The organism is Streptomyces sp. NPDC048338, from assembly GCF_043201055.1.
In the GTDB taxonomy this organism is placed as follows: domain Bacteria; phylum Actinomycetota; class Actinomycetes; order Streptomycetales; family Streptomycetaceae; genus Streptomyces.
Window position 1 is genome coordinate 270,138 of the sequence record NZ_JBICYQ010000012.1, and the last position, 53,454, is coordinate 323,591.

Genomic DNA, 53,454 nt, shown 5'->3' on the forward strand with positions numbered 1-53,454 from the left:
CAGTTGACCTTGATCTCGTTGTAGACGGGCACGCTGAAGGGGTTCAGGGCCACGTTCGAGATCCGCTCCGAGTAGCCGGCGCTGCCGTTCTGGTACCACAGCGGGATGGCGCCCATGTCGTTGCGGAGCACCTCCTCGGCCTGCTGGAAGAGGCCCACGGCCTTCGCGGTGTCCGTCTCGGCGTTGGCCTGGTTGACGAGCTTGTCGAAGTCCGGGTTGGTCCACTTGCCGTCGTTGGACGAGGCGTTGGTGTAGTACACCGGCTGCAGGAAGTTCTGGATGAGCGGGTAGTCCATCTGCCATCCGGCACGGAAGGGGCCGTTCAGCTTCTGCGTGGTGACCTGGTTGCGGTAGTCGGCGAAGGTGCCGATCGGGTTGCCGACACAGGCCCGGTTGTTGCCCAGCGCGTTGTTGATGGAGTTGCAGACGGCGTCCACCCACTCCTTGTGGGAGCCGGTGTCGGCGTTGTACGAGATCTTCATCGTGCCGCCGGGGATGCCGCCGCCCTCGGCGACCAGCTGCTTCGCCTTGGCCGCGTCGTACTTGCAGAAGTCGCCGCAGATGTCCTTGAAGCCGCCGTCCTCGCCGAGGACCGGGGAGGTCCAGTCGACGGCGGGCGTGCGGGTCTTCTGGAAGATGGTGTCGGTGATCTGCTGGCGGTTGATCGCCATCGACAGGCCCTGGCGGAGCTTCTCCTGGCCCGGCTTGTTCCAGGCCGGGTCGTAGAACGGGAAGGCCAGGGTCTGGATGATGCCGGCCGGGGTGTTGATGTAGCGGTCGCCCAGGTCCGCCGACACGTTCTTGAGCTGCGAGGCCGGGACGTCGTCGACGAGGTCGAGGTTCCCGGCGGTCAGGTCGGTGTAGGCGGTGTTGTTGTCGGTGTAGACCTTGAGGGTCACGCCGCCGTTCTGCGCCTTGTCGTCACCCGGGTAGCCGTCCCACTTCTTCAGGGTCATCTGCGAGCCCTTGGTGTACGAGTCGATGGTGTACGGGCCGTTGCCGATCGGCTTGGAGAGCCAGGCGGCGTGGTCGCTGAAGAACACCGAGGGCAGCGGGGCGAACGCGTTGTAGCCGAGGGTCTCGGGCCAGGTCGAGAACTTCTGGTTGAGCTTCACCGTGAAGGTCTGACCGTTCACGATCTTGAGACCGGACATGCTCGTGGCGCTCGGCGTGCCCTGCTCGGGGTGGACCTTGTCGTAGCCCTCGATCTGGCCGAAGAAGAAGGAGTTCTTCTGGTTGTTCCTCAGGAGAGCGCCGTAGTTCCAGGCGTCGACGAAGGACTTGGCGGTGACCGCCTCGCCGTTGGAGAAGGTCCAGCCGCTCTTGACGGTGATGGTGAAGTTCGTCGAGTCGGTGGTCTCGATCTTCTCGGCGAGCATGTTCAGCGCCTCGCCGGTCTTCGGGTCGTACTTCTTGAGTCCCCGGAAGATCATGTCGAGGACCTTGCCGCCCTGGACCTCGTTCGTGTTCGCCGGCTCCAGCGGATTCTGCGGATCGGTCCAGGAGGCGCTCACGACGCCGTCGGCGCCACCGCCTCCGCTGTCGCTCCCGCCTCCGCACGCGGTCGTCGCCAGGGCGACGGCCGCGGCCAGTGCGGTCCACTTGGCGTGCGTGGCTCCGCGCATGATGGTGCCTCCCGAGTGTCCTTGGTCTCCACTGAGAGACCCAATATCACCCGATACCATGCTCCATGCACCTTATTGACACCCATACGGACAAACGCGCCGAGGGCGCCCGAACCGAAACGGTTCGAGCGCCCTCGTCACAGGAGCCGGGAGGATCACACCGCGTGGACGACGTCCTTCTCCTCGGCGAAGTGGCACGCCGACTCGTGCGCGGCCGGGGTGTCCTGGCCGACGAACACCTCGGGGATCGCCAGCAGCGGCTGCTCCGTGGCGCACTTGTCCTGCGCCTTCCAGCACCGGGTGCGGAAGCGGCAGCCCGACGGCGGGTTGGCCGGCGAGGGGACGTCACCGGTGAGGATGATCCGCTCGCGGTTGGCGCGGGCCTCCGGGTCCGGAACCGGGACCGCCGACAGCAGCGCCTGGGTGTAGGGGTGCGTCGGGTGGTCGTAGATCTGCGTGTCGGTACCGATCTCGGCCATCTTGCCGAGGTACATCACGCCGACCCGGTCGGAGATGTGGCGGACGATCGACAGGTCGTGCGCGATGAAGACGTAGGAGAGGTTGAACTCGTCCTGCAGCTTCTCCATCAGGTTGATGACCTGCGCCTGGACGGACACGTCCAGGGCCGAGACCGGCTCGTCGCAGATGATGATCTCCGGGTTGAGCGCGAGGCCGCGGGCGATGCCGATGCGCTGGCGCTGGCCGCCGGAGAACTGGTGCGGGTAGCGGTTGATGTACTCGGGGTTCAGACCGACCACATCGAGCAGCTCCTGCACCTTGCGGCGCCGGTCGCCCTTCGGGGCCACCTCGGGGTGGATGTCGAAGGGCTCGCCGATGATGTCACCCACGGTCATACGCGGGTTCAGCGAGGTGTACGGGTCCTGGAACACCATCTGGATGTTCCGGCGGACGGCCTTCAGCGCGCGACCGGACAGCCGGGTGATGTCCTGGCCCTTGTAGAAGACCTCGCCGGCGGTGGCCCGCTCCAGGTTCATCAGGAGCTTGGCGACCGTGGACTTGCCACAGCCGGACTCGCCGACGATGCCGAGGGTCTCGCCCTGGTAGAGGTCGAAGGAGACCCCGTCCACGGCCTTGACCGCGCCGACCTGCTTCTTGAAGAGGATGCCCTGGGTCAGCGGGAAGTGCTTGACCAGGTTCCGCACCTGCAGGATCGGCTCGCCACGCTGGACGGGGGCCTCGATGGCGGCCACGGCCTCCGCCTCGCTCGCGGCGTCGACCGTGTGCACGTCGGTGACGTTCGGAGTCGCGTCCGCGGCGTCGTCCTTCTTGCTGAGCTCAGCCATGGATCGTCTCCTTCCAGAAGTGGCAGGCGCTGCCGCGGCCCGGCAGCTCGGTGCCGTCCTGCTCGGTGACCGGCGCCAGCGCCGGGATCTCCGTACGGCAGATGTCGTCGGCCTTGGGGCAGCGCGGGTTGAAGGCGCAGCCCGTGGGGACGCGGAGCAGGTTGGGCGGCAGACCCTTGATCGCGTACAGCTCCTGGCCCTTCTGGTCCAGGCGCGGGATCGAGTCGAGCAGACCCCGGGTGTACGGGTGGGCGGGGCGCTTGTACAGCTCGTGGACCGGAGCGGTCTCGACGATGCGGCCCGCGTACATGACCGCGATCTTGTCCGCGACGTCGGCGACGACGCCGAGGTCGTGGGTGATCAGGATCAGGCCCATGTTGTATTCCTGCTGGAGCTCCGCGAGGAGGTCCATGACCTGGGCCTGCACCGTCACGTCGAGCGCCGTGGTGGGCTCGTCCGCGATGATCAGGTCCGGCTCCAGGGCCAGCGCCATGGCGATCATGATGCGCTGGCGCATACCGCCGGAGAACTGGTGGGGGTAGTCGGAGACCCGCGCCTTGGCGGCGGGGATCTTGACCTTGTCCATCAGCTCGACGGCCTTGGCCGTGGCCTCCTTCTTGGAGAGGCCGTGGTGCACGCGGAACATCTCGCCGAGCTGGTAGCCGACGGTGAGGACCGGGTTCAGGGAGGACAGCGCGTCCTGGAAGATCATCGCGATCTTCCGGCCGCGGATCTTCCGGCGCTCCTCGTAGGACATCTTGAGCATGTCCTCGCCGCGGAACAGGATCTCGCCCTGCGGGATCTTGCCGGGCGGCATGTCGAGGATGCCCATGATGGCCTGCGCGGTGACGGACTTGCCGGAGCCGGACTCGCCGAGCACGGCGAGGGTCTCGCCCGCGTTCACCGAGTAGTTGACGCCGTTGACCGCCTTGGCCACACCGTCGCGGGTGTGGAACTCGACGTGCAGGTCACGTACTTCGAGCAGGGGACCCGTGAAGTCGTCGCCGTCGCGCGGCGCGGGGACGGCCGCGGTCTTGCCGGTGTTGTCGATGGTCGTCATTACGCCCTCCTCAGCGCAGCTTGGGGTCGAGGGCGTTGCGGACGGCTTCGCCGAGCATGATGAACGCCAGAACGGTGATGCTCAGCATGATCGACGGGTACAGCAGGATGTGCTGCGACGTACGGATCGACTGAACACCGGCGGAGACGTCGCCACCCCAGGACACGATGCCCGAGGAGAGACCGAGACCCAGGTACGACAGGGTCGCCTCGGCCGAGATGTAGCCACCGAGCGCGATGGTCGCGACGACGATCACCGGGGCCATGGCGTTCGGCAGGATGTGCCGGAACAGGATGCGGGTCGTGCCGGCGCCCAGCGCCTTGGCCGCGTGGACGTAGTCCGCCTGCTTGACCGTGATCACGGCACCGCGCATGACGCGGGTGATCTGCGTCCAGCCGAGGAACGCCAGGGCGAAGACGACGACCCAGATCGTGCGGTCGGTGAAGGACTGCAGGACGACCATCGCGCCGAGCAGGAACGGGATGCCGAAGAAGATGTCGGTGAGCCGCGACAGGATCGCGTCCGTGATGCCGCCGAAGTAGCCGGCGACCATGCCCATGATGCCGCCGACGATCGTGACGATCAGGGTGACGGCGATACCGACGATGACCGAGGCACGGGTGCCGTAGATCAGGCGGGCGTACACGGAGCGGCCCTGGATGTCGTAGCCGAGCCAGCCCTCGGAGCCGATCTTGCTCAGCTCCGGCTTGCCGACGTAGTGGTGCACGAGGTCACCGGCGGTCGGCGAGGCGCTGGTGAACCAGCCCGGGAAGGCGGTGAGGACCAGCAGGAAGAAGATCATCACCGACGAGACGATGAAGTACGGGTTGCGACGCAGGTCGCGCCACGCGTCACCCCAGAGGCTGCGCGCCTTCTCCTGCTTGTCCGCCGGGGCCGGGGCCGTCACCGGGGGGGTGGTGACGGCGTCCACGGCAGCAGCGGTCTCTGCGGTCTTGGTCACGTCAGGCATAACGGATCCTCGGGTCCAGGACCGCGTACAGCAGGTCGATGAGCAGGCTGGTGACGAGGTAGACGAGCACCAGGATGGTGACGAGGCCGACGATCGTGGTGCCCTCGCGGCGCGAGATCGACTCGTAGATGACGCCGCCGATGCCCTTGATGTTGAAGATGCCCTCGGTGACGACCGCGCCGCCCATCAGGGCACCGATGTCGGTGCCGAGGAAGGTGATGACCGGGATCATCGAGTTGCGCATCAGGTGGACACCGATGACGCGGCGCTTCGGCAGACCCTTGGCGATGGCCGTGCGCATGTAGTCGGCGCGCAGGTTCTCCGCCATGGACGTACGGGTGAGCCGGGCGACGTACGCCAGGGAGAGACCGCCGAGCACGATGGCCGGTGCGATCAGCTCGCCCCACTGCGGTTCCACGCCGACGTTCGGCTTGATCCAGTCGAGCTGGAAGGCGAAGACCATCTTGATGAGGAAGCCGAGCACGAACACGGGGATCGAGATGATCAGCAGCGTGAAGATCAGGATCACGTTGTCGGCCAGACGGCCGGCCTTCAGGCCGGCGATGACGCCCAGGCCGATGCCGAAGGTGAGCTCGAAGGCGAAGGCCAGTGCAGCGAGCTGCAGGGTGATGGGGAACGCGTCACCCAGCACTTCGGTGACCGGGCGACCGTTGCGGATCTGGTTGCCGAAGTCGAAGTGCAGGATGATGTTGGTCATGTAGTCCCAGTACTGCTTGAGCAGCGGCTGGTCGAGTCCGAGCTCGTGCTTGATCTTCGCGAGCGTCGCCGGGTCCACGCCCTTGTCGCCGAAGAGACCCGCCACGGGGTCGCCGGGCAGGCTGTAGACCATGAGGAAGATCAGCAGGGTTGTCCCGATGAAGACCGGGATCATCTGGAGCAGTCGTCGTGCGACATAGCGCCCCATCATGCCTCCGTTGAGATGTGACAGCCGCAGCCGGACGGGCCCTCCCTCGGCAACCGCGCCCCAGTGGGTGCGCGAATGTCATGGAAGGGCCCCCCGGCCACTGCGTAAGGCACCGGGCGGGGCTGACGATCCGTCAGCCCCGCGTCGGCGTGCGGACTACGCTTGGGTGGTTACTTCTTGACCTCGACGCCGGTCAGGATCGGGTCGCCGTCCTGGCCGTACTGAACGCCGGAGACCTTCTCCGAGTAGCCCGCGTTGACCTTGTAGTACCAGAGCGGGATGGACGGCATGTAGTTGACCAGGTCCTTCTCGATGACCTGGAACTGCTTGACCGACTCGTCGAGCGTCGGCGCGGAGTCGGCGGCCGCGATCTTCGCGTCCAGCTCCTTGTTGCCGAAGCCACCCTGGTTGCCCGCAGCCGTGGTGCGGAACAGGTCGCTGATGAAGTTGGCGTTGACGGGGTAGTCGAGCACCCAGCCGGACCGGTAGATGGCCTTGACCTGCTTGCTCTTACGAGCGGTCAGGTCGGCCTGGAAGTCCGGCTTGCTGTCGCCGACGCACTTGACGCCGGTCGCCTGCGTGATGCTGTTGCAGACCGCGTCGACCCACTCCTTGTGACCGCCATCCGCGTTGAACTGGATGGAGATCTCGTTGTTCGGGACACCGCCGCCGGCCTGGATGAGCTCCTTGGCCTTCGCGGGGTCGAACTTGGTGACGTCGCCCGCGGCGTTCTCCTGGAAGCCCAGGACGCCCTTGGCGACCCAGCCGGTCGCCGGCTCACGCGTACCCTGCAGCACCGTCTTGGTGATGGTGGCACGGTCGATCGCCATCGACAGACCCTGGATGACCTTCGGGTCGACCTTCTTCGGCTTCGACCACTTGTCGGCGTAGAAGGCGATGGCCAGCGTCTGGATCGCGGAGTACGGCTGGTCCACGGCACGGTCGCCGAGGTCGGCGCGGTAGACCGGGAGGTCCTTCGGGCCGATCTGACGCAGGACGTCGACGTTGCCGGACTTCAGGTCCTCGTACGCGGCCTCGAGGGTGGTGTAGTTCTTGAAGACCACACCGCCGTTCTTCGCCTTGTTCGGGCCCTGGTAGTCGTCGTAACGGACGATCTTGATCTGCTTCTTGTGGTCCCACGACTCGAACTTGTAGGGACCGTTGCCGACCGGCTTCTGACCGGCGCCCTTGGTGTCCTTGTAGAAGGAGTCCGGGAGCGGCGCGAAGACGATGTACGCGAGCTTGTGACCGAAGTACGGGACGACGTTCTTCAGCTCGATGGTGAAGGTGCTGTCGTCGACGATCTTCAGACCCTCGAGCTTGTCGGCGGTGGGCTTGGCGCCCTCCGCCTCCGGGTGCACGGCGTCGAAGCCCTTGATGTCCGCGAACCAGGAAGACAGACCCTGGGCGTTGTTGATGTTGGCGTTCCAGTTCCACGCGTCCACGTAGGACTTCGAGGTCACCGGGGTGCCGTCGTGGAACTTCCAGCCCTTCTTGAGCTTGACGGTCCACGTCTTCGAGTCAGTGGTGGTGACCGACTCGGCGTTGATCATCTCAAGCGAGCCGTCGGCCTTGTAGTCGACCAGGGTCGAGAACAGACCGGCCATGACCGCGGAGCCGTTGGACTCCATCGTGTCACCGGTGTACAGGGGCTTCTCAGGCTCACCGAGCTCGATCGAGAAGATCCCGTTCGGGTCAACAGCGCCCTTGGCGTCGCTGCCGCCGTCGCTCTTACCCCCGCCACAGGCGGTCGCTGCCAGGGCGACGACGATCGCGCCCACTACCCACTTGGCGCTCTTGGCACCGCGCATGGGTTCCTCCTCATGAGTCCACTTGTCACTACAAGAGGGGCACTTCGAGTTCTGCCGACACCCCTGACGGCGTTGGACTCAAGTGCCCCGAGTGTGCTCGTGAGTCGGCACTCCCCACAGTGCGTGACCCATTGACCCGAGCTCAATGGAGCCAACTATTAAGTACGTCCGGGCTGTAAACCACACTTAAGTGGTCTCGTTTTGACAACATCACCAGGGCCCTGAAGACCGAAATCCGGACAAAGCGATCACAGACAGACACCCCCGAAACGGACCGTTAACACACGTTCCGGAGAGCGACGACCGATATCCGGACAGGGTGCCCACCTAATGGAGTTGACGAAAGGCCCGGACCCCCACAGTGTCTGCGGGGGTCCGGGCCTTCTTCTGATGCTGTGTCAGCCGGGCGCGGTGAAGGTCACAGGCCGGCCGGGAAACGGCGTGGCTCAGCCGTTCTTGGCGCGCGAGGCGGTGCGGCCTCGCGCGTTCTGGTCCAGGACGACCTTGCGGATGCGCACGGCCTCCGGGGTGACCTCGACGCACTCGTCGTCGCGGCAGAACTCCAGGGACTGCTCCAGGGAGAGCTTCCGCGGCGGCACGATCGCCTCGAAGGAGTCGGCCGAGGAGGAGCGCATGTTGGTGAGCTTCTTCTCCTTGGTGATGTTCACGTCCATGTCGTCGGAGCGGGAGTTCTCGCCGACGATCATGCCCTCGTACACCTCGGTGCCGGGGTCGGTGAACAGGACGCCGCGCTCCTGGAGGTTGGTCATCGCGAACGCGGTGACCGCGCCGGCGCGGTCGGCGACCAGGGAGCCGTTGTTGCGGGTCTGCAGGGTGCCGAACCAGGGCTCGTGGCCCTCGTGGATCGAGTGGGCGATGCCCGTGCCGCGGGTGTTGGTCAGGAACTCCGTACGGAAGCCGATCAGGCCACGGGACGGAACGACGAACTCCATGCGGACCCAGCCGGAGCCGTGGTTGGACATGTTGTCCATGCGGCCCTTGCGGACACCCATGAGCTGCGTGACCGCGCCCATGTGCTCCTCGGGCACGTCGACCGTGAGGCGCTCGACCGGCTCGTGGACCTTGCCGTCGACCTCCTTGGTGACGACCTGCGGCTTGCCGATGGTCAGCTCGAAGCCCTCGCGGCGCATCTGCTCGACCAGGATGGCGAGCGCGAGCTCACCGCGGCCCTGGACCTCCCAGGCGTCGGGGCGCTCGGTGTCGAGGACGCGGAGCGAGACGTTGCCGATGAGCTCGCGGTCCAGACGGTCCTTGACCTGGCGGGCGGTGACCTTGCGCTGCTTGACCGCGGCCTTGGCGTCCGCGCCCTTGCCCGTGCCACCGCGGCCGACGAGCGGCGAGGTGTTGGTGCCGATGGTCATGGAGATCGCGGGCTGGTCGACCGTGATCAGCGGCAGCGCGATCGGGTTCTCCGGGTCGGCCAGCGTCTCGCCGATCATGATGTCGGGGATACCGGCGACGGCGCAGATGTCACCGGGGCCGGCGACCTCGGCCGGCTTGCGGGTGAGCGCCTCGGTCATCATCAGCTCGGTGATGCGGACGTTGGAGATCGTGCCGTCCCGCTTGATCCACGCGACCGTCTGGCCCTTGCGGAGCTCGCCCTGCTCGACGCGGAGGAGCGCGATACGGCCGAGGAAGTTGTCGGCGTCGAGGTTGGTGACGTGGGCCTGGAGCGGCGCCTCCTCCTCGTACGTCGGGGCCGGGACGTGCTCCAGGATGGTGGAGAAGAACGGCTCCAGGTTCTCGCTGTCGGCCGGGACGGTGCCGTCCTCCGGCTTGGTCAGCGAGGCGATGCCGTCACGGCCGCAGGCGTAGACGATCGGGAACTCGATCTGGTCCTCGTCGGCGTCCAGGTCGAGGAAGAGGTCGTAGGTCTCGTTGACGACCTCGTCGATCCGGGAGTCCGGGCGGTCCGTCTTGTTGATGCAGAGGATGACGGGCATCCGGGCCTGAAGCGCCTTGCGCAGCACGAACCGGGTCTGCGGCAGCGGACCCTCGGAGGCGTCGACCAGCAGGACGACCGCGTCCACCATCGACAGACCGCGCTCGACCTCGCCACCGAAGTCGGCGTGGCCGGGGGTGTCGATGATGTTGATCGTGATCGGGGCCCCGCCGTCCTTGGGGTGGTACTTCACCGCCGTGTTCTTGGCGAGGATCGTGATGCCCTTCTCACGCTCCAGGTCGTTCGAGTCCATCATGCGGTCGTCGAGGTGCTGGTGGGCGGCGAAGGCACCGGCCTGCTTGAGCATGGCGTCGACGATGGTCGTCTTGCCATGGTCGACGTGGGCGACGATGGCGACGTTACGGATGTCGTGGCGCGTGGGCATGGGTGCTTGCGCTTCTCTCGGATCGTGGGATGCGGCGTCAGTTCCTCTTACGCCCGCCGGGCGGACGCGCCACGGCTGTCTCCCATGGTACGGGGCTGCCGCGCAAGGGGCTTCCCCGCCCGGATTCGAGAGGGTTTACTCAGAGGTTTCGGGGTCGCCTCTGCGGGGGTGGCACGGGGTACGCAGGTGGTACGGGTGGTGCGGGATTGCACTGGGGTGCCGAACATGGGCCGGGTCAAGGGGGCCGGACGTGATCCTGCCCGCCGGGATCACCGGCGGGCAAGGAACTTGAGCGTGATCTGAGGTTGTGACCAGCCCTTTCGGGGCTTTCGGTCATTTGCTGGTGTTGCGTTCCGCGCCGTTGGCGGACGCGGGCTTCTTCCAGCCGATGTCCTGGTAGCGCGGGGCCGCGAAGCCCCAGGCGCCGGCGTTCAGGAGCTCGGGCCGGGCGGCGACCAACTGGGGGCGCTGATAGAGGGGAATCGATCCTGCGGCGGCCCAGATCCGGGCGTCGGCCTGGCGGACCAGCTCGCGGGCCTCCTCCTCGTCCAGTGTCGCGACCGCCTGATCGAACAACTGATCGATCCGGTCGGTGCCGACCCGCGCGTAGTTCTGTTCGACCAGCAGGGAGCCGTCCGAGGCGGGCTCGGGCTTGGCGAAGATCGGCCGGGCGTCGGTCGCGGGGAAGGCCGAGGCCGGCCAGGAGTAGAGGGCCAGGTCGTAGTCGCCGGAGGCGACGTGGTCCTTGAAGAAGCTCTCGTCGGCGACCTTGGTGACCGTGGTGCGGATGCCCACCGCGTCGAGCATCCGGACGATCCTGTCGCCGACCGCCCGCAGGGACTCCGAACCCGGACCCGACGGCAGGACGAAGCGGAGGTCGAGCGCCTTGCCGTCCTTGCCGAGCGACTGGGAGGCCGCCGCGGGCACGGCCGGGGCGGCGGTGCCGAGCGGGGCGTAGGCGCCGGCGACCCCGTTGTCCGGGCGGCCCGCGGTCTGGCCCTTGGCCTCCGCGCCGGGGGCCGTGCCCGTGTCGAGGGACTCGGCCTGGCGGAGCACGGCGACGCTCTGGAGCGCCGCGGCGGGCGCCGGGGCGAGGACGCTGGTGCCGTTCTCCGGGCCGCCCACGCCGCGCGCGGACTCGCCGGCCTTGCCGTCCGCGGGCACGGTGGCGGAGCTGCCGGGCTTGTCGTCGCCCACGATGTAGAGGCCCTCGTTCGAGGCCACGTCGGCCTGCCACTGCGAGGACCCGGGCTTCGCGGCCTCGGGCTTCCCCGCGCCGGCCTCGCCGGCCTTCTTCTCGCCGGCCTTCTCCCCGGCGGGCTTCTTCTCGGGGGTCTTCTCCACCGACTCGCTGCCGGCCTTCGTCCCGGCGGGCTTCTTGTTCGCGCCGCCCGGCACCCAGCCGGCGTCCGAGAGCAGCGCCCGGGCCTCCTTGGTGTCCTGGTCGCCGAGCGCGTCACTGCTGTCCGCGTACGCCGCCTGCCCGGCGAGGGCCAGGTGGCTGCCCGGCGGCCTGGCGGGCAGGCCGAGCGGCTTGAGGACGGCCTCGGCCAGCTCCTGCCGGTTCAGGGCGCGGGCCACCGCCCGCCGCACCCGCTCGTCGGCGAGCGGCCCGGACTCGCCGTTCAGCGAGAGCTGGGTGTACGCCGGCTCCAGGGACTTGCGCACCACGAACTTGCCCAGCGCGCTCTGCTCGCTCGCGTACTGCGCGATCGCCTGCTGGTTCTTCTCGCGTGCGGCCCGGACGACCTGCGCCTGCGCCTCGTCGGTGCCGTGGGCCAGCGCCCAGGACCTGAGCGCCGCGGCGGGGGTGGTCCCGGCGCCCGGACCGTGGGTGAGCGCCTGCCCGCCGTTCGCGCCGGAGCGGGCGTCGCGGACCGCCTGGGCGATGCGGTCGGCGGCGGCCCGGTCGATCTCGGCCAGGTCGAGGGTGCCGGCGGACAGGGCCGCCACCCGCTCGGTCCGGGGCACGGCCTTCAGCCGGAGGGTGTCGAGCTTGGCGGGCTGCCCCCACCAGCGGGCGCTGCGGACCAGCGTGACCTCGCCGCTCTTGCGGTCGATCCCCTTGAGTTCGAAGGGCCCCGCGGTCGCCTTCAGCGCGGTGCGCGCCCCGTCGTTGAAGCTGCTCGGGGAGCCCATCACCTCCTTCGGGTACAGCGGGGTGAAGAGGGACTGCCAGTCGGCGTACGGCTTGCCGAAGGTGACCCGCACCTCCAGGTCGTCCTTGCCGCGCTCGATCCGCTCGATCCGCTCGTAGCCGGAGTTGCGGGCCGTCCAGTAGGCGGTGTCCCGGCCGCTCAGGGCGCGCCACTGCGCGACGAAGTCCGGGGCGCCGATCTCGCGCCCGTCGCTCCACACCGCCTGCTGGTTGAGCTTGTAGAGGACGACCTGCTTGGGCTCGGTCTCCACGACCTTCGCGGACTCCAGGTAGTCCGCGTTGCGCTGCGGGCGGCCCCGCGCGTCCAGCGTGTAGAGGGAGGGCAGCACCGCGCCCGCGATCCGGCTGGTGGCGCCGTCGGCGTCGGCCTGGAAGGCGTTGAGCGTCGTCGGCAGCGCGTCGACCGCCCAGCGCATGGTGCCGCCGTCGGCGACCTTGTCGCGGGCGGCGGGAGCGTTGTCCTGCGCGGCGGCCGCGGCCTGCTCGCCCTCGTCGTCGGAGCTGCAGCCGGCCAGGACGGACACGGCGAGCACCGCACTGGTGAGGGTGGCGACGGAGCGGAGCGTGCGGGAGCGGGGGCTCCTGGAGCATGTCCTCCCGCGAGGGGCGGCGACCTGGGACATGACTTGTACCCCTTCGTCCAGTTTTATTCCATTTGGAGATGATCACACCTATGACTCATCCACTGAAAGGGACGGACCGGACGCCCCCGCGCCGACACGGCGGCATGACCGGCAAACCCCACTCGTGCGGCCCAACCGCCCGCCCAGCCGATCCGTGCACACGCCTTCCCAACGCGTGAGGTGACGCGCGACACTCTCAGGCGCGTATGTGCCACCCGCTATCGCGGAAGTGAGGGCCATCCATGTCCCTGCACGACGATCTGGCGGCCGTGAAGCGCTGCCTCGACGACCTGGTCCGCACGGTCGGACAACTGGAACGGCGCATCGACACGGAGCGGGACGGACCCCCCGGAAGCACGGCGGGGCGGCGCGCCGCCGCCCGCCCCGGACGCGCCGAGGAGCTCGTCTCCATCCCCGACACCCCCTACCGCAGCGAGCTGTGGACGGACGTCGACGACGAGGGCCTCGGAGCGCGCGACCGGCACGCACCGTAGAGAGGGGACACCGTGGCCACCGGAACCGAACCGCCCGCTCTGGACGCGGGCCGGCAGCCCGCCACCGGCGTGCACTCCCCCACCCGCGCGGCGGTGGGCGCCCGCCATCTGCGCACGGACCGCTGGTGGCTGGCGCCGGCCGTCACCGCCGCGGGGCTGGTCGCCTTCGTCGTCTACTCGACCTGGCGGGCCTTCGCCGCCGCCGACTACTACGCCGCCCCCTACGTCTCGCCGTTCTACTCGCCCTGTCTGGCGGAGAACTGCGTGCCGATGAAGGGCGGGCCGAACTGGGAGATCCTCGGCAGCTGGTGGACCCTGTCCCCCGCCCTGATCATCCTGGTCTTCCCGCTCGGCTTCCGTCTCACCTGCTACTACTACCGGAAGGCGTACTACCGCAGCTTCTGGGCCTCCCCGCCGGCCTGCGCGGTGGCCGAGCCGCACCGCGCGTACACCGGCGAGACCCGCTTCCCGCTGATCCTGCAGAACGCCCACCGGTACTTCTTCTACGCGGCCCTGCCGGTCGCCGCGATCCTCACGTACGACACGGTGCTGACCTTCCGCGACGCCTCGTACGCCTGGGGCCACGCGGGCCTGGGGACGCTCGTGTTCCTCGCCAACACCGTGCTGATCTGGGCCTACACGCTGTCCTGCCACTCCTGCCGGCACATCGTCGGCGGGCGGCTGCGGCACTTCTCCCGGCACCCGGTGCGCTACCGCCTGTGGACCTGGACGGGACGGCTGAACGCCCGGCACATGCAGCTCGCCTGGGCCTCGCTGATCAGCGTCGCCCTCTGCGACCTCTACGTCTACCTGCTCGCCACCGGCACCTTCGACGACCCGAGGATCTTCTGACATGGCACAGGTCGCACGGCAGGAGTGGGACGTGGTCGTGGTCGGCGCCGGCGGCGCCGGACTGCGCGCCGCGATCGAGGCGCGCGAGCGGGGCGCCCGTACCGCCGTCGTCTGCAAGTCCCTCTTCGGCAAGGCGCACACGGTCATGGCGGAGGGCGGGATCGCCGCCTCCATGGCCAACGCCAACCCCCACGACAACTGGCAGGTCCACTTCCGCGACACCATGCGGGGCGGCAAGTTCCTCAACCAGTGGCGGATGGCCGAGCTCCACGCCCGCGAGGCCCCCGAGCGGGTGTGGGAGCTGGAGACCTGGGGGGCGCTCTTCGACCGCACCCCGGACGGCCGGATCTCCCAGCGCAACTTCGGCGGCCACGAGTACCCCCGGCTCGCCCACGTCGGCGACCGGACGGGGCTGGAGCTGATCCGCACGCTCCAGCAGAAGGTGGTCGCCCTGCAGCAGCGGGACTTCGAGGAGACCGGGGACTACGAGTCCCGGCTGCGGATCCTCCAGGAGTGCACCGTCACCCGGGTCCTCAAGGACGACTCGGGCCGGGTCGCCGGGACCTTCTGCTACGAGCGCGAGACCGGACGCTTCTTCGTCCTGGAGGCGCCGTCGGTGGTCCTGGCCACGGGTGGGATCGGCAAGTCCTTCAAGGTCACCTCGAACTCGTGGGAGTACACCGGCGACGGGCACGCCCTGGCGCTGCTGGCGGGCGCGCCGCTGGTGAACATGGAGTTCGTCCAGTTCCATCCGACCGGGATGGTCTGGCCGCCGTCGGTGAAGGGCATCCTCGTCACCGAGTCGGTGCGCGGCGACGGGGGCGTGCTGCGCAACTCCGAGGGCCGGCGCTTCATGTTCGACTACGTCCCCGACGTCTTCAAGGAGAAGTACGCGCAGTCGGAGGAGGAGGGCGACCGCTGGTACGAGGACCCGGACGGCAACCGGCGCCCGCCGGAACTGCTGCCGCGCGACGAAGTGGCCCGGGCCATCAACTCCGAGGTGAAGGCGGGGCGCGGCTCCCCGCACGGCGGCGTGTACCTCGACGTGTCCACCCGGATGCCGGCGGAGGTGATCAGGCGCCGGCTCCCGTCGATGTACCACCAGTTCAAGGAACTGGCGGACGTGGACATCACCGCGGAGGCGATGGAGGTCGGGCCGACCTGCCACTACGTGATGGGCGGTGTCGCGGTCGACTCCGACTCGGCGGCCGCGGTCGGCGTGCCGGGGCTCTTCGCGGCCGGTGAGGTGGCCGGCGGGATGCACGGCTCCAACCGGCTGGGCGGCAACTCGCTGTCGGACCTGCTGGTCTTCGGCCGGCGGGCGGGGCTGCACGCCGCCGCGCACGCGGCGGAGACCGGACGCGCGGCCGTCTCGGAGGCCGAGGTCGAGGCGGCGGCCGCCGCGGCGCTGGCACCGTTCGGGGCGGCGGCCGACGACGGCGGGCAGGGGCCCGCCGAGAACCCGTACGCCCTCCATCAGGAACTCCAGCAGACGATGAACGACCTGGTCGGCATCATCCGGCGGCAGGGCGAGATGGCCGAGGCCCTGGAACGCATCGCCGCACTGCGGTCCCGGGCCCGGCGGGCCGGGGTCGAGGGGCACCGGCAGTTCAACCCGGGCTGGCACCTGGCCCTGGACCTGCGGAACATGCTGCTGGTCAGCGAGTGCGTGGCCCGGGCGGCGCTGGAGCGCACGGAGAGCCGCGGCGGGCACACCCGGGAGGACTGCCCGTCGATGGAGCGCGAATGGCGCCCGGTGAACCTGCTGTGCCGCGCGGTGGACGACGACGGTTCCGGCGCGGCGGCGGTCGCGCTGGAACGGACCCGCACGGAGCCCGTCCGTCCGGACCTGCTCGCCCTCTTCGAGAAGGAGGAGCTGGTCAAGTACCTCGCCGAGGAGGAGCTCGACGCATGAGCAGTTATGACGCCAGGTTCCGGGTGTGGCGGGGCGACGTCGGCGGCGGGGAGCTGACCGACTACACGGTGGAGGTGAACGAGGGCGAGGTCGTGCTCGACATCATCCACCGGCTGCAGGCCACGCAGGCGCCGGATCTCGCCGTGCGCTGGAACTGCAAGGCGGGCAAGTGCGGTTCGTGCTCGGCCGAGATCAACGGCAGGCCGCGGCTGATGTGCATGACCCGGATGTCCGTCTTCGATCCGTCGGAGACCCTCACCGTGACTCCGCTGCGGGCCTTCCCCGTCGTCCGGGACCTGGTGACGGACGTGTCCTTCAACTACGCGAAGGCGCGGGAGGTCCCGGCCTTCGTCCCGCCCGAGGGCGTGGCGCCGGGCGAGTACCGGATGCAGCAGAGGGACGTGGAACGCTCGCAGGAGTTCCGCAAGTGCATCGAGTGCTTCCTGTGCCAGGACACGTGCCACGTGGTCCGCGATCACGAGGAGAACAAGACGGCGTTCGCCGGCCCCCGCTTCCTGATGCGGGTCGCGGAGCTGGACATGCACCCGCTGGACGCGGCGCGGGAGGCGGGCCTGGACCGCCGGCGGACCGCGCAGGACGAACACGGGCTGGGCTACTGCAACATCACCAAGTGCTGCACGGAGGTGTGCCCGGAGGGCATCAGGATCACCGACAACGCGCTGATCCCCCTGAAGGAGCGGGCCGTGGACCGGAAGTACGACCCGCTGGTGTGGCTGGGGAGCAGGATCGGCCGGCGGAAGACCTGAGGGCTGTCCCGCGGCCGGGACCCGGTGCGGCCCCGGTCCCGGGCGGCTGCGGGGCGCACGGGCCGCCCCGGCGCGGGCGGCGGCGTCAGTGCCAGCCCGCGCGGTAGGCCGCCCAGTCGCCCTCCTCCGCCGCGAAGTCGACGTAGAGCGCCACGCCGAAGCGGGCGCGGTCGGCGTCCGTGCGCCCGAGGCCCAGCCGGGTCCCGCGCACGGCGGCCTCGACCGTCTCCGCGGACTCGTGGTGCCCGAGGTCGTCCTCGTGGAAGAAGGGCAGGCCCATCAGCAGGTCGGTGTCGTCGGGGGTGACCTCCAGGGCCAGGCTGGTCTGCTGGGCGACGTATCCGCCGTACATCCCCTCCAGCGGCATCCAGGTGTCGTACGACATCACGGCGATCTGGTCGACCCGCCGGGCGACCTGCCCGAAGAACTCCTGCGACCACCACTTCTCGCTGCCGCTCAGCGCACCCAGCACGGAGTGCGCGGACGGCAGCGGATCGATCTGGTGCGCGGCCACCGAGAGCTGCGCCCCGCGGGGCCCGGTCAGCGCGCCGAGGTCGTCCAGGAGCGAGAGGTAGTGCGCGTCGTCGGAGTGCAGCGGCTCCAGGTCGAAGTGCACCCCGTCGAAGCCGGCGTCCAGGATCTGCCGGGCGGAGCCCACCACGGCGCGGCGCGAGGCCGCGTCCTCCAGCCGCAGCCCGTCCGGGCCCTCGGTGGCCAGCACGTCGCCGAGCCATGCCTGCACCCGGATGCCGGGCATCGTCCGGTGCACGTTCTCGATCAGCCACTTCGCCCGCGGGTAGCGGTCGGCGGGCAGCGTCCCGTCGTGCTCCAGCGGACCCGCGTGGACGTAGAGGTCCCGTATGCCGGTGCCCTTGATCCGGGCCGCGAAGGCCGCGAGGTCGGCGTCCTTCTTGCGGCCGTCGACCCAGGCGTGTCCCAGCCAGACGGCGTCCTTGCCCCGCGACTGCGTGCCCTCCCGCAGGTCGCCGGTGTAGTTCAGCCGCAGCGCGAGCGCGCCGGTCGCCGGCGGCAGGACCAGCAGGAGGACGAGACCGAGCACGACCCAGCGCCCCCGCCGCCACCATCCGCGCAACCGGTCCCGCGTACTCATCCGTGCCCCCATGTCCGCCCCCGTCCGATGCCGATCACCGCCCTCGGGGCGGCCATCGGGAAGGGACGCCGAACGGGACCGGGCGGTTCCGGTCCGGGTGCGCCACCCGATACCGGGACATAACCTCCCCATGTGACGCGAACAGCCGCCCGAGCCCTCCTCGCGGTGCTGGTGGCGGCGTGGTGGCTGGCCGTACCCGCCGCGCACGGCGCCCGCGCCGACGACCCCGTCGTACTGTCCCGCGACGGGCAGATCACCGACACGGTGGACGCGCTGGGCGACCGGCGCGACGAGGTCGCCCGGGCCCTGGACCGGCTCTACGACAACCGGCGACTCCAGCTCTTCGTCGTCTACGTACGGGACTTCTCCGGACGCTCCCCCCAGGGCTGGTCGGACGCCACCGCCGAGCGCAACGGCCTCGGCACGGACGACGTCCTGCTGGCGGTGGCCACCCATGACCGCCAGTACGGCTACTCCGCCGACCCCGGCTCCCCGGTCACCCAGACCCAGCTCGACGACGTGGCGCGGACCGCGATCGAGCCGGCACTGCGGCAGAACGACTGGGCCGGGGCGGCGATCGGCGCGGCGGACGGCTTCGACGCCGTACTCGGCGGCCGGCCGGTCCCCACACCCGCCGTCACGCCCGGCCCCGCCGACCCGGGCGGCGCGGCGGACGACGGCACCTCGGCGACGGACCTGGTGCTCCCGGTCGTCCTGGTCGGCGGAGCGGGGGCCGTGGCCGCCTACGCCTACCTGCGCCGCCGACGGCGCGCCGCGCCCCCCACGCCTCCGCCGGGCGGGCAGACCTGGGGCCCACCGAAGGAACCGGCGCCGATGGGCCTGCGCGAGCTGGACCGGCTGGCCCGCACGGCACTGGTCGCCACCGACGACGCCGTCCGCACGAGCGACGAGGAACTCGGCTTCGCGACCGCCCAGTTCGGCGAGGAGGCGGTGCGGCCGTTCACCGAGGCCGTGGCCTTCGCCAGGGGCGAGCTGACCGCCTCCTTCCGGCTCCGGCAGCAGCTCGACGACGCCGTCCCGGAGGACGACGCGACCCGCCGCTCCATGCTCGACGAGATCGTCGCGCGCTGCGGACGGGCGAACGCCCGGCTCGACGCGGAGTCGGAGGACTTCGACCGCCTGCGGGCGCTGGAGCGCAACGCCCCCGCGGCCCTCGCCGCGGCCGAGAGCGCGGCCCTCGAACAGACCGGGCGCGTCGACACGGCGCAGGCGGCCCTGGCGGCGATGCGCGAGCGGTACGCCGAGTCGGCGGCCTCCCCGGTCGCGAGCGACGTCGAGCAGGCCCGGGACCGGCTCGTGTTCGCCACGGCCAACCTGGAGCGGGCCCGGCAGGCCGTCGAGGCGGGTGAGAACGGTGTCGCGGCCGTGCACGTCCGCGCCGCCGAGGGCGCCGTCGACCAGGCGGCCCGGCTCACCGAGGCCGTGGACCGGCGGGCGCAGGAGCTCGCCGAGGCCGTGGGCCGGCTGCCGCACGCGCTCGCCGAGACCGAGGCCGACCTCGCCGAGGCCCGCGGCCTGCTGGAGGGCACGGCCGAGGACGTACCGACCGCCGACCTCCAGGGCCGGATCGCCCGGGCGGAGTCCGTCACCGCCGACGTCCGCCGCACCGTGGACGCGGGCCACTACGACCCGCTCGACGCCCTGCGCCGGATCGAGGAGGTCGACACCGCCCTCGACGAGGCGCTGGAGGGGGCGCGCGAAAGCGCCTCGGGCACCCGCCGGGCCCGCGCGCTGCTCGACCAGGCGATGCTGACGGCCCGTTCGGCGATCGGTGCGGCCGGCGACTACGTCGCCACGCACCGCGGCGCGGTCGGCAGCGAGGCCCGGACCCGGCTGGCCGAGGCCCAGCGCCGGCTGGAGAAGGCGCGGCTGCTCGCCGACGAGGACCCGCAGAGCGCGCTGGCCGAGGCGCAGCAGGCGGACGCACTGGCCCGGCGGGCACAGGACCTCGCCGAGCAGGACGTCCGCGGGTACGGGAACCCGGACGGGCTGGGCGGTGTGACGGGTGTGGGCGGCGGCGGGGGCGGTGGGCTCGGCGGCGCGGTGCTCGGCGGCATCATCCTCGGCGGGCTGTTCGGCGGCGGACGGGGAGGCGGCCACGGCGGGGGATTCGGCGGAGGTCTCGGCGGGGGCGGGGGTGGGTTCGGGGGCGGGGGCGGGCCCGGGAGTTTCGGCGGCGGGGGCACCCGCGGCCGGCTGGGCGGCGGGGGCCGCTTCTGAACCCGCCCGGCCGTCCGCGCACACGCCGGCGCGCGTCCGTGGACGCGCCCCGAGGTCCCCGGCGCCCCGACCCGAACTGTCATCCGCGCGTTCAAGGAGAAGGACGATGACCAAGCAGACGATCCTCGGCCGTGTCACCCAGCTCGCCAAGGCCAACATCAACGCCCTGCTGGACCAGGCCGAGGACCCGCAGAAGATGCTGGACCAGCTGATCCGCGACTACACGAACAACATCGCGGAGGCCGAGGACGCGGTGGCGACGACCATCGGCAACCTGCGACTGATGGAGCAGGACCACCGGGAGGACGTGGACGCGGCCCGGGAGTGGGGCGAGAAGGCCCTGGCCGCCAGCAGGAAGGCGGACGGGCTGCGGACGGGCGGGCAGACCGCCGAGGCGGACCGGTTCGACAACCTGGCGAAGGTGGCGCTGGGCCGGCAGCTCCAGTCCGAGAAGGAGGCGAAGACGGCCGAGCCGACGATCGCCGCCCAGACCGAGGTCGTGGACAAGCTGCGCAGCGGCCTCGACCGGATGAAGGTCAAGCTCGGCGAGCTGCGGGCGAAGCGCGACGAGCTGGTCGCCCGGTCGAAGTCCGCCGAGGCGCAGAACCGCATGATGGACGCGGTGAAGAGCATCGACGTGCTCGATCCGACGAGCGAGCTGAGCCGCTTCGAGGACAAGGTGCGGCGCGAGGAGGCGAAGGCGATGGGCAAGCAGGAGCTGGCCGCGTCCTCGCTGGACGCCCAGTTCGAGCAGCTGGACGCGCTCGGCGACAGCGCGGAGATCGAGGCCCGGCTCGCCGCGCTCAAGGGGTAGGCCGTGCCCGGGGTCTCCACGCCCGGGCCGGCCCCGCCGGGCGCGGAGAGCTGCCCGGCGGGACGGCGGCGGTACCGGTGGCCGGCCGGTCAGAACATGCTCAGCAGCTGCTCCACGGTCGGTTCCGCGACGCCCTCGCCGTCCGGCAGCGGCAGTTCGAACCAGACGGTCTTGCCGCGCGGGGTGCGGCGCGACCCCCAGGCCTCGCTGAGCAGGCCCACGAGCTGCAGTCCGCGCCCGCCCTCGTCGGTGTCCCGGGCCCGGCGGCGCCGGGGCTGGACCAGGCCCGCGTCCCAGACCTCGCAGACCAGCGTCCGGTCGCGCAGCAGCCGCAACCGGATCTCGCCCTCGCCGTAGCGCAGGGCGTTGGTGACCAGCTCGCTGACCAGCAGTTCGACGGTGTCCACCAGGGGTTCGAGGTCCCAGGCGGTGAGCTGGGCGCGGGCCAGCTCGCGGGCCCGGCCGACCGAGCGGGGTTCCCTCGGCAGCCGCCAGTCCCCCACCGCCTCGCTCGGCAGGCCCTGGATCCGCGCCATCAGCAGCGCGATGTCGTCCTCGCCGTGCCGGGTGTCGAGGGTGGCCAGGACGTGGTCGCAGACGTCCTCGAGCGAGTGCGCGGACGGCTCGCCGCCGTAGGCGGGCCCCAGCTCGGCGGGGTCGGTGAGGGCGCTGCGGAAGGCGCTCAGGCCCTCGTCGAGCGGATGGTCGCGTGATTCGACGAGCCCGTCGGTGTAGAGCGCGAGGAGCGCACCCTCGGGCAGTTCGACCTCGACCTCCTCGAAGGGTTCGCCGCCGACCCCGAGCGGCATCCCCGGGGGCACGTCGAGCAGCTCGGCCTCCTCGCCGGGGACGACCAGGACCGGCGGCAGGTGGCCGGCGTTGGCGAAGGTGCAGCGCCGGGTGACCGGGTCGTAGACCGCGTAGACGCAGGTGGCGAGGTAGACCTCGGAGAGTTCGGGACCGCGGGCCTTGTGCGCGCGGGCGCTCTGCTGGGCGCCCGCGGGGGCGCCGAGACCGCGGGCGATCTCGTCGAGGTGGGAGAGGACCTCGGCGGGCTCCAGGTCGAGCTGCGCCAGGGTCCGCACCGCGGTGCGGAGTTCGCCCATGGCCACCGCGGCGCGCAGGCCGCGGCCCATGACGTCGCCGATGACGAGGGCGGTGCGGTGGCCGGGGAGCTCGATGACGTCGAACCAGTCGCCGCCGACCTCCGTGGCCGTGGTGCCCGGAAGGTAGCGGCAGGCGATGTCCAGGCCGGCGGCCTCGGGGTCGCCGGGCGGCAGCAGGCTGCGCTGGAGGATGAGGGCGCGCTCGTGCTCCCGCCGGTAGAGGCGGGCGTTGTCGATGCAGACCGCGGCCCGGGCGGCCAGTTCGACGGCGAGGGCCCGGTCCCGCTCCCCGAAGGGCTCGCTGCCCTTGGTGCGGGAGAACTGGACGAGTCCGACGACGACGTCGTGGGCGACCATCGGGACGACGAGGGTGGACTGGACGAGACTGCCGTCGCCGCCCGGCACGGTCCGCACCCTGCCGGTGCGCAGGGCCCCGGCGCAGGGCGAGTTGAAGGGGTAGCGGTGGACGGAACCGACGTCGACGGGGCCGGTGCCGCAACAGCCGCCGTCAGCGTTCCGGTCGGTGCGCAGCGGTGCGTCGGACACCGCGCTGGCGAAGGCGACCCGGCGCAGTTCGGCACTGCCCCCGTAGCCCACGTCGTGGGAGCTGCCCCAGCGGCCGGGCGGGGCCTCGTCACCGGTCAGGAGCCCCTGGTACAGGTCGACGGAGGCGAGGTCGCAGAATCCGGGGACCGCGACGTCGAGGAGCTCGCGGGCGGTGGCCTCCAGGTCGAGGGAGTTGCCGATGCGGGCGCCGGCCTCGTTGAGGAGGGCCAGGTTGCGCCGGGCGCTGGCCGCCTCGCGGGCCGCGTTGTGGCGGCGGGTCACGTCGATGCCGAGCCCGGCGACGCCGATGGGGCGGCCGGAGCCGCTGTGGACGCGGTAGAGGTTGATCGACCAGTGGCGGCGGTCGGTGGAGCCGGGCGCCGCGCCGACGATCTGCAGTTCGGTGACGGACTCGCCGGTCTCCAGGACGCGCCGGAGCGCGTCCGTCATCCGGTCGGCCTCGGGCCGGGAGAGGTAGTCGTGCACGGTACGGCCGCGGTGGTCGTCGGCCGAGCCGCCGAAGACGGTGGCGAAGCGCTGGTTGGCGCGCGTCACCGTGAGGTCGGTACCGAAGAGCAGGAAGCCGAAGGGGGATTGGCCGAAAATCGCCTGCGAGGCGGCCAGGTCGGTCTCGATGTGCCGCAGGGCCCGGACGTCGACCACGATGCACAGCGCGGCCCGCTCCCCGGAGGGCGTCTCGCTCGGCATGACGTACATCTCGGCGATCCCCTGCGGGCGGCTCTGCCCGGGAACACGGAAGGGGACGAGGCCCGTCCACTCCTTGCCGTCGAGGATCTCCGAGACCCGGCGGCGGCCACGCTCGCGCAGGTCGGAGGGCATGAATGCCTCGACGGGATCCTTGCCCATCGCCTCCTCGGCGGGCACGCCGAAGAGGTCGGCCGCCCGTCGGCTCCATTGGTCGACGAGCCCGTCGGGCCCTATCGAGAAGGAGGCGACCCGGATGTAGTCATAGATCGAGCCGGGCGGGCTGCTCTGCCACATGACGCCGCTCGCCGTCTCAGGTATCTCGCTCACGCGACCGTCCCCTCCAGCTCACCACACCGGACCGGCCATGACCGCAGTATTCAGCACTACGGCCCCGGACGGCACGACGTTCACGATCACAGGGTGGTCTCGTTCGTTTTGAGCCGGGTCCCCAATGATCGTCCCTTCCCCTAGTTACTCACCAGGCAAGGCCAGCTCGAACCACACTGTCTTGCCCGTCCTTCCTTTGCGGGTACCCCAGCGGCGCGCAGAACAGGCCACCAGCTGGAGTCCGCGTCCCCCTTCGTCCTCGGGGCCGGCGGGGCGCTCGGTGGGCGGATCCGGAAGAGGATCGGAGACTTCCACCAGGAGACCGGGGCGGCGGGCGGGGTCGTCGCCGTCGGGGTGGAGGCGGACCAGACGGACGCCGATGGGGCCCGAGGCGTGGCGCAGCGAGTTCGTGACCAGCTCGCTCACCAGCAGGACCGTGACGTCACCGACGGCCGTGTCGATCTTCCAGGTCCGCAGGGCGTCCCGAACGGCGTGGCGTGCGGTACGTACGGCATCCGCCTCCGCCGGGAAACTCCATTCGACGCAGTCGCCTTCGGTGTCGATCACACCCGATCACTTCCCCAGCCGTCACCAGAAGGAAGGCCCACGTCCGTTTCGGGGGTCAATCAGGACATACCCGATATTCGGGGCCTGATATCGCGCCCTGTGCGGGAGCGGGTGCACGGTGGCACGAACGGCGTAGGGGCGCCCCGCCGACCGGGCCGGGCACGGCTCAGCCGTGGACGCCGTCCCCGGGGAGGGCGGGCAGCCACCGGGCGGCCTCGGCGACGGCGGGCCGGTCCTGGTCCAGCCAGTCCACGGTGTCCAGCTCGTGGCGGGCCAGCCAGCGCAGCTCGTCGTGGTCCTCCAGCGGGCGCGGCTCGCCGGAGAGCAGCCGGGCGGTCCACACCTGCAGGACGTAGCCGGGCTTCAGCGGCCACTCGCCGGGGATGCGCTCACCCGGCTCCGTCTCGACGCCCAGCTCCTCGCGCAGCTCGCGGACGAGGGCCTCCCGGGCACTCTCGCCCGGCTCCAGCTTGCCGCCGGGCAGCTCCCAGCGGCCCGCCAGGTCGGCGGGGGCGCTGCGGCGCGCGGCCAGCAACCGTCCCCGGTCGTACACGGCTCCCGCGACCACCACCACGTGGCCGGCGCTGCGATCGGTCATGGGCACGAGCTTAGGTCCCGCCCGGACAGGGTCCGGACCCGCCCGGGGCGGCGAGGCTCGGGCCGACGCGTCAGACGGCGGGCTGGCCGATGCGCTCCACCCAGTAGAGCTGCTTGTGCCCGCGGTCGTCGAGGCTGTCGGCGACCTTCTGGGCTTCGTCCCTGGTCGCGTACCGCCCGACGCGATAGCGGTTGCCGTTGTCGTCCTGCCGTATGACCAGCCAGGGAAGGACAGGGCCACTGTCGGTCATCGGGCATCCCCCTCCGCCGGGCAGGCCGTCTCTAACGATCTCCAGGAAACCGCAGTCTGCATATGCCCGACCTTACGCCTGACCTTTACACAGCGGTTACGGGTTTTCACAAAGAGGTACGGATCCGGCCGGGAACCGACGGAGGGAGGCCGAACGTCATGCCCCGGGCGGCGCCTCGGGCACGGTGGGCACCGGCATCAGGACCGGACCGGCCGCCGCGGGGTCCTTGCGGCAGGCGTCGCCGCACTCGGCGTCCAGGAATCAGCGCAGCGACCGTCGTGGCACCGGAGCCGACCGGGTCGCGGGTACGGACGAGGAAGGCAGGAGCCGGGCATGACGGTTCGTCACAGCGGGCGGTCGCCTCGCGGTCACCGCCGCCGGGACCCCGTCGAGTCGGCGGGGTCCCGGCGGCCGTGACCCCGTCGACCCGACGTCACCCGCCCCGGACAGGACCGTGACCCCCAGCGGTCGTCGCGGGCGGGTGGGCGCTCGCGGAGGCCGGGCGGGAGCCGTGCCCCCCGGCATGAGCCGCAACGGCACCCGCGACCGCCGGACCTTCACCGCCACCGGCGGACCGTCGTCGCCCCGCCCGTCACCGCACGGGCAGGTGGTACGCGATCCGGAAGCGGTCGGCCGGGACGACGACGTCGGCGGTCTCCACCGCCCGCCCCGAGGCGTAGTACGTCCGCTCGACCACCATCACCACATGGCCGGGCACCCCGCCCAGCGCCAGGAGCTCCTCCGCCAGCCCCGGGCGCGCGCCGACCTGCTCCGCCACGTTGTCGACGACGACGTCGATCGCGGCCATCCGCTCGACGACCCCGCATCCGCCGAGCGGTCCCTCCTCGGGCAGCATCACGGGCGTCCGGCCGGTGACCGAGAGGGGTTCCCAGGACGTGGAGAGCATCATCGGCTCGCCCCCGTCCCGGTACACGTACCGCGTGCGCATCACCCGCCCCCCGGGCTCGATGCCGAGCCGCTCGGCCACCGCGGCGCTCGCCGGCTCCTGCTCGCTTCGCGACTCCCAGGTGCCACGCGCCCCGTCGAGCGCCTGCTCCTGCCGGAAGGGATTGGCCCCGGACGGCGGCCGGTTCCCGGAGCGGGCGATCCGTCGCGGCACCGGCCGCTCCCGCACGTACGTCCCCGAGCCCGAGCGGCCCTCGACCAGGCCCTCGGCCATCAGCACCTTGCGGGCCTCCAGTGCGACGGTGTCCGAGACCCCGTACTCCTCGCGGATGCGTGCCTGCGAGGGAAGCCGGGTATGCGGTGGGAGCGAGCCGTTGGCGATCTTCTCCCGGAGATCGCTCGCCACCCGCAGATAAGCGGGCTGCTCACCGAACGTCACAGGACACTCCCCTCAGCTTGACGGACAGCTACAGAGTGACAACCCTCGGTGTCCACCCGCAAGCATGGGCCAGAGTTTCACTCGAAGTGATGATTTGCCTTTACGCCTGCGCTTACCGCAGGTATGGCCGCAGAACCCTTGACCCCAATGGTCCAGACCAATACTTTCCTGTGAGCACCGCTCCCTTCCGGCACACGCACAGGAAACGAGCCTCATGCGTCGCAGAACCCTCTCCCGGCTGACGATCGCCGCCGCCTCGCTCGGCCTGCTCGCCGCGCTCTCCCCCGCGGCCGGCGCGAGCGCCCCCGCCCACCACCCCGTACCGGACAAGTCCGGGTACAAGCGGGTCGGCTACTTCACCCAATGGGGCGTCTACGGACGGAACTTCCAGGTCAAGGACCTCGACACCAGCGGTACCGCCGCCAAGCTCAGCCACATCAACTACGCCTTCGGGAACGTGGGTCCGGACGGCAAGTGCTTCACCGGCAACGTGCCCGGCGAGGCCGACGCCTGGGCCGACTACGTCCGCCCGCTGGACGCGGCGGGATCCGTGGACGGTGTGGCCGACACCGCCGACCAGCCGCTGGCCGGCAACTTCAACCAGCTGCGCGAGCTCAAGGCCAAGCACCCCGGCCTCAAGGTCATGATCTCGCTGGGCGGTTGGAGCTGGTCCACCCACTTCTCGGACGCGGCCCGCACCCCGGCCTCCCGCAAGGCGTTCGTCTCCTCCTGCATCGACCTCTACATCAAGGGCGACCTGCCCGTCGACGGCGCCCGCGGCGGCGCCGGGGCCGCGGCCGGACTCTTCGACGGCATCGACATCGACTGGGAGTGGCCCGGCTCGGCCGGCGACGTCGACACGGTCTTCCGCCCCGAGGACAAGCAGAACTTCACCGCGCTGGTACGGGAGTTCCGCACCCAGCTCGACGCCTACGCGAAGACCCGGAAGGGCCAGCGGAAGCACTACGAGCTGTCGGCCTTCGTCCCCACCGCGCCCGCCAAGATCGACGCGGGCTTCGAGGTCCGCAAGATCATGCGCGACTTCGACTTCGTCAACCTCCAGGGCTACGACTTCCACGGCTCCTGGGAGACCACCACCGCCCAGCAGTCCGCGCTGTTCGCGAAGAACGACTTCAGCGTCGACCAGACCGTCGGCGACTGGCTGCGACGCGGCGCGCCGGCCCACAAGCTCGTGGTCGGCATGCCCTTCTACGGGCAGGGCTGGACCGGCGTCACCGGCGGGGGCGACGGCCTCGGACAGCCGGCGACGGGCCCGGCCCCGGGCACCTGGGCGGCCGGCTCCGAGGACTACAAGGCCCTCAAGCAGCTCGCGGACTCCGGCCGGTTCACGGTGCACCGCGACCGGAAGAACGGCCACGCGTGGCTGTTCGACGGCACGACCCTGTGGACGTACGACGACCCGCAGGTGCTGCGCGCCAAGTCGGCGTACGTGCGGGCCAGGGGACTCGGCGGAGCGATGTTCTGGTCGCTGGACGGGGACACCCCGGACGGCGAGCTGATCACCGCGGTCGACCGGGGTCTCGGCCGCCGGTGACGGTCCCGCACTGAGGACACCGTCCCTCCGCGGCGCGACGCTCCCCCGTCGCGCCGCCACGGACCGCGGGCCGGCCCGCCACCGGCGGTGCGGTCCGCGACGGCGGTCGGTCACGGGCCGCCGTACCGGGCCCACCGTCCCGGCCCGCGGACGGCGGGGCCGGGTCTCCCGCGCGGGGACCCGGCCCCGTCCGTACGGACGCCGGCGGCCACCGGCTCAGGCGTTCGCGCCCGCCTCCGGCCCCGTCGTGGCCAGGCCCAGAGCCGCCCGCACACGGGGCTCCGCCTTCCACACGGTCATCTCGTAGGCCGCGTCGTAGTGCTCCCAGAAGACGTCCTCGTCGGCCGCCTTCGCCAGCCTGTCCCAGGTCGCGGCCGCCGCGTCCAGTTCCTTGGTCAGCTCCGCGACGGGGGCCGTCGAGGCACCCGGCCAGGAGTGGCCCTTCAGGCCCCGGCTCGCGGCCTGGAGGGCGCCGCGCACCCGGCCCGCCCACGCCTTGTTGCCGTCGAGGTCCTCGTCGACGTCCTCCTCCGGCTCGCTCTCCAGGGCGTCGCCGATCGCGTTCAGGCTCTTCAGGAGGAGCACCTGGTCGGCGCCGAGCGTGGTCTCGTCCCGGCGCACCGAGCCCTTCATCGGCTTGCCGCCGTCCACGATGAACGAGCAGGTCACCACGCGGTCGCCGGTACGCCAACTCGCCTTGCTCGGGTAGTAGTAGAAGGTCCACACGTCGTCAGGGATCGCCTGGTAGTCCAGGGCGTAGGAGTAGCTGATGTCCTCGCAGCGGTCCTCGGCGATCCCGTCGATCCTCGCCTCGCCCGGCCAGGTGGTGCCGGTGAGCTCGAAGCTGCCGGTGACCTCGCCCTCGTGCTCGCGCGCGCAGTCGACGATCCGGACGTCCGACGTGAGCGCCTCCACCTCGCCGTCGACGTCGTAGCACTGGCCCTTGCGCAGCTCGAAGGCGGACTGGGAGCGGGCGGCCTCGTCCATGCCCTCGCGGAAGCCGTCCCAGGCCTCGCGGAAGCCGCCGCTGACGAGGCCGGAGACGATCAGCAGGCAGCTGACCACGGAGAGGACGATGCCGGTGACGGCGAGGCCCTTGCCGGCCTGGTCCTTCTTCCTGATCTGGGGCAGCGCGACCAGACCGAGGATCAGACCGAGGGGCGGGAGGCAGCACACGATGCCCGCGACGAGCGAGGCGACGGCCGTGCCGTTCGTGGAGCGCGCCGGAGCGCCGTAGGGTCCGGGACCGCCCGGACCCCCGGGTCCGTACGGGCCGAAGGGAGCGTACGGACCGGGGGCGTAGGGGCCGGGGCCGTACGGGCCGGGTGCGGTGTGCGGTGTCCCAGCGCCGGGTGCGGCCCCCATCGGGTTCGACGGCTCCGGGGCAGGCCAGCCCTGCTGGGGCGGCTGGGAATCCTGCGGCGGCTGGGAGGGCTCCACGACGACGGTGCTCCTGTGAGGGCGGGATACGAACAGGCGATCGGGCGCGCATCGTACGCGGTGGGGGCGCGGGGCCGTACGCCGGGGCGGCGCACGACGAAGGGGCGGCCGCCCACCGGCGACCGCCCCTCGATTCGACCGCTACCGGTCAGAACTGCAGACCCCAGGAGTCGATCTTCCCGATGTCGTAGTTCGCGTTGTCGCTGACCCGCAGCTTCCACGTCCCGTTCGCGACCTCCGAGGAGGCGTTCACGGTGTACGTGGTGTTGATGTTGTCGGCGCTGCCGCCGGTGCCGTAGGCCTTCAGCGTGTACACCGTGCCGTCGGGCGCGACCAGCTGGACACGGAGGTCACCGATGTAGGTGTGGACGATGTTCACGGGCACCTGGAGCGCGGCCGGGGCGTTGCCCGCGACGCCGCTCACGGTCACCGGGGAGTCGACGCTCGCGTTGTCGTTGATCGCGTAGTCCGTCGTGTTCTCGAACTTCGGACCGGGCGGCGGGGTGGTGCCGCCACCGCCGACGAAGAGCAGCTTGTTCGGGGAGCCGGTGCCAGGACTGCCGACGACGTTCGGCGTCGCGGCCGTCGTCAGCGCCGTCGAGACCTGGGCCGGGGTCGCCGTCGGGTTGTCGCCGAGGTAGACCGCGGCGGCGCCGGCCACGTGCGGGGTCGCCATCGACGTGCCGGAGATGGTGTTCGTGGCGCTGTCGCTGGAGTTCCAGGACGAGGTGATGGACGAGCCGGGGGCGAAGATGTCCAGCACGCTGCCGTAGTTGGAGAAGCTGGAGCGGGCGTCGGTGCTGGTCGTGGAACCGACCGTGATCGCCTCGGAGACGCGCGCCGGCGAGTAGTTGGAGGCGTTGGAGCTGTCGTTGCCCGCGGCCACCGCGTAGGTGACGCCCGAGGCGATCGAGTTGCGCACGGCCGTGTCGAGGGCCGTGTCGATGCCGCCGCCGAGGCTCATGTTGGCGACGGCCGGCTTCACGGCGTTCCGCGTCACCCAGTCGATGCCGGCGACGACCTGCTCGGTCGTGCCGGAGCCGGAGTTGTCGAGGACCCGGACGCCGACGATCTTGGCCTTCTTGGCGACGCCGTACGAGGAGCCCGCGACCGTGCCGGCGACGTGCGTGCCGTGACCGTGGCCGTCCTGGGCCGTGTTGTCGTTGTCGATCGCGTCGTAGCCGTAGGTGGCCCGCCCGCCGAAGTCGCTGTGGGTGATGCGGACACCGGTGTCGATGATGTACGCCGTCACGCCCTGGCCGGCGCTGTCCGGGTACGTGTAGTTCTGGTTCAGCGGCAGGGCCTTCTGGTCGATCCGGTCCAGGCCCCACGACGGCGGGGAGGGCTGCGTGCCACTGATCCTGAAGACGCGGTTCTGCACGACGGAGGCGACCGCGGGGTCGGCGGCGAGCTTCTTCGCCTGCGCCTCGGAGAGCTCGACGGAGTAGCCGTTGAGGGCCGAGGTGTACGTCTTCCTGATCTTCGCGCCGTACTCGGCCGCGACGGCCCGGCCCTGTGCCGTCCCGGCCCGGGCGGACTCGTCGAGGGTGACGATGTAGCTGCCCGCCACCGTGCCGGGGGCGCCGGCGTTCTGGATCACGCCTTCGGGCGCGGTGGGGGCGGCGACGGCCGGCAGGGCCGAGACGGCGCCGAGGGTCAGGGCCGCGACGGCCATGGCACCGGCGGCGGCGAGTCTGCGCCGCGTATCACGCATCACTGACATGTGAGGGGTCCTCCTCATAGGTGGTGCGTTGCTGTGGGGGTACGGCAGGGACATGTCAAAACTTCAACCGGGGAACACCGCGAGATGCCCCGCCGGCCTCGCACATCCGGCTGCCGAGCGAAAGATTGACGGATCCATAGGAATCTCACAAGGGTTCCGAGCGCCACGAAACGACCGCGCCACACGGCTGTCATGCTGATCGCCATGACGGCCTACGTGTGTCCCCGCTGCCAGGTCCACGCCCCCGCTGACGCTCTCACCTGGTGTTGTCCGAAGTGCCGGGGACCGTGGGACCTGGAATTCAACAGCGCACCCGTGTCACTCAAGTCCCTTACGTCACGCGTGAATTCATTGTGGCGTTACGAGGAGGCGCTGCCCCTGGCGACCGAGATCCCCCACGTGACCCTCGGGGAGGGCCGGACCCCTCTCGTCCCCCTGACCGCGCCGGGCACCGCGGCCCTCGCCTCCGCGGAGACCGCCGCGGGCGCCGACGCCGGCGCCGTGATGGCCAAACTCGACTTCCTCATGCCGACGTTGTCCTTCAAGGACCGCGGCGCGGTGATGCTCGTCGAACTCGCCCGACGCCTCACCCGCGGCGGCGGCGTACGGCGCGTCCTCGCCGACAGCAGCGGCAACGCCGGGACGGCCGTCGCCGCCTACTGCGCGCGCGCCGGTCTCGACTGCGTCGTCTACGTCCCCGACGGCACCTCCCCCAAGAAACTGGAGCAGATCAGGGCCCACGGAGCACGCCTGACGGTCGTCCCCGGCGACCGCGAGGACACCGCCCGCGCGGCGCGCGCGGCGGCCGACGAGCCCGGCACCTTCTACGCCTCGCACGTGTACAACCCGCACTTCCTGCACGGCACGAAGACGTACGTCTACGAACTGTGGGAGGAGCTCGGCGGCCGGCTCCCCGACTCCCTCGTGGTGCCCGTCGGCAACGGCACCCTGCTGCTGGGCGCCGCACTGGCGGTGGCGGAACTCCACCGGCACGGCCTCGTCGACACCCGCCCGGCCCTGGTCGCCGTCCAGGCCGAGGCCGTGTCTCCGCTGGCCACGGCCTTCCACGCGGGCGCGGAGGGACTGTCGTCCCCCGCCGCGCCGCGCCCCACCCTGGCCGAGGGCATCGCCATCCCGAACCCGCCCCGCGCCCAGCAGATCCTGCGGGCGGTGCGCGAGACGGGCGGGACGTTCCTGACCGTGACGGAGGACCAGATCCGCGCCGCCCAGCTGGATCTGGCCCGCCGGGGCCTCTTCGTCGAGTCGACGGGCGTCGCCTGCTGGGCGGCCGTACGCGCCGCGCCCCGGCCGGGCCTGTCCGTCGTCCCCCTGTGCGGCGCGGGCGCCAAGACCGGCCTGGCGGCGGGGGCGGCCGCCCCGTAGCCGGCGCCGCGCGGGCCCGGTCGGTCCCGTGGGTGGCGGCGGGCTCAGTCGGTCCAGTAGGTGTCGTGCGCGAGGAAGAACGCCGCCCGCTCCTCCTCCGGCATCGCCGCGACGGTCGACACCTTCTCGAAGTACTCCTCCCGGGGCGCGCCCGGCGCGAAGAGCAGCAGCATCGAGGCGGGATCGTCGGAGTCGTTACGGAAGGCGTGCAGCCCGCCGGTCGGCACGTAGAGGAAGTCACCCTTCCGCGCGTCCACCCACTGCGCGCCGTCGTAGAGCCGGACCGTCCCGTCGAGGATGAAGAAGCTCTCGGAGATCGTCCTGTGGAAGTGGGTGCTCGGACCGCCGGCCTTGGGCGCCATGTCGACGCGGTACAGCCCGAACTCCCCTTGTGTGGAGGCCGTCGTGGCGAGGTAGTGCGTCTGCGACCCGTTGGCGGAGGTGAGTTCGGCGGGCGCTCCCGCGGGCCGGTACAACGCGCTGACCTCGCCCTTCTCGCCGTGGTACCTGGGATCGGGGTACGACATGGGAACTCCGTTCGCATCCATGGAGCGGGCGGGGGGACACCCCCCGAGAGCGCCAACGCCGACTCTCGCCCCGGGCTTCCCGGTGGGAAGATGGAAGGACGAGCGGGACGCCAACCACCCGGATCCCTACCAGGAGGTGGATCATGGGAGAGGCACGCGCGGTCATGGACCGCCTCACCGAGTCGCTCACCTCGAACCAGGACCTCAAGGTCGTCGCCGACCTCTTCGCCGTCGACGCGGTCGCGATCACGCCGGACGGCGGCGAGCTCCACGGCCGGGAGGAGATCGTCGCGTACTGGCGCACGATGACGGAGTCCGTCCCGGACGCGACGTTCACGCCCTCGGCGTCCTTCGAGTTCGGCGACACGGCCATCGACGAGGGCTTCTACGACGGCCGGAACACGGGCCCGATCCAGCTCCCGACCGGCGAGACGCTCCCGGCCACCGGCAAGGAGCTGCACCTGCGCGGAGTCGACTTCGCCCAGGTCAAGGACGGCCGGATCGTCAGCTACCGGCTCTACTTCGACCAGATGGAGTTCCTGGGGCAGGTGGGGCTGCTGCCGGAGGAACTGGCGTAGGAGCCGTCGACGGCGGGACGCGGGCGGGTACCCGGGGCCGGCGGGACGCGGGCGGGCAAGTGGGGCGCGGGCACGCGGCGCTGGCGTGACGCGCTCGGACCGGAGCGCCTCACCTCGGACCGAAGCGCCTCACCCCTTCGGCTCCGACGTCTCCGGTGCCATCCGCGACACGGCGGACGCGGTACCGGTCACGCCCAGCCGCGCCTGCTCCTCCTCGATGATCCGGCGCGCGATGTCGGCGTCCGAGACGTCGATCGCGTCCGGGGTCGCCTCCGCGACCGCGCTGCGGCGGGCGTACGCGTCGAACAGCCGGTCCTTGTCCTCCAGCATCCGCACCATCCGCTCGTCCACCCCGCCGGTGGCCAGCAGGCGGTGCACCCGGACCGACCGGACCTGCCCCATCCGGTGCGCCCGGGCCACCGCCTGGTGCTCCAGGGTCGGCTTGATCTGGGGTTCGCAGAGGACGACGACCGAAGCGGCCTGCATGTTCAGGCCCACGCCCGCCGCCTGGATCTGCGCGACCAGTACCGCCGGCCCCGTCACCTGCGTGAACTCGTCGACGAGCTGCTGCCGCCGCGCGGGCGGGACGCCTCCGGTGAGCGGCCCGAACACCGGGCCGTCGTCCGCCGAGCCGGTGTCCAGGGCTTCGCGCACCACGCCGAGGACGTCCTTGAAGTGGGAGAAGACCACCGCCTTCTGCCCGTTCTCGCGCGCCTCCCGCACGATCTCCCGCAGCCGGTTCAGCTTGGCCGATCGCGCGGGGCTCGCGTACGCGGCCCTCCGCATGGCCGTGAAGTTGCCGGCGCGCACGGCCTCGCGATAGGCCTCCTCGTCCGAGGCGCTCAGCTCCTCCCACTCCTCGATCCGCTGGAGGCTCGGCAGCTCCGCGAGGACGTCCTCCTGGTTGCGCCGCAGGTACACCGGGGCCACGGCCTTGCGGAAGGCCACCGATCCGGTCATCGCGTCCCGCTCGCCCAGGGAGTCCGCGAGCGCGGGGTCGAGCATCCGCACCAGGTTCCGGAATTCGCCCACCCGGTTCTCCATCGGGGTGCCGGTCATGAAGAGGGTGCGCCCGCAGCGCTCCGTCCACCGGGCGACCGCCTGGGACCGCAGGGTCTTCGGGTTCTTGACGGAGTGCGCCTCGTCGACGACGAGCATCCCGACCTCCCCTCCCCCCGGGGCGGGGAACCCGCGCAGCGCGTCGAACGTGGTGACCGCGACCCCGCCCCGCCCCTTCCAGTCGGCGAACGCGTCATGGCGGTCGGGACCGTGCAGGGGCAGCACCCGCAGGGCGCTGCGGGCCTCGATCTCCCGGGTCCAGTTGACCAGGACGCTCGCCGGGCAGACGACCACGAAGTGACTCTGGCCCTCGGCGGCGAGATGCGTCAGCGCGGCGATCGCCTGGATGGTCTTGCCGAGCCCCATCTCGTCGCCGAGGATCACCTTGCGCTGGGCGAGGGCGAACCGCGCACCGAACGCCTGGTAGCCGCGCAGCGACACGCGCCGGTGGGCGTCGTCCAGGTGCTGGCCCCTGACCCGCTCGGCGACCTCCTCCGGCAGGAAGCCCTCGGCGGCGGCCGAGTCGGGCGCCGTGGCGGAGATCTCGGCCAGCAGGCTGTAGTACTCGGCGGACCGCAGCTCGAAGTCGACCCAGGCCGCGACGTCTCCCGCGGAGCCGCGCAGAAGGTCCACCGAGGCCTGGGCGAGCAGGCCGGGGGTGCCCGCCTGGTCCGCCTCGTCGACGACGGTCCGGAGCTCCCCGACCGCCGCCAGCGCACGGGCCCTGCCGTCCCGGCCGGCCAGCAGCATGCGGACCCGCCCCGCGGCCGGCCCGGCGTCCGACAGCAGCGGACCGAGCCGTGCGGCGAGACCACCGGCGGCGTCGACCGCGCGCCGGGCGTCCGGGCCGGCCTCCACCAGGACGTGCAGGGCGATGACGAGAGCGCTGGTGCGCGGCTCGGGCCGGTCGACGTCGATGTGGACGGCGACGGTCTCGTACGCGGCCTCGGACAGCCGGCGCGCGGCGGCGAGGATCTGGTCGACGGTGCGCAGGCCGACACCGGGGATCTGCCGCAGCCGGTACGGGCCGGCGTCGAGCACCTGGCCGACCGTCCGCAGCCCGCCCTCCTCGACGCTCCCGAGCCGGAGCCGCCCCTCGGTCACGTCCTGGAGCCGGGCGACGGGGATGACGTCGAGCTCTTGCCGCACCATCTCGTCGAGGAGCGGCTTCAGGGCCGTCCGTACCGCCTGGACCGCCCTGCCGTGGTCGTCGACCAGCGCTCGCGCCGCCTCGTCCAGCCGCGCTCCCCTCGCGACCACGTCCCGCTCGCCACGCCCCACGTTCACGCCCCTCGCCGACCCTCCCCGCATCCTCCCACCGCGCCCGCTCCGACCCACGAGAACACCGAATCCGGTTCGGTACGGGCGCCGTCCACCGAACCCCTTCGAACCCGCGGAATCGCTAGGGTCGTTCCATGACCGCACTGCCCGACTGGATGCGCCCGCCGCGCGCGGAGGGCTGGTTCGCGGCGGACCTCGACCGCCTCCCCGAGGCACCCCGCCACACCGAGCTCATCGACGGAGCCCTCGTCTTCATGATGTCCCCCAGCGGTGGTGGCACGGCCACCTCGTCACGATGCTCACCGTCACCCTGATGGAGCAGGCGCCCGCGGACACCAGAGTCGGCCGCGAGATGACCATCAAACTCGATCAGCGCAACCGCCCCGAGCCGGACCTGCTGGTGACGACGGCCGACTTCGACGGCGACCGGACCTGGTTCGCCCCCGAGGACGTGCACCTCGTCATCGAGGTCGCCTCCCCCGAGTCCGCCCACCGGGACCGCACGGTCAAGCTCCGGAAGTACGCCGAGGCCGGCATCCCGCACTACTGGTGCATCGAGGACGAGGACGGCGCGCCCGTCGTCCACGTCTACGAGCTCGACGAACCCACCGGCGCCTACGCGCCCGCCGGCATCTTCCGGGGCACCCTCCAGCGCCCGGTCCCCTTCGAGATCAGCCTGGACCTCGACAAGCTCACACCGCCCCGAAGCGGCTGAGAACCTGTGCCGTCCGGCCGGCCACCGAGGTCTCGTACATCGTGATCAGGTCTCCCGGCGCGAGGTGCCTCCACCGCTCCGGGGTCAGGGGCAGAAGGCGTACCGGAGCGCGATCCCCGGGTGAGAGGGCGCCGGCGAACTCGACCGACATCCGGGCGAAGTCCAGCTCGGGCGCTCCATCGCCGCTCACGGTGCCGATGTCCCACATCGGACAGAGCACCCCGGCCCCGTTCGAGCCCCATCGCGCCGTCCACTCGACGCCCAGCTCCTCCCACTGGTCGTGCGCCGACGCCGTCCAGAAGGGTCACGCACCCACCCCCGTTGTGTACACATGGGACACTCGGTACACTTGAGCGCATGACGCAGCCGCTGCCCATAGAGTCCATCCGCGATGTGCGCGCCCATCTCGCCGAGGTCGTGGAGCGCGCGGACCGCGACGACGTACCCACGGTGATCACACGCCGAGGCAAGGAAGTCGCCGCCGTCGTCTCCATCGAAGTCCTGCGCAAGTACCAGGAGTGGGAAGAGCGCGAAATCAATCGGATCATCGACGAGCGCATGGCCAACCCGGCGCCCGGCATTCCGATCGAGGACATCATGAGGGAGACGCTGGCGCGCGGTGAGTGAGTACCGAACCGTCTTCCGACCCGAGGCACAGGCCGAGCTTCGCAAGACCCCCCGCGACATGGCGCTTCGCATCCTGGCCAGGCTGACCGAGCTGGAAAGCGATCCTCTCGGCTTCAACACCACCGCACTCGTGTCCCAGCCGGACCGCCGCCGACTGCGAGTCGGCGACTACCGCGTCGTCTACACGATCGACAACGGGGAACTGGTGGTCTGGGTCGTTCACGTGGGACACCGATCCACCGTTCACGACACCTGATTGCCTCTGACCGCGCGTCAGAATATCCAGCACCCATCCAGCACGCTGACGACGAAGGGGTCGGACTCGACAGAGCCCGACCCCTTCTGAGTTGCACGTTCGACTCAACACCTCACGCGCAGTATGCGTACGGCTACACGTTGAAGCGGAACGCCTGATGGCCGATCGTGACCTGCGCTGGAGCTCCCCTTGGCGCCCTGACCAGCCATTTCTCCGTTGGCATGCGTTGACCTCCGGCGGCCGCCTACGGGTGTCCTGCGGACTGCCTGCGGACTCACTCGACGGAGTCGAGGTGCCTCCGAAGCTCCGTAGCGATCTCCTCTTCGCCGCCCTCGACCGGCAGGGGCCACGGGTCCTGCTCGCCGTTGGCCATGGCGAGACTGCTCCCGAACCGGACGAGGTTCGGTGCGGGGACGAAGGAGTCACGGAGCCATCGGGCGAAGACGGCGGCTTCACCAGCGGTCACGTCGGTCAGGGTGATGTAGGCATAGTCGAGGTCGGTCATCGCCGCGGTGCCGTCGATCCATACGTCGGGGGCCAGCTCGATCTCGAAATCAAGGACGGTCATGCTATGGATACCGGAAATCCGGTGTTCCACGGTGGGCTCGGGGAAGCCCTGTCTCAGAGCCCGCTCCAGGGACTCAAGGGTGGCATCCCACGCTCCGCCGTCGCCTTGAGGCGGGTAGAAGGCGAAGTTGGTTCGGATGTTCCGTTCAGCAGACACAGTCTTCCTCTGTCTCAGGGCACGTATCGCGTCGAACCGGGCGTGCCCGTCATCGCCATCATGGACTGCCAGTACGCGGCGTTGTCCTTGCCGTTCGTGACGATCTCCAGGCCCTTGATCTCACCGTTCGCGGGGTTCGCCATGGCTTGCTTGTAGCGGACGAGTTCCTTCTCGTCACCCGCGTACATGGCGTCGACGACAGGGTCCCAAGCGATCTTTCCCTTGTCGTTCACCTTGACCGGCTTGGTCAGCGTCTCCTCCACGCGGTCGAGGGAGCGGAAGCTCTTCTTCTTGCAGTCCGGATCCCGAACGTGCTTCGCCTCGACCAGGTGCCCGTCGACCGGCCGGATGCCGTCCACCATCAACCCCCGATTCTTCCCGGCCAGCGGCACTTCCCGCTCGGGATACCCGGCGATACGGAGCTGGTACGCGTTGTCCGGGTCGGTCGGGCCGCCGCCTCCGGCCAGCCCACCGGGCCTGAGGGAGTTCATCCAGGTACGAAACTGCTGTTGCTCCGGGACGGTCAGCAGGCGCGTGGTGCCAGGGACCGGCGGAATCGGATCCGCGAAGGGGATCCCCGGGTCGACGGGATTGACCGCGGGAAGGAGCGTGGGCGCACCCGCGTACGAGGCGAGTCTGATCGGCCCGGGAACGGGCACGCGTATGAGCGGGGGCAGGAAGGGCATCCCCGGGAGTCCGGGGGCCGAGGGGCCCTCCGGGGTCGGCAACGTGACCCGGCCGGACGAAGAGTCGAGCGCGTGCGCCACCTGTCCCAGATCGCGTATCCAGGAGTCACTGAGCACCGCGTCATGCAGGCCGCCGTCGTACCCGTTGGCGCCGAACATCGGCTGGTCCCACGGCATGTCCACCGTGAACGGGTCGTTCTGGTGGTGGCGGATCTTCTCCTTGGCCGCTTCCACGTGCTCGGCGTACCGATCGCATGCCTTGGCGATCTGATTGCAGGCGGCCACGAGGTTGGTCACCAGCGGTTCGTCCTCCTGCGCTTTCGCAGGAGGACATGTCATTCCGACGCAGTACTTGACGTACGTCTGGAAGGACTCGGCCGCCTCGCCGGAGTGCGCCTTGCTCGCGGTCAGGGCATAGGTCTGCGCGTCTTCCAGGAACCGCTGCATGAGCGATCCCGCATGCCGCCAGGACGTGGCGACATCGCGGATCTTCTCGGTCGAGCCCCGGAATCGGTCGCTCCGCCCCGCCGGAGCGTACTTGTCGTACCAGGCGGTTTCGCCGACCACCTCAGGAAGCTCCTGTCCGAGGCCGAGGTAGTTCTCCGTGCAGTCGGCCCCTGGATCGCCCATACCTACGGTGAGGTCGGCCTGTTTCCCCAGGAACGCCGCGACCTGCCGACTCTCCTCGGCCATGAACTCGCGAGCGTTGCGCATCAACCCGCGGCTCGTCTCACCCAGGACGTAGGAGCTGAACCCCAGCTTGTCCAAGGTCGCGGACGCGGCCGACACGTACACCTTGGCAAACGCTCGCCCGGCGTCGTCGTCTCCCGCCATCCCGTGCTGTCGGGCCAGCTCGTGCCCCAGGGCGATGGCCGTGTCCCTGGCCCCGCGCATGGATTCGATCAGGCCCATCGAGCCCCGGATCATCCCCTCCGCGATGAACTTCAGCTCCGGTGCGAGTCCGCTCACTGCCGCCTCCCCGTTGCAGACATGAACGAACACGCTATCCCAGGAGGCCAGTTCGCAGGAGATGGTTATCCGGCTGTCGTTCGATCAGCGCCCCGACCACCATCCTCGGGCCGCGGGCCCGAGTTCTGCGGACCGCCGCGGACAGCAAGACGCCCTGACCCACGTTCTCGCGGGTCAGGGCGCCTCTGCTGGTCCGATCAGACGTTGAAGCAGAATGTCTGCGATCCGATCCCGACCTGCGGCGGAACCGCACACAAAGCCCTGACCAGACATTCCTCCGCTGGCGTGCGTTGGGTGCCGACGGATTTTTCACGAGCGTCCTGCGGACTGTGCGCGAACCGGCCTACGGGGGTCTCGACGGAGTCGAGGTGACTGCGCAGCTCAGCAGCGATGTCTTCGCCGCCGCCCTCGGCCGACAGCGGCCAGGGGCCCTGAAGGAGTCCCGGCACCCCACCCTCGACCTCATCACATGGGAGCACCCGCCGAATCAGCAATCAATACCATAACGACCTAAAATAGCCTAAAAATCAAGCAAGGCATGTCCGGCGGCTTCAAGGTGCCCCCGCGGGCCGCTCGGCTAGCCCAGGAGGCCGTGATGACCGTTTCCCCCGACGCGGCACCGCAGTACACGCAAAAGGACCCCGAGGACGCCCTCAAGCAGCTCGGAAGCTCATGGCACTGGGCACTCGGCATCGCCCTTGCGACACTGATCCCAGGCATCCTGGTGCTCGTATGGCCCGACGAGACGCTGCACATCCTCGCCGTGATCATCGGTCTGCAGCTCCTGGTGGCGGGTGGCTTCCGTTTCGTCGCGGCCTTCTCGCACAGCAGCGACCGGGGCGGCAGCAGACTGGCGGGCGTCCTGATCGCCGTACTGGCGTTCCTGGCGGGCGTCCTGGTGCTGCGTCATCCGATGCAGACCATCGCCGCGCTGTCCCTGATCGTCGGGGTGTTCTGGCTGCTGACCGGAGTGCTCACGGCGTACGTCGCGATCGCCGACCGCGCGCTCGTGCATCGCGGCCTGCTCTTCGGCCTGGGCACCCTCGGCACCGTCGCCGGAATCGTCGTGCTCTCCTTCCCGGTGGACTCTGCGGTCGCCCTGACACGACTGTTGGGACTCTGGCTCGTCCTGCTCGGCGTATTCGAAGTAGTGATGGCCTTCGCGCTGCGCTCCGCCACCCGCCGGGTCACGCCCACGCCTCCAGGGTGAACGCCGGGCGTTGACGGCCCCGCATCCCCGAAGCCACTCTCGTCGATCGCAGCGGACTTGGCCGGCCTTCGAGGTGCTGCCCAAGTACCAGGAGTGGGAAGAGTGCGAGATCAACCGGATCATCGACGAGCGCGACTGTCTCGTCACAGGCAGGCGAACTCGCCTTCGCGGCGCAAGAACTCTTCACGCCTTGCCTGCTCGACAGCGTCCATGACGCGCACCTGGCCGGAGCTCCAGTCCCGCGTCAGCGGCATTTGCCGCAGCCGGCGAAGCGTGCGAACCAGACGCCCAAGAGCACCTCACCTGACGTGGCCATTGCCGTACCGTGAAGCCATGACCGCACTGCCCGACTGGATGCGCCCGCCGCGCGCGGAGGGCTGGTTCGCGGAGGACCTCGACCGCCTCCCCGAGGCACCCCGCCATACCGAGCTGATCGACGGAGCCCTCGTCTTCATGATGTCGCCCCAGCGGGCCTGGCATGGCCGCCTCGTCACCGCCTTGACTACCACCCTCATGGCGCAGGCGCCCCCCGGCTTCGAGGTTGAGCGCGAGATGACGATCCGCCTCGATGCCCGCAACCGCCCCGAGCCAGACCTCTTGCTGACGAACCTGCCCTATGACCCCGACCGCACCTGGTACGCCCCGGAGGACGTGAAGCTCGTCGTAGAGGCGGTGTCACCCGAGTCCGCCCATCGCGATCGCACGGTCAAGCTCCGGAAGTACGCGGAGGCCGGCATCCCGCACTACTGGTGCATCGAGGACGAGGACGGGGCACCCGTCGTCCACGTCTACGAGCTCGACGAACCCACCGGCGCCTACGCGCCCGCCGGGATCTTCCGGGGCACCCTCCAGCGCCCAGTGCCCTTCGAGGTCAGCCTGGACCTCGACAAGCTCACGCCGCCCCGAAACAGCTGAAATGTCAGCACCAAGTCATCACGGGAATGCAGAAGGGGTCGGACTCGCCAGAGTCCGACCCCTTCTGACCTGCACGTTCGACGAAATCATCTAACGTGCAGCAACGAGGTGACTACACGTTGAAGCGGAACTCCACCACGTCGCCGTCCTGCATGACGTACTCCTTGCCCTCCATGCGGGCCTTGCCGGCCGCGCGGGCCTCGGCGACCGAGCCCGTCTCGATCAGGTCGGCGTAGGAGATGACCTCGGCCTTGATGAAGCCCTTCTGGAAGTCGGTGTGGATCACACCGGCCGCCTCGGGAGCCGTCGCGCCCTTCTTGATCGTCCAGGCGCGGGCCTCCTTCGGGCCTGCCGTGAGGTAGGTCTGGAGGCCCAGGGTGTCGAAGCCGACGCGGGCCAGGGTCGCGAGGCCCGGCTCCTCGGCGCCGACGGACTGGAGGAGCTCCATGGCGTCCTCCTCGTCGAGCTCGGCCAGGTCCTGCTCCAGCTTGGCGTTGAGGAAGATCGCCTCGGCCGGGGCGACCAGCGCGCGCTGCTCGTCCTTGAAGGTGTCGTCCGTCAGCTCGTCCTCGTCCACGTTGAAGACGTAGAGGAACGGCTTCGTGGTCAGCAGGTGCAGGTCGTGCAGCAGCTCGGCCTTGTCAGAGCCCTGGAGGATGCCCTGCGAGAAGAGGGTGTCGCCGCGCTCCAGGATCTCCTTCGCCGCCTCGACGGCCGCGACCTTCGGGGCCACGTCCTTCTTGATCCGCGCTTCCTTCGCCAGACGCGGCAGGACCTTCTCGATCGTCTGCAGGTCGGCGAGGATCAGCTCGGTGTTGATCGTCTCGATGTCGTCCTTGGGCGAGACCTTGCCGTCGACGTGCACGACGTTCTCGTCCTTGAACGCACGGATGACCTGGCAGATCGCGTCGGACTCACGGATGTTCGCGAGGAACTTGTTGCCCAGGCCCTCGCCCTCGCTCGCGCCGCGGACGATGCCCGCGATGTCGACGAAGTCGACCGTGGCCGGCAGCTGCCGCTGGGAGGCGAAGACCTCGGCGAGCTTGCCGAGGCGGGGGTCGGGGACACCGACCACGCCGACGTTGGGCTCGATCGTGGCGAACGGGTAGTTGGCCGCCAGCACGTCGTTCTTGGTCAGGGCGTTGAACAGGGTCGACTTGCCGACATTCGGCAGACCGACGATTCCGATCGTGAGCGACACGTTGGCGACTTCCCTAGCGGTGTGGAGGCGGGGTGGGGCGTACGGATGATGGGCCGATCCCCCAGTTTACGGGCGTGCGGAACCGGCCTGCGACGGCGACCTTCGGTCGAACTCGGCGGCAACGTCACCCAAAGGGCGTGTCCCGTGACGGTGACCCGGCCCCTCCCGACCTACGTTGGTGGAGTGGAGCAGCACAGGACAAGTCAGCCGCAAGGCCGCCGACGGCCGCAAACGCCCCTCACGCCGCCGGGCGCGCTCGTCGAGGGTGCCGCCGTCTACCGTGTCGACCCCGGCGCCGCGCAGGGCCCGGGCCGGGTCCGGGTCGAACCGGTGGGGGCGCCGGTGCGCCGGCCCGCACCGCCCGTCGTCGTGGCCCTGAGACGGCTGCCCAACCCCCGGCTGACCGGCCTCGGCGCCGGGCTGTTCGCGTCGGCCGCCATGCTGGTGATCGGCTTCCTCGACTGGCTCCTGTTCGACGGGTCGCCGGTCGTCTTCGGCCTGCTGTTCCTGCCGGTCAGCGCGCTGACCGCGCTGTGGGTCCGCACCGCCGACCTGGTCACGGCCCCGATCAGCGTGCCCATCGCCTTCGCGGTCGGCGTGGTCCCCATCTCCGGGGGATCCGGCGGCATCGGCGGACAGGCCATGGCCCTGGTCACCGCACTCGCGGTGCACGCCGGGTGGCTGTACGGCGGCACCCTCGTCGCCGGACTGATCACCTGCGTCCGGAAGGTACGGGACATGGGCCGCCGGCAGCGGGCCGCCGGGGTCGCACGCGCGAGCGCGCCGGCCGGGGCGAGGCCGAGACTCAGGTCCGGAGCCAAGTCCGGCGCGAAATCCGGACCAAAGCCCGGGGCCAAGTCCGGGGCGGGTGCCGGACCCCGGCGCCCCGCCCCGTAGTCGCAGGCGTACGGGGCCGGCCCGGAGCCCCGCACGCAAGCCGCCCGGGGTCCGGCAGCGCGGCCCTCCGGCGCTCAGCGCTCCGCGGCCGCCATCGCCGCGCCGACGATTCCCGCGTTGTTCTCCAGTTCCGCCGGGACGATCTCCGCCTTGATGTCCTCGAGCAGCGGAAGGAACTTGTCCGCCTTCCGGCTCACGCCGCCGCCGATGATGAACAGCTCCGGCGAGAACAGCATCTCCACGTGGTCGAGGTACTTCTGCAGGCGCTTCGTCGCCCAGTGCTCCCAGCTGAGGTCTTCGTCCTCCTTGGCCTTCGTCGAGGCGCGCTTCTCCGCGTCGTGGCCCTTCAGCTCCAGGTGGCCCAGCTCCGTGTTCGGGACCAGCCGGCCGTCGACGAAGAGCGCCGAGCCGATGCCCGTGCCCAGGGTCAGCAGGATGACGGTGCCCTTGCGGCCCCGGCCCGCGCCGAAGGTCATCTCGGCGACGCCGGCCGCGTCCGCGTCGTTCAGGACGGTCACGGGCAGGCCCCCGAGACGGTCGGAGAGCAGCTTGCCCGCGTCGACGCCCACCCAGGACTTGTCGACGTTGGCGGCCGTGCGGATCGTGGAGCCGGTGACGACGCCGGGGAAGGTCACCCCGACGGGACCCGACCAGCCGAAGTTCGCCACCACCTCCGCGACGCACCCCGCCACGTCGTCGGGTGTGGCGGGGTGCGGGGTCAGTACCTTGTGGCGCGGCTCGGCCAGATCTCCGCGCTCCAGATCCACGGGAGCGCCCTTGATGCCCGAGCCGCCGATGTCCACTCCGAAGACGTTCATGGACCCCACGTTAGGGGCTGACGGCGGGAGTTACCGCCCGACGTCCCACTTGCGGGTGTGCCCCGTTCACGGGCCCGGCGGATCCGGTCGGCCCGCCGCCGGCGGCCCGCGGAACGGCCGGCGGCCGCGGGGTGGTCCGCCGGTACGGGGCCGCTCCCGCCCGGCGGCGCGGGACTACTCCTGGCCGGCGCGGTCCCGCAGGAGCGCCTCGGCCTCGGCCCGCAGGTCCTTGTTGCGGAGCTCCTTGGGCAGCGAGAAGGTCAGCGACTCGTCGGCCGTCTTGACGATCTCCACGTCGGCGTAGCCGCGCTCGGAGAGCCAGGCCAGGACCTCCTCGACGAGGACGTCCGGCACGGAGGCACCCGAGGACAGGCCGATGGTGGAGACGCCCTCCAGCCAGGTCTCGTCGATCTCGCTGGCGAAGTCGACCAGGTACGCGGCCGGCACGCCGGCCTGCTTGGCGACCTCGACCATCCGGATGGAGTTCGAGGAGTTCTTCGAGCCGACGACGATCACCAGGTCCGCCTGGCCGGCGAGCTCCTTGATGGCGGTCTGCCGGTTCTGGGTGGCGTAGCAGATGTCGCTCGACGGCGGGGAGATGAGCTGCGGGAACTTCGCCTGCAGCGCGTCCACCGTCTCCATGGTCTCGTCGACCGAGAGCGTGGTCTGGGAGAGCCAGACGACCTTGGACGGGTCGCGGACCTCGACCTTGGCCACGTCCTCGGGGCCGTCGACGAGCTGGATGTGGTCGGGGGCCTCGCCGGAGGTGCCGATGACCTCCTCGTGGCCCTCGTGGCCGATCAGCAGGATGTCGAAGTCCGCGTCGGCGTACCGGACGGCCTCCTTGTGGACCTTGGTGACCAGCGGGCAGGTGGCGTCGATCGTGGCGAGCCGGCCCTGGCGGGCCTCCTCGTGGACGGTCGGTGCCACGCCGTGCGCGGAGAACATGACGATGTTGCCCGGCGGCACCTCGGTCGCCTGGTCGACGAAGATGGCGCCCTTCCGCTCCAGGGTCTGCACGACGTACTTGTTGTGCACGATCTCGTGGCGGACGTAGATCGGCGACCCGTACTGCTCCAGGGCCTTCTCGACGGCGATCACGGCACGGTCGACGCCCGCGCAGTAACCACGGGGAGCGGCGAGCAGGACACGCTTGGGGCGGTTGGGCGCGGGCGTAGCAGTCATGCGTCCCATCGTAAGGCCGCGCGGAAAGGCGGCCGCATCGTCCGCCCCGTCCCCGGCCGCGTCGCCGCGGCGTGATCGGAACCGTGGCCGAGACTGGGCGCATGGCCGAGGAAGCACAGGTGCCAGCGCACACCGGACTGCGTCGGAATCTCGGGTTCCGCGACCTTGTCGTCTACGGGCTGCTCTTCATCGCGCCCATGGCCCCGGTCGGCGTCTTCGGCACCCTGGACGCGAAGTCGCACGGCGCGGTGGCGCTGGTGTACCTGGTGGCGACGGTCGCCATGGGCTTCACCGCCTTCAGCTACGCGCAGATGGTGCGCGTCGCCCCGCAGGCCGGTTCCGTCTTCACGTACGCCCGCAAGGGGCTGGGCGAGGGCCCGGGGTTCATCGCCGGCTGGATGGTGATGCTCGACTACCTGCTGATCCCGGCCGTGGCCTACCTCTTCGCCGGCATCGCGATGGAGGCGCTGGTCCCGGAGGTGGACCGGTGGGTGTGGACCGGGATCGCCGTGGTGGTCACGACCCTGCTGAACCTGTGGGGCGTGCGGGCGGCGGCACGGGTGGGTTTCGTGGTGCTCGCCCTGGAGATCGTGGTGCTGCTGGTCTTCGTGGCGTCGGCGGTGACGGCGCTGGCCGAGGACGGGGCCCGGCGCGACTGGTGGTCGCCGCTGACCGGCGACACGATGTTCTCCTTCTCGTCGGTGCTGGCCGCGGTGTCGGTGGCGGTCCTGTCGTACCTGGGCTTCGACGCGATCGCCTCCTTCGCGGAGGAGGTGACGGGGGGCTCGGAGAAGGTGGCCCGCGCGGTGCTGTTCTGCCTGGCGCTCGCGGGCGTGCTGTTCGTGACCCAGACCTACCTGGTGGCGCTCCTCGGACCGGTGTCGTCGGCCGAGCTGGCGGCCGAGCCGGCGAAGCAGGGCTCGGCGTTCTACGACGCGGTGGACGCGTCCGTCGGGACCTGGCTGCACGACCTGGTGGCGGCGAGCAAGGCGATCGGCGCGGCCTTCGCGGCACTGGCGGGGCAGGCGGCGGCCGGCCGGCTGCTCTTCGCGATGGCGCGGGACCGGCGGCTGCCGCATGTGCTGGCCCGGACCGACTCCGGGGTGCCGCGGGTGGCGCTGCTGCTGGCGGCCGCGGCGACGATGGTGGCGGCGGTGTGGGCGGCGCGGCGGGACGACGGACTCGACCACCTGGTGTCGGTGGTGGACGTCGGGGCGCTGACGGCCTTCGTCCTGCTGCACGCGAGCGTGGTGGGCTGGTTCGCGGTGCGGCGGATGGAGGGGCCGCCGCGGTGGTGGCGGCACGTGGTGGCGCCGGTGGTGGGGGCGGGGATCCTGGTGGCGGTCATCGTGGAGGCGTCGGTGTCGGCGCAGCTGGTGGGCGTGATCTGGCTGGGCGTGGGGATGGTGGTCCTCGCGGTGCAGGGCGCGGCTCACCGGGAGTGAACGGCGGACGGGCCGCGCGCCCGCGGGCGCCGTGACATGTCCGTGGTCGCCGCTAGTCTCGGCGCATGGGTCTCAACACGTCCGCAGAAGCGCCGCTGCCCGTAGGTGAGGTCTCCCGGCTCATCGGGGGGTGGATCGACCGGCTCGGGGCCGTGTGGGTCGAGGGGCAGATCACGCAGCTCTCCCGGCGGCCGGGGGCCGGAGTGGTGTTCCTGACCCTGCGCGACCCCTCGTACGACATCTCCATCGGCGTCACCTGCTACCGCCAGGTCTTCGACGCCGTGGCCGACGTCGTCTCCGAGGGCGCGAGGGTCGTCGTGCACGCGAAGCCCGAGTGGTACGCGCCGCGCGGGCAGCTCTCCCTGCGGGCCGTGGAGATCAAGCCGGTGGGCATCGGCGAGCTCCTCGCCCGGCTCGAACAGCTGAAGCGGAGCCTGGGCGCCGAGGGCCTGTTCGCCCTCGACCGCAAGAAGCCGCTGCCCTTCCTCCCCCAGCTCGTCGGCCTCGTCTGCGGACGGGCGTCCGCCGCCGAGCGGGACGTCCTGGAGAACGCCCGGCGCCGCTGGCCGGCCGTCCGCTTCGAGGTGCGCAACGTGGCCGTGCAGGGGGTGAAGGCCGTCCCTCAGGTCGTGCAGGCCGTGAAGGAGCTGGACGCCCACGACGAGGTCGACGTGATCATCGTGGCCCGGGGCGGCGGCAGCGTGGAGGATCTGCTGCCGTTCTCGGACGAGCAGCTCGTCCGGGCCGTCGCCGAGTGCCGCACTCCGCTGGTCTCCGCGATCGGCCACGAACCCGACTCGCCCCTCCTCGACCTGGTCGCCGACCTGCGGGCCTCCACCCCGACCGACGCGGCCAAGAAGGTGGTCCCGGACGTCGGCGAGGAGCTGGACCGGGTGCAGGGGCTGCGCGACCGGGCGCTGCGGAGCGTGCGGGGGCTGCTGGAGCGCGAGGAGCGCGGTCTCGCGCACGCGCTGGCGCGGCCGGTCATGGAGCATCCGCAGCGGATGGTCGAGGTACGCGAGGAGGAGCTCGACGCGGTGCTCGCGCGGAGCCGCCGGACCCTGCGGCACCTGCTCGACCGGGCCGACTCGGAACTGTCCCACACCCGGGCGCGGGTCCGGGCGCTCTCGCCGGCGGCGACCATGGAACGCGGGTACGCCGTGCTCCAGCGCGCCGACGGCACGGTCGTCCGGGACCCGGAGGAGGTCGCGGCGGGCGAGGAGCTGAGGGCCCGCGTCGCGGCGGGCGAGTTCCCGGTGCGCCGCGTCGACGGTTCGTGATCCGCGACGCCTCGTGACCGGCGGCCCCTGTCCCGTAGGAAGTCCGCCCACACAGAGTCCGCCCACACAGACGACCCGGACACAGTCCGACCCACACAGTCCGACCCCGGACATCGGATCCCACACGGAGGGTGACAGCCATGGCAGGCACGACGGAAGAGGCCGCGCTCGGGTACGAGCAGGCACGGGACGAGCTGATCGAGGTCGTACGGCGCCTCGAGGCGGGCGGGACGTCCCTGGAGGAGTCCCTGGCGCTCTGGGAGCGCGGGGAGGAGCTGGCGAAGGTGTGCCGGCGCTGGCTGGAGGGGGCCAGGGCCCGCCTGGACGCCTCGCTCGCGGCGGAGGAGAAGGCCGGGACGGACGGGGAGGCGTAGATCGCGGCGGCAGTGGCCGGGTCGGCCGGCTCCGGACGGAGGAGTACCCTGGAGCCTGTGAACCGGATCACTATCCGCATTAGTTAGTTGAAAATTAACCTATCCGGGGCGTACCGTCGGGGACATCGCTCGAACACCCCCTGCTTGTCCGGAAGGTACGCAGCATGTCTCTCGTTCTTGACCCCGCCGCCCAGGACCTCCTCTTCCGCGAGGCCCGCACCGCCAACACGTTCTCCGACGAGCCGGTGACCGACGAGCAGGTCCAGGCGATCTACGACCTCGTGAAGTTCGGCCCGACCGCCTTCAACCAGACGCCGCTGCGCATCACCCTGGTCCGCTCCCCCGAGGCCCGTGAGCGCCTGGTCAAGCACATGGCCGAGGGCAACCAGCCCAAGACCGCCGCCGCCCCGCTGGTCGCGATCCTGTCCGCCGACAACGAGTTCCACGAGGAGCTCCCGGCCCTGCTCCCGCACTTCCCGCAGGCCAAGGACATGTTCTTCGCCGAGCGCCCGGTCCGCGAGGGCTCGGCGCTGCTGAACGCCGCCCTCCAGGCCGCGTACTTCATCATCGGCGTCCGCGCCGCCGGCCTGGCCGCCGGCCCGATGACCGGTCTCGACTTCGCGGGCCTCCAGAAGGAGTTCCTGGACGCCGACCACACCCCGCTGATGGTCGTCAACATCGGCAAGCCCGGCGAGGACGCCTGGTTCCCGCGCTCCCCGCGCCTGGACTACGACGACGTCGTCACCACCGTCTGAGTCGTCACGGCCTGACGCCTCGCGCGCCAGGACACGACGGAGCCCCCGAGCGCATCGCGCCCGGGGGCTCCGTCTCTTTCACCCACCGTGCCGTTCGTCCACCCGCACCGCTCACGCGGCCGGCGGGCGGTCACGCCGTCCCGTGCGGCGCGGGGTCACGCCTTCTTCGACTGGAGCGCGCCGGCCATCTCCGCCAGGCGGTCGAACGAGGCCGTGCCCGTGACCACGGTCGTCGCCTTGCCGTCCGTGCGCACGAGGGCGTCGTACTTCGGACCCTCCCAGCGCTGCCAGACCTGACCGGCCACCGTCTGCGTCCGGCCGGAGTTCTCGGCCTGCTGCGTGACCTCGGGGACGAACTCCTTGGGCGCCGCCGTCGACTGGTGCAGCGAGACGTACTGGGTGTCCGGGTCCAGGAAGCCCAGCTGCCAGGCGTTGTCCTGGTCGCGCTTGTACGAGACGACCGTGGCCCTCCAGTCCTCGCCCAGGCCCTCCGGGGCGAGCACCGGATACGGCGCCGCCCGCTGGGCCGTCAGGAGCTCGACCCGGTAGTCCTTGGCCTTGACCGGAGCCGCCGTCTCGTCGTGCGGGATGAAGAGATACATCACGCCCGCGGCGATCATGATCACCGCCAGGGACTGGAACATCCCGCGTACCGTCTGCCTGCCTCGCATACCTGCCACGCCCCCATGGTCGCATCATGGTGTTGTGCTCATACGTGGGCCCCTCTGCTCAAATTGTCGACGTACCGATAGAGTCGCAGGACCCTCTTCACTTCCGGCCGTCGCCGTACAGAAAGGTGCGCTCCGATGACCGAGCATCATCTGCCGTCCGAGCTCGAGGTCTCCCCCGAGGCCCCCGACCGCAACCTCGCCCTGGAGCTGGTCCGGGTGACCGAGGCAGCCGCCATGGCCGCCGGCCGCTGGGTCGGCCGAGGCGACAAGATCGGTGCCGACGGCGCGGCGGTCAACGCCATGCGGACCCTCGTCTCCACCGTCTCGATGAACGGCGTCGTCGTCATCGGCGAGGGCGAGAAGGACGAAGCCCCCATGCTCTACAACGGGGAGCGCATCGGCGACGGCACCGGCGCCGAGGTGGACATCGCGGTCGACCCGATCGACGGCACCACGCTCAACGCCAAGGGCATGCCGAACGCCATCGCCGTCCTGGCCGCCGCGGACCGGGGCACGATGTTCGACCCGTCCGCGGTCTTCTACATGGACAAGCTGGTCACGGGCCCCGAGGCCGCCGACTTCGTCGACATCAACGCCCCGGTGTCGGTCAACATCCGCCGGGTCGCCAAGGCCAAGGGCATGGCCCCCGAGGACGTCACGGTCGTCATCCTGGACCGCCCCCGCCACGAGGGCATCGTCAAGGAGATCCGCGAGACCGGCGCCCGGATCAAGTTCATCTCCGACGGCGACGTCGCCGGCTCGATCATGGCCGTCCGCGAGGGCACCGGCGTCGACATGCTGCTCGGCATCGGCGGCACTCCGGAGGGCATCATCTCGGCCTGCGCGATCAAGTGCCTGGGCGGTGTCATCCAGGGCAAGCTGTGGCCGAAGGACGAGGCCGAGCGCCAGAAGGCGATCGACGCGGGCCACGACCTGGACCGCGTTCTCTCCACGAACGACCTGGTCAGCGGCGACAACGTGTTCTTCGTCGCGACCGGCATCACCGACGGCGAGCTGCTGCGCGGCGTCCGCTACCGCTCCGAGACCGCGACCACGTCCTCGCTGGTGATGCGCTCGAAGTCCGGCACGATCCGCCAGATCGACTCCACGCACCGGCTGTCGAAGCTGCGCGCGTACAGCAAGATCGACTTCGACCGCGCGAAGTAACCACGCGGCGGTCGTGCGGCGCGGACGCGCCGACGGCCCGACGGAAAGGGGCGCCCCCATGTGCGGTGGGGGCGCCCCTTTCCGTACGGGGCGGGAGACCCGGCGGATCAGCCGGCCGCGGCGATCCGCTCCGTCGTCGCCTTCTTGAGCTCCACCTCGCGCCGCCGGCGCCGGGCGAGCACCACGCGGCGCTCGGCCGCGGTCAGTCCGCCCCACACGCCGTACGGCTCCGGCTGGAGCAGGGCGTGCTCCCGGCATTCGACCATCACGGGACAGCGGGCACAGACCCGCTTGGCGGCCTCCTCACGCGCCAGGCGGGAGGCGGTCGGCTCCTTGGACGGGGCGAAGAACAGTCCGGCCTCGTCCCGGCGGCACACCGCCTCCGTGTGCCAGGGGCCCGCCTCGTCCTCCCGCGCGGGGGCACGCTGAGGAGGAACGGCGGCGACCTGGAGGGGCTGATGCGGCGGATGCAGCACGGGTCTACTCCTGACGACGGCTTCGCGAGCGAGAGACGATGCAGCAAGCCCTACCCGCTGTGCGCGCGCCTATGCACTGCGTGCCGCCGAGTTCCGGAGTGCGGAACCCTGGCGACGGATTCCGGTCACTCCCGCCCCTCGCGTCCGGCCGGTGACCGTGGCACCCGCGGCGGGACGGACGGGGCGTTCACGCCGGACGGCCGGCGACCGGCACCACGCCCCGCCGGCCCGACGCGTCCTCCGGCCGTCAGTGGCCGAGGTGCTTGCGCAGCTGCTTCTGGACGTGGTTCTGGAGGTCGGTGATCCACTTGCCCCGCTTGGGCTTGGCCTCGACGTTGCCGAACACCGAGTAGCCGTTGATCACGACGACGGGGGCCTGCGGGTCCGCGCCCTCCAGGGTCACGACGTCGAAGTTGCCGAAGATCCCGGTGCCGCTGCCGCGCAGGCTGATGTTCTCCGGCACCCGCACCTCCACGTTCCCGAAGATCGAGGTGGCGTTGATCGTGGTCAGGCGCTGCGCGAAGAGCGCCTCGGTCAGGTCGATCTCGATGTTGCCGAAGAGCGCGAACGCGTTGGTCCGGCGGCCGACCCGCCAACGGCCCTTACGGGTGGTGCTGGAGAAGATCGCGACGAGGTTGTCGGAGGGACCCGGGGCGTCGTCGGGACCGTAGGCGTACGCCGACTCGGGCTCCTGGCGCGGCCGCGCCCCGGCCGGGAGGTCCCGGACGATCGGCTCCAGCTCCCCCAGGGTCTTGGCGCGGTAGACGGCGTCGATCCGGTCCGAGTGTTCCTCGGCGTCGAGCCGACCCTCGGCGAGGGCGTCCCGGAGGATGTCCGCGATCCGGTCCCGGTCCGCGTCCGAGGCCCTCAGGGCGTCGCCGGGCGGGACGGGGGCGGGTTCGGCGGGGGCGACCGGCTTCTGAGGCTGCTTTTCGAGGTCCACGAGCCCAGATTAGCGAAACGCGATAGATCGCGACTAGGGGGTGTCTTGTCGATCAGGCCGGACGAGTGAGCGGTGTCCTGGGGCTTCGGATCCAAGGCGGAGGAGAGAGGCATGGCGGAGCCATGCCGA

46 protein-coding genes and 1 pseudogene (1 of these 47 cut by a window edge) are annotated in these 53,454 nt (G+C 70.8%); 20 read left to right on the forward strand and 27 right to left on the reverse strand.

Going from position 1 to position 53,454, the window contains the following annotated elements:
* The 8 genes from ACGFZF_RS27345 to ACGFZF_RS27380 form a co-directional block, all read right to left on the reverse strand.
* Positions 1–1,625 carry the 5' portion of an ABC transporter substrate-binding protein gene (locus tag ACGFZF_RS27345; RefSeq protein ID WP_393558307.1) on the reverse strand. 1 nt of this gene lie to the left of the window's left edge, so 1,625 of the gene's 1,626 nt are visible here — the first part of the coding sequence; it begins with the start codon at positions 1,623–1,625; only part of the stop codon is in view: it crosses the left edge, with 2 bases visible at positions 1–2.
* A 155-nt stretch (positions 1,626–1,780) separates the two neighbouring features.
* Positions 1,781–2,929, reverse strand: a complete 1,149-nt coding sequence (locus tag ACGFZF_RS27350; RefSeq protein ID WP_393558309.1) for an ABC transporter ATP-binding protein — start codon at positions 2,927–2,929, stop codon at positions 1,781–1,783.
* Entirely contained in the window at positions 2,922–3,989 is a 1,068-nt protein-coding gene (locus ACGFZF_RS27355) for an ABC transporter ATP-binding protein (protein WP_356606861.1), read from the reverse strand. Before ACGFZF_RS27355 ends, ACGFZF_RS27350 begins: the two co-directional genes overlap by 8 nt.
* Before the next feature lie 10 nt (positions 3,990–3,999).
* Positions 4,000–4,959: an ABC transporter permease gene (locus ACGFZF_RS27360; RefSeq protein ID WP_356606859.1), complete on the reverse strand. Its 960-nt coding sequence runs from the start codon at positions 4,957–4,959 to the stop codon at positions 4,000–4,002.
* Entirely contained in the window at positions 4,952–5,884 is a 933-nt protein-coding gene (locus ACGFZF_RS27365; RefSeq protein ID WP_356606888.1) for an ABC transporter permease, read from the reverse strand. The genes ACGFZF_RS27360 and ACGFZF_RS27365 overlap by 8 nt, the downstream gene beginning before the upstream one ends.
* Before the next feature lie 170 nt (positions 5,885–6,054).
* Positions 6,055–7,695: an ABC transporter substrate-binding protein gene (locus ACGFZF_RS27370; RefSeq protein WP_356779025.1), complete on the reverse strand. Its 1,641-nt coding sequence runs from the start codon at positions 7,693–7,695 to the stop codon at positions 6,055–6,057.
* Between the two features lie 446 nt (positions 7,696–8,141).
* Positions 8,142–10,043, reverse strand: a complete 1,902-nt coding sequence (gene typA / locus ACGFZF_RS27375) for a translational GTPase TypA (protein ID WP_147981050.1) — start codon at positions 10,041–10,043, stop codon at positions 8,142–8,144.
* A gap of 333 nt (positions 10,044–10,376) precedes the next feature.
* Positions 10,377–12,824, reverse strand: coding sequence for an ABC transporter family substrate-binding protein (locus tag ACGFZF_RS27380; protein ID WP_393558313.1), 2,448 nt, complete (start codon positions 12,822–12,824; stop codon positions 10,377–10,379).
* Between the two features lie 242 nt (positions 12,825–13,066).
* Here ACGFZF_RS27380 and ACGFZF_RS27385 point away from each other — a divergent pair, with 242 nt between their 5' ends.
* Genes ACGFZF_RS27385 through ACGFZF_RS27400 form a run of 4 tightly spaced genes read left to right on the forward strand, consistent with a single transcriptional unit; the run spans position 13,067 to position 16,852 of the window.
* A complete protein-coding gene (locus ACGFZF_RS27385; protein WP_393558315.1) occupies positions 13,067–13,318 on the forward strand; it encodes a hypothetical protein in 252 nt (83 codons plus the stop codon).
* A 12-nt stretch (positions 13,319–13,330) separates the two neighbouring features.
* Positions 13,331–14,170 carry a hypothetical protein gene (locus ACGFZF_RS27390; protein ID WP_356606850.1) on the forward strand — a complete coding sequence of 280 codons (840 nt, stop codon included), beginning with the start codon at positions 13,331–13,333 and terminating at the stop codon, positions 14,168–14,170.
* 1 nt (position 14,171) lies between these two features.
* On the forward strand, positions 14,172–16,085 hold the full coding sequence (locus ACGFZF_RS27395) for a fumarate reductase/succinate dehydrogenase flavoprotein subunit (protein ID WP_393558317.1): 1,914 nt from the start codon (positions 14,172–14,174) through the stop codon (positions 16,083–16,085).
* Positions 16,082–16,852 (forward strand): succinate dehydrogenase/fumarate reductase iron-sulfur subunit, encoded by a 771-nt coding sequence (locus ACGFZF_RS27400; RefSeq protein ID WP_393558319.1) that lies wholly within the window; start codon positions 16,082–16,084, stop codon positions 16,850–16,852. The genes ACGFZF_RS27395 and ACGFZF_RS27400 overlap by 4 nt, the downstream gene beginning before the upstream one ends.
* 85 nt (positions 16,853–16,937) lie before the next feature.
* Here the strand turns inward: ACGFZF_RS27400 and ACGFZF_RS27405 are convergent, their stop codons facing one another.
* On the reverse strand, positions 16,938–17,963 hold the full coding sequence (locus tag ACGFZF_RS27405; protein ID WP_393558321.1) for a hypothetical protein: 1,026 nt from the start codon (positions 17,961–17,963) through the stop codon (positions 16,938–16,940).
* A 132-nt stretch (positions 17,964–18,095) separates the two neighbouring features.
* On the opposite strand from ACGFZF_RS27405, the gene ACGFZF_RS27410 reads away from it, so the two are divergent.
* Both ACGFZF_RS27410 and ACGFZF_RS27415 read left to right on the forward strand, forming a co-directional pair.
* Positions 18,096–20,204 carry a TPM domain-containing protein gene (locus tag ACGFZF_RS27410; protein WP_393558323.1) on the forward strand — a complete coding sequence of 703 codons (2,109 nt, stop codon included), beginning with the start codon at positions 18,096–18,098 and terminating at the stop codon, positions 20,202–20,204.
* Positions 20,205–20,310: 106 nt separating this feature from the next.
* Positions 20,311–21,018, forward strand: a complete 708-nt coding sequence (locus ACGFZF_RS27415; RefSeq protein ID WP_393558325.1) for a PspA/IM30 family protein — start codon at positions 20,311–20,313, stop codon at positions 21,016–21,018.
* Positions 21,019–21,107: 89 nt separating this feature from the next.
* Here the strand turns inward: ACGFZF_RS27415 and ACGFZF_RS27420 are convergent, their stop codons facing one another.
* From ACGFZF_RS27420 to ACGFZF_RS27440, 5 genes are all read right to left on the reverse strand, one after another.
* Positions 21,108–23,672 (reverse strand): SpoIIE family protein phosphatase, encoded by a 2,565-nt coding sequence (locus ACGFZF_RS27420; RefSeq protein ID WP_393558388.1) that lies wholly within the window; start codon positions 23,670–23,672, stop codon positions 21,108–21,110.
* Positions 23,673–23,849: 177 nt separating this feature from the next.
* Positions 23,850–24,272 (reverse strand): ATP-binding protein, encoded by a 423-nt coding sequence (locus ACGFZF_RS27425; RefSeq protein WP_393558327.1) that lies wholly within the window; start codon positions 24,270–24,272, stop codon positions 23,850–23,852.
* A gap of 166 nt (positions 24,273–24,438) precedes the next feature.
* Positions 24,439–24,870, reverse strand: coding sequence for a (deoxy)nucleoside triphosphate pyrophosphohydrolase (locus ACGFZF_RS27430; protein ID WP_356779030.1), 432 nt, complete (start codon positions 24,868–24,870; stop codon positions 24,439–24,441).
* Between the two features lie 70 nt (positions 24,871–24,940).
* A complete protein-coding gene (locus tag ACGFZF_RS27435) occupies positions 24,941–25,120 on the reverse strand; it encodes an SPOR domain-containing protein (protein ID WP_352192255.1) in 180 nt (59 codons plus the stop codon).
* A gap of 592 nt (positions 25,121–25,712) precedes the next feature.
* Entirely contained in the window at positions 25,713–26,465 is a 753-nt protein-coding gene (locus ACGFZF_RS27440; protein ID WP_393558330.1) for a GntR family transcriptional regulator, read from the reverse strand.
* Positions 26,466–26,679: 214 nt separating this feature from the next.
* On the opposite strand from ACGFZF_RS27440, the gene ACGFZF_RS27445 reads away from it, so the two are divergent.
* The gene (locus ACGFZF_RS27445) at positions 26,680–28,020 is read left to right on the forward strand and encodes a glycoside hydrolase family 18 protein (protein WP_393558332.1); all 1,341 of its coding nucleotides are present in this window, start codon (positions 26,680–26,682) and stop codon (positions 28,018–28,020) included.
* Between the two features lie 216 nt (positions 28,021–28,236).
* Here ACGFZF_RS27445 and ACGFZF_RS27450 read toward each other — a convergent pair whose 3' ends face one another.
* Positions 28,237–29,460: a DUF4190 domain-containing protein gene (locus ACGFZF_RS27450; protein ID WP_393558334.1), complete on the reverse strand. Its 1,224-nt coding sequence runs from the start codon at positions 29,458–29,460 to the stop codon at positions 28,237–28,239.
* Positions 29,461–29,608: 148 nt separating this feature from the next.
* Positions 29,609–31,183, reverse strand: a complete 1,575-nt coding sequence (locus ACGFZF_RS27455; protein ID WP_393558336.1) for a S8 family serine peptidase — start codon at positions 31,181–31,183, stop codon at positions 29,609–29,611.
* Between the two features lie 192 nt (positions 31,184–31,375).
* Between ACGFZF_RS27455 and ACGFZF_RS27460 the strand changes: the two genes are divergently transcribed.
* Positions 31,376–32,566: a threonine synthase gene (locus ACGFZF_RS27460; protein WP_393558338.1), complete on the forward strand. Its 1,191-nt coding sequence runs from the start codon at positions 31,376–31,378 to the stop codon at positions 32,564–32,566.
* A 44-nt stretch (positions 32,567–32,610) separates the two neighbouring features.
* On the opposite strand, the gene ACGFZF_RS27465 is transcribed toward ACGFZF_RS27460, so the two are convergent.
* Positions 32,611–33,093: a cupin domain-containing protein gene (locus ACGFZF_RS27465; RefSeq protein ID WP_393558340.1), complete on the reverse strand. Its 483-nt coding sequence runs from the start codon at positions 33,091–33,093 to the stop codon at positions 32,611–32,613.
* A gap of 143 nt (positions 33,094–33,236) precedes the next feature.
* Between ACGFZF_RS27465 and ACGFZF_RS27470 the strand changes: the two genes are divergently transcribed.
* Positions 33,237–33,671 (forward strand): ester cyclase, encoded by a 435-nt coding sequence (locus tag ACGFZF_RS27470; RefSeq protein ID WP_393558342.1) that lies wholly within the window; start codon positions 33,237–33,239, stop codon positions 33,669–33,671.
* A gap of 129 nt (positions 33,672–33,800) precedes the next feature.
* Here ACGFZF_RS27470 and ACGFZF_RS27475 read toward each other — a convergent pair whose 3' ends face one another.
* Positions 33,801–36,041 (reverse strand): DEAD/DEAH box helicase, encoded by a 2,241-nt coding sequence (locus ACGFZF_RS27475; RefSeq protein WP_393558344.1) that lies wholly within the window; start codon positions 36,039–36,041, stop codon positions 33,801–33,803.
* Positions 36,042–36,145: 104 nt separating this feature from the next.
* On the opposite strand from ACGFZF_RS27475, the pseudogene ACGFZF_RS27480 reads away from it, so the two are divergent.
* Positions 36,146–36,726 (forward strand): annotated as a pseudogene (locus ACGFZF_RS27480) (Uma2 family endonuclease).
* Here the strand turns inward: ACGFZF_RS27480 and ACGFZF_RS27485 are convergent.
* A complete protein-coding gene (locus ACGFZF_RS27485) occupies positions 36,704–36,916 on the reverse strand; it encodes a hypothetical protein (RefSeq protein WP_393558346.1) in 213 nt (70 codons plus the stop codon). The pseudogene ACGFZF_RS27480 and the gene ACGFZF_RS27485 sit on opposite strands and share 23 nt — an antisense overlap.
* Positions 36,917–37,083: 167 nt before the next feature.
* Between ACGFZF_RS27485 and ACGFZF_RS27490 the strand changes: the two genes are divergently transcribed.
* A complete protein-coding gene (locus tag ACGFZF_RS27490) occupies positions 37,084–37,353 on the forward strand; it encodes a type II toxin-antitoxin system Phd/YefM family antitoxin (protein WP_019434848.1) in 270 nt (89 codons plus the stop codon).
* Positions 37,346–37,609, forward strand: coding sequence for a type II toxin-antitoxin system RelE/ParE family toxin (locus tag ACGFZF_RS27495; RefSeq protein WP_393558349.1), 264 nt, complete (start codon positions 37,346–37,348; stop codon positions 37,607–37,609). Before ACGFZF_RS27490 ends, ACGFZF_RS27495 begins: the two co-directional genes overlap by 8 nt.
* A 274-nt stretch (positions 37,610–37,883) precedes the next feature.
* Here the strand turns inward: ACGFZF_RS27495 and ACGFZF_RS27500 are convergent, their stop codons facing one another.
* Together ACGFZF_RS27500 and ACGFZF_RS27505 are read right to left on the reverse strand one after the other, a co-directional pair.
* Entirely contained in the window at positions 37,884–38,177 is a 294-nt protein-coding gene (locus ACGFZF_RS27500) for a hypothetical protein (protein ID WP_393558351.1), read from the reverse strand.
* 170 nt (positions 38,178–38,347) lie between these two features.
* Positions 38,348–39,988, reverse strand: a complete 1,641-nt coding sequence (locus ACGFZF_RS27505; RefSeq protein WP_393558353.1) for a restriction endonuclease fold toxin-2 domain-containing protein — start codon at positions 39,986–39,988, stop codon at positions 38,348–38,350.
* A 595-nt stretch (positions 39,989–40,583) separates the two neighbouring features.
* On the opposite strand from ACGFZF_RS27505, the gene ACGFZF_RS27510 reads away from it, so the two are divergent.
* A complete protein-coding gene (locus ACGFZF_RS27510; RefSeq protein WP_393558355.1) occupies positions 40,584–41,198 on the forward strand; it encodes an HdeD family acid-resistance protein in 615 nt (204 codons plus the stop codon).
* A 333-nt stretch (positions 41,199–41,531) separates the two neighbouring features.
* Positions 41,532–42,113, forward strand: a complete 582-nt coding sequence (locus ACGFZF_RS27515) for a Uma2 family endonuclease (RefSeq protein WP_393558357.1) — start codon at positions 41,532–41,534, stop codon at positions 42,111–42,113.
* A 112-nt stretch (positions 42,114–42,225) separates the two neighbouring features.
* Here ACGFZF_RS27515 and ychF read toward each other — a convergent pair whose 3' ends face one another.
* Positions 42,226–43,314 (reverse strand): redox-regulated ATPase YchF, encoded by a 1,089-nt coding sequence (gene ychF, locus ACGFZF_RS27520; protein WP_147981009.1) that lies wholly within the window; start codon positions 43,312–43,314, stop codon positions 42,226–42,228.
* Between the two features lie 330 nt (positions 43,315–43,644).
* On the opposite strand from ychF, the gene ACGFZF_RS27525 reads away from it, so the two are divergent.
* On the forward strand, positions 43,645–44,211 hold the full coding sequence (locus ACGFZF_RS27525) for a DUF6542 domain-containing protein (protein WP_393558390.1): 567 nt from the start codon (positions 43,645–43,647) through the stop codon (positions 44,209–44,211).
* Positions 44,212–44,285: 74 nt separating this feature from the next.
* On the opposite strand, the gene ppgK is transcribed toward ACGFZF_RS27525, so the two are convergent.
* Positions 44,286–45,029 (reverse strand): polyphosphate--glucose phosphotransferase, encoded by a 744-nt coding sequence (ppgK, locus tag ACGFZF_RS27530; protein ID WP_393558360.1) that lies wholly within the window; start codon positions 45,027–45,029, stop codon positions 44,286–44,288.
* Between the two features lie 174 nt (positions 45,030–45,203).
* Positions 45,204–46,223 (reverse strand): 4-hydroxy-3-methylbut-2-enyl diphosphate reductase, encoded by a 1,020-nt coding sequence (locus ACGFZF_RS27535; protein ID WP_393558362.1) that lies wholly within the window; start codon positions 46,221–46,223, stop codon positions 45,204–45,206.
* A gap of 92 nt (positions 46,224–46,315) precedes the next feature.
* Between ACGFZF_RS27535 and ACGFZF_RS27540 the strand changes: the two genes are divergently transcribed.
* The 4 genes from ACGFZF_RS27540 (at position 46,316) to ACGFZF_RS27555 (ending at position 50,068) form a co-directional block, all read left to right on the forward strand.
* Complete coding sequence (locus tag ACGFZF_RS27540; protein ID WP_393558364.1) at positions 46,316–47,659, forward strand: APC family permease; 1,344 nt, start codon at positions 46,316–46,318, stop codon at positions 47,657–47,659.
* Positions 47,660–47,724: 65 nt separating this feature from the next.
* Positions 47,725–48,939 carry an exodeoxyribonuclease VII large subunit gene (gene xseA / locus ACGFZF_RS27545; protein WP_393558366.1) on the forward strand — a complete coding sequence of 405 codons (1,215 nt, stop codon included), beginning with the start codon at positions 47,725–47,727 and terminating at the stop codon, positions 48,937–48,939.
* 140 nt (positions 48,940–49,079) lie between these two features.
* A complete protein-coding gene (locus ACGFZF_RS27550; protein ID WP_393558368.1) occupies positions 49,080–49,313 on the forward strand; it encodes an exodeoxyribonuclease VII small subunit in 234 nt (77 codons plus the stop codon).
* A 164-nt stretch (positions 49,314–49,477) separates the two neighbouring features.
* On the forward strand, positions 49,478–50,068 hold the full coding sequence (locus ACGFZF_RS27555) for a malonic semialdehyde reductase (RefSeq protein WP_147981003.1): 591 nt from the start codon (positions 49,478–49,480) through the stop codon (positions 50,066–50,068).
* Between the two features lie 155 nt (positions 50,069–50,223).
* Here ACGFZF_RS27555 and ACGFZF_RS27560 read toward each other — a convergent pair whose 3' ends face one another.
* A complete protein-coding gene (locus tag ACGFZF_RS27560) occupies positions 50,224–50,748 on the reverse strand; it encodes a DUF4245 domain-containing protein (protein ID WP_393558370.1) in 525 nt (174 codons plus the stop codon).
* 126 nt (positions 50,749–50,874) lie between these two features.
* On the opposite strand from ACGFZF_RS27560, the gene glpX reads away from it, so the two are divergent.
* On the forward strand, positions 50,875–51,906 hold the full coding sequence (gene glpX / locus ACGFZF_RS27565; RefSeq protein WP_147981001.1) for a class II fructose-bisphosphatase: 1,032 nt from the start codon (positions 50,875–50,877) through the stop codon (positions 51,904–51,906).
* A gap of 107 nt (positions 51,907–52,013) precedes the next feature.
* Here glpX and ACGFZF_RS27570 read toward each other — a convergent pair whose 3' ends face one another.
* Complete coding sequence (locus tag ACGFZF_RS27570; protein ID WP_147981000.1) at positions 52,014–52,382, reverse strand: WhiB family transcriptional regulator; 369 nt, start codon at positions 52,380–52,382, stop codon at positions 52,014–52,016.
* Positions 52,383–52,629: 247 nt separating this feature from the next.
* Entirely contained in the window at positions 52,630–53,325 is a 696-nt protein-coding gene (locus ACGFZF_RS27575) for a DUF1707 domain-containing protein (RefSeq protein ID WP_393558373.1), read from the reverse strand.
* Between the last annotated feature and the right edge of the window lie 129 nt (positions 53,326–53,454).

Coding starts and splice junctions, on each gene's coding strand:
- ACGFZF_RS27350 (WP_393558309.1), bottom strand. CDS start 2,929: ATGGCTGAGCTCAGCAAGAAGGACGACGCCGCGGACGCGACTCCGAAC.
- ACGFZF_RS27355 (WP_356606861.1), bottom strand. CDS start 3,989: ATGACGACCATCGACAACACCGGCAAGACCGCGGCCGTCCCCGCGCCG.
- ACGFZF_RS27360 (WP_356606859.1), bottom strand. CDS start 4,959: ATGCCTGACGTGACCAAGACCGCAGAGACCGCTGCTGCCGTGGACGCC.
- ACGFZF_RS27365 (WP_356606888.1), bottom strand. CDS start 5,884: ATGGGGCGCTATGTCGCACGACGACTGCTCCAGATGATCCCGGTCTTC.
- ACGFZF_RS27370 (WP_356779025.1), bottom strand. CDS start 7,695: ATGCGCGGTGCCAAGAGCGCCAAGTGGGTAGTGGGCGCGATCGTCGTC.
- typA (WP_147981050.1), bottom strand. CDS start 10,043: ATGCCCACGCGCCACGACATCCGTAACGTCGCCATCGTCGCCCACGTC.
- ACGFZF_RS27380 (WP_393558313.1), bottom strand. CDS start 12,824: ATGTCCCAGGTCGCCGCCCCTCGCGGGAGGACATGCTCCAGGAGCCCC.
- ACGFZF_RS27385 (WP_393558315.1), top strand. CDS start 13,067: ATGTCCCTGCACGACGATCTGGCGGCCGTGAAGCGCTGCCTCGACGAC.
- ACGFZF_RS27395 (WP_393558317.1), top strand. CDS start 14,172: ATGGCACAGGTCGCACGGCAGGAGTGGGACGTGGTCGTGGTCGGCGCC.
- ACGFZF_RS27400 (WP_393558319.1), top strand. CDS start 16,082: ATGAGCAGTTATGACGCCAGGTTCCGGGTGTGGCGGGGCGACGTCGGC.
- ACGFZF_RS27405 (WP_393558321.1), bottom strand. CDS start 17,963: ATGAGTACGCGGGACCGGTTGCGCGGATGGTGGCGGCGGGGGCGCTGG.
- ACGFZF_RS27415 (WP_393558325.1), top strand. CDS start 20,311: ATGACCAAGCAGACGATCCTCGGCCGTGTCACCCAGCTCGCCAAGGCC.
- ACGFZF_RS27420 (WP_393558388.1), bottom strand. CDS start 23,672: ATGTGGCAGAGCAGCCCGCCCGGCTCGATCTATGACTACATCCGGGTC.
- ACGFZF_RS27430 (WP_356779030.1), bottom strand. CDS start 24,870: ATGACCGATCGCAGCGCCGGCCACGTGGTGGTGGTCGCGGGAGCCGTG.
- ACGFZF_RS27435 (WP_352192255.1), bottom strand. CDS start 25,120: ATGACCGACAGTGGCCCTGTCCTTCCCTGGCTGGTCATACGGCAGGAC.
- ACGFZF_RS27445 (WP_393558332.1), top strand. CDS start 26,680: ATGCGTCGCAGAACCCTCTCCCGGCTGACGATCGCCGCCGCCTCGCTC.
- ACGFZF_RS27455 (WP_393558336.1), bottom strand. CDS start 31,183: ATGTCAGTGATGCGTGATACGCGGCGCAGACTCGCCGCCGCCGGTGCC.
- ACGFZF_RS27460 (WP_393558338.1), top strand. CDS start 31,376: ATGCTGATCGCCATGACGGCCTACGTGTGTCCCCGCTGCCAGGTCCAC.
- ACGFZF_RS27465 (WP_393558340.1), bottom strand. CDS start 33,093: ATGTCGTACCCCGATCCCAGGTACCACGGCGAGAAGGGCGAGGTCAGC.
- ACGFZF_RS27470 (WP_393558342.1), top strand. CDS start 33,237: ATGGGAGAGGCACGCGCGGTCATGGACCGCCTCACCGAGTCGCTCACC.
- ACGFZF_RS27475 (WP_393558344.1), bottom strand. CDS start 36,041: ATGCGGGGAGGGTCGGCGAGGGGCGTGAACGTGGGGCGTGGCGAGCGG.
- ACGFZF_RS27490 (WP_019434848.1), top strand. CDS start 37,084: ATGACGCAGCCGCTGCCCATAGAGTCCATCCGCGATGTGCGCGCCCAT.
- ACGFZF_RS27500 (WP_393558351.1), bottom strand. CDS start 38,177: ATGACCGTCCTTGATTTCGAGATCGAGCTGGCCCCCGACGTATGGATC.
- ACGFZF_RS27510 (WP_393558355.1), top strand. CDS start 40,584: ATGACCGTTTCCCCCGACGCGGCACCGCAGTACACGCAAAAGGACCCC.
- ACGFZF_RS27515 (WP_393558357.1), top strand. CDS start 41,532: ATGACCGCACTGCCCGACTGGATGCGCCCGCCGCGCGCGGAGGGCTGG.
- ppgK (WP_393558360.1), bottom strand. CDS start 45,029: ATGAACGTCTTCGGAGTGGACATCGGCGGCTCGGGCATCAAGGGCGCT.
- ACGFZF_RS27535 (WP_393558362.1), bottom strand. CDS start 46,223: ATGGGACGCATGACTGCTACGCCCGCGCCCAACCGCCCCAAGCGTGTC.
- ACGFZF_RS27540 (WP_393558364.1), top strand. CDS start 46,316: ATGGCCGAGGAAGCACAGGTGCCAGCGCACACCGGACTGCGTCGGAAT.
- xseA (WP_393558366.1), top strand. CDS start 47,725: ATGGGTCTCAACACGTCCGCAGAAGCGCCGCTGCCCGTAGGTGAGGTC.
- ACGFZF_RS27550 (WP_393558368.1), top strand. CDS start 49,080: ATGGCAGGCACGACGGAAGAGGCCGCGCTCGGGTACGAGCAGGCACGG.
- ACGFZF_RS27555 (WP_147981003.1), top strand. CDS start 49,478: ATGTCTCTCGTTCTTGACCCCGCCGCCCAGGACCTCCTCTTCCGCGAG.
- glpX (WP_147981001.1), top strand. CDS start 50,875: ATGACCGAGCATCATCTGCCGTCCGAGCTCGAGGTCTCCCCCGAGGCC.